The sequence below is a fragment of the Streptomyces sp. NPDC058864 genome, assembly GCF_042742985.1.
Lineage (GTDB): Bacteria > Actinomycetota > Actinomycetes > Streptomycetales > Streptomycetaceae > Actinacidiphila.
The window spans coordinates 1-55475 of record NZ_JBHYMQ010000027.1 but is presented as its reverse complement, the minus strand read 5'-3'; the positions used below and the strand labels follow the sequence as shown (position 1 = coordinate 55475).

55 protein-coding genes (1 of these 55 running past the window's edge) are annotated in these 55475 nt (G+C 73.2%); 19 read left to right on the top strand and 36 right to left on the bottom strand.

Features of this window, described 5'->3' with window-relative positions; translation table 11 throughout:
- Positions 1-59, top strand: partial view of a Gfo/Idh/MocA family protein gene (locus tag ACFW3D_RS21495; RefSeq protein ID WP_500505868.1) — the 3' portion only. It extends 991 nt beyond the left edge of the window; only the last 59 of its 1050 coding nucleotides appear in the window; its start codon lies off the left edge, out of view; its stop codon occupies positions 57-59.
- Between the two features lie 117 nt (positions 60-176).
- Positions 177-845 carry a hypothetical protein gene (locus ACFW3D_RS21490; protein ID WP_500505867.1) on the top strand — a complete coding sequence of 223 codons (669 nt, stop codon included), beginning with the start codon at positions 177-179 and terminating at the stop codon, positions 843-845.
- Between the two features lie 10 nt (positions 846-855).
- Here ACFW3D_RS21490 and ACFW3D_RS21485 read toward each other — a convergent pair whose 3' ends face one another.
- The 15 genes from ACFW3D_RS21485 to ACFW3D_RS21415 form a co-directional block, all read right to left on the bottom strand.
- Positions 856-1593, bottom strand: a complete 738-nt coding sequence (locus ACFW3D_RS21485; RefSeq protein WP_500505866.1) for an SAM-dependent methyltransferase — start codon at positions 1591-1593, stop codon at positions 856-858.
- Positions 1594-1763: 170 nt separating this feature from the next.
- Positions 1764-2999 (bottom strand): 3-phosphoshikimate 1-carboxyvinyltransferase, encoded by a 1236-nt coding sequence (aroA, locus tag ACFW3D_RS21480; protein ID WP_500505865.1) that lies wholly within the window; start codon positions 2997-2999, stop codon positions 1764-1766.
- 57 nt (positions 3000-3056) lie between these two features.
- A complete protein-coding gene (locus tag ACFW3D_RS21475) occupies positions 3057-4268 on the bottom strand; it encodes a cytochrome P450 family protein (RefSeq protein ID WP_500505864.1) in 1212 nt (403 codons plus the stop codon).
- 81 nt (positions 4269-4349) lie between these two features.
- Positions 4350-5327: a sugar kinase gene (locus tag ACFW3D_RS21470; protein ID WP_500505863.1), complete on the bottom strand. Its 978-nt coding sequence runs from the start codon at positions 5325-5327 to the stop codon at positions 4350-4352.
- 9 nt (positions 5328-5336) lie between these two features.
- The gene (locus ACFW3D_RS21465) at positions 5337-6227 is read right to left on the bottom strand and encodes an SMP-30/gluconolactonase/LRE family protein (RefSeq protein WP_500505862.1); all 891 of its coding nucleotides are present in this window, start codon (positions 6225-6227) and stop codon (positions 5337-5339) included.
- The gene (locus ACFW3D_RS21460; RefSeq protein WP_500505861.1) at positions 6224-6859 is read right to left on the bottom strand and encodes a bifunctional 4-hydroxy-2-oxoglutarate aldolase/2-dehydro-3-deoxy-phosphogluconate aldolase; all 636 of its coding nucleotides are present in this window, start codon (positions 6857-6859) and stop codon (positions 6224-6226) included. The genes ACFW3D_RS21465 and ACFW3D_RS21460 overlap by 4 nt, the downstream gene beginning before the upstream one ends.
- A 26-nt stretch (positions 6860-6885) precedes the next feature.
- The gene (locus ACFW3D_RS21455) at positions 6886-7683 is read right to left on the bottom strand and encodes a hypothetical protein (protein WP_500505860.1); all 798 of its coding nucleotides are present in this window, start codon (positions 7681-7683) and stop codon (positions 6886-6888) included.
- Positions 7677-8822 (bottom strand): galactonate dehydratase, encoded by a 1146-nt coding sequence (dgoD, locus tag ACFW3D_RS21450; protein ID WP_500505858.1) that lies wholly within the window; start codon positions 8820-8822, stop codon positions 7677-7679. Before dgoD ends, ACFW3D_RS21455 begins: the two co-directional genes overlap by 7 nt.
- Positions 8819-9580 (bottom strand): FadR/GntR family transcriptional regulator, encoded by a 762-nt coding sequence (locus ACFW3D_RS21445; protein ID WP_500505856.1) that lies wholly within the window; start codon positions 9578-9580, stop codon positions 8819-8821. Before ACFW3D_RS21445 ends, dgoD begins: the two co-directional genes overlap by 4 nt.
- A 49-nt stretch (positions 9581-9629) precedes the next feature.
- Positions 9630-10388, bottom strand: a complete 759-nt coding sequence (locus ACFW3D_RS21440) for an SDR family NAD(P)-dependent oxidoreductase (RefSeq protein ID WP_500505855.1) — start codon at positions 10386-10388, stop codon at positions 9630-9632.
- 55 nt (positions 10389-10443) lie between these two features.
- The gene (locus ACFW3D_RS21435) at positions 10444-12555 is read right to left on the bottom strand and encodes an alpha-galactosidase (protein WP_500505854.1); all 2112 of its coding nucleotides are present in this window, start codon (positions 12553-12555) and stop codon (positions 10444-10446) included.
- Positions 12552-13475, bottom strand: coding sequence for a carbohydrate ABC transporter permease (locus ACFW3D_RS21430; RefSeq protein WP_500505853.1), 924 nt, complete (start codon positions 13473-13475; stop codon positions 12552-12554). The genes ACFW3D_RS21435 and ACFW3D_RS21430 overlap by 4 nt, the downstream gene beginning before the upstream one ends.
- A complete protein-coding gene (locus tag ACFW3D_RS21425; RefSeq protein WP_500505927.1) occupies positions 13475-14371 on the bottom strand; it encodes a carbohydrate ABC transporter permease in 897 nt (298 codons plus the stop codon). The genes ACFW3D_RS21430 and ACFW3D_RS21425 overlap by 1 nt, the downstream gene beginning before the upstream one ends.
- A gap of 2 nt (positions 14372-14373) precedes the next feature.
- On the bottom strand, positions 14374-15666 hold the full coding sequence (locus tag ACFW3D_RS21420) for an ABC transporter substrate-binding protein (RefSeq protein ID WP_500505852.1): 1293 nt from the start codon (positions 15664-15666) through the stop codon (positions 14374-14376).
- A gap of 254 nt (positions 15667-15920) precedes the next feature.
- Positions 15921-16076 (bottom strand): hypothetical protein, encoded by a 156-nt coding sequence (locus tag ACFW3D_RS21415; RefSeq protein ID WP_500505851.1) that lies wholly within the window; start codon positions 16074-16076, stop codon positions 15921-15923.
- Between the two features lie 202 nt (positions 16077-16278).
- Here ACFW3D_RS21415 and ACFW3D_RS21410 point away from each other — a divergent pair, with 202 nt between their 5' ends.
- A complete protein-coding gene (locus ACFW3D_RS21410) occupies positions 16279-17106 on the top strand; it encodes an HAD family hydrolase (protein WP_500505850.1) in 828 nt (275 codons plus the stop codon).
- Between the two features lie 67 nt (positions 17107-17173).
- On the opposite strand, the gene ACFW3D_RS21405 is transcribed toward ACFW3D_RS21410, so the two are convergent.
- The 5 genes from ACFW3D_RS21405 to ACFW3D_RS21385 form a co-directional block, all read right to left on the bottom strand.
- Positions 17174-17608, bottom strand: coding sequence for a guanyl-specific ribonuclease (locus tag ACFW3D_RS21405; RefSeq protein ID WP_500505848.1), 435 nt, complete (start codon positions 17606-17608; stop codon positions 17174-17176).
- Between the two features lie 544 nt (positions 17609-18152).
- Complete coding sequence (locus ACFW3D_RS21400; RefSeq protein WP_500505847.1) at positions 18153-19091, bottom strand: LysR family transcriptional regulator; 939 nt, start codon at positions 19089-19091, stop codon at positions 18153-18155.
- A gap of 4 nt (positions 19092-19095) precedes the next feature.
- Positions 19096-20289, bottom strand: a complete 1194-nt coding sequence (locus ACFW3D_RS21395) for a glycine C-acetyltransferase (protein WP_500505845.1) — start codon at positions 20287-20289, stop codon at positions 19096-19098.
- A gap of 61 nt (positions 20290-20350) precedes the next feature.
- Positions 20351-21379 (bottom strand): L-threonine 3-dehydrogenase, encoded by a 1029-nt coding sequence (gene tdh, locus ACFW3D_RS21390; RefSeq protein WP_500505844.1) that lies wholly within the window; start codon positions 21377-21379, stop codon positions 20351-20353.
- A gap of 222 nt (positions 21380-21601) precedes the next feature.
- The gene (locus ACFW3D_RS21385; protein ID WP_500505843.1) at positions 21602-22087 is read right to left on the bottom strand and encodes a peroxiredoxin; all 486 of its coding nucleotides are present in this window, start codon (positions 22085-22087) and stop codon (positions 21602-21604) included.
- Between the two features lie 124 nt (positions 22088-22211).
- Between ACFW3D_RS21385 and ACFW3D_RS21380 the strand changes: the two genes are divergently transcribed.
- A complete protein-coding gene (locus tag ACFW3D_RS21380) occupies positions 22212-22814 on the top strand; it encodes a TetR/AcrR family transcriptional regulator (protein WP_500505842.1) in 603 nt (200 codons plus the stop codon).
- 195 nt (positions 22815-23009) lie between these two features.
- Here ACFW3D_RS21380 and ACFW3D_RS21375 read toward each other — a convergent pair whose 3' ends face one another.
- Both ACFW3D_RS21375 and ACFW3D_RS21370 read right to left on the bottom strand, forming a co-directional pair.
- The gene (locus ACFW3D_RS21375) at positions 23010-23825 is read right to left on the bottom strand and encodes an AIM24 family protein (protein WP_089222846.1); all 816 of its coding nucleotides are present in this window, start codon (positions 23823-23825) and stop codon (positions 23010-23012) included.
- A gap of 34 nt (positions 23826-23859) precedes the next feature.
- Entirely contained in the window at positions 23860-25131 is a 1272-nt protein-coding gene (locus ACFW3D_RS21370) for an ROK family transcriptional regulator (protein ID WP_500505841.1), read from the bottom strand.
- 139 nt (positions 25132-25270) lie between these two features.
- On the opposite strand from ACFW3D_RS21370, the gene ACFW3D_RS21365 reads away from it, so the two are divergent.
- The 5 genes from ACFW3D_RS21365 to ACFW3D_RS21345 are packed head-to-tail and all read left to right on the top strand — an operon-like array spanning position 25271 to position 31866.
- Positions 25271-26587: an ABC transporter substrate-binding protein gene (locus ACFW3D_RS21365; protein ID WP_500505840.1), complete on the top strand. Its 1317-nt coding sequence runs from the start codon at positions 25271-25273 to the stop codon at positions 26585-26587.
- A 14-nt stretch (positions 26588-26601) separates the two neighbouring features.
- Positions 26602-27612: a carbohydrate ABC transporter permease gene (locus ACFW3D_RS21360; RefSeq protein ID WP_500505839.1), complete on the top strand. Its 1011-nt coding sequence runs from the start codon at positions 26602-26604 to the stop codon at positions 27610-27612.
- Positions 27605-28465, top strand: coding sequence for a carbohydrate ABC transporter permease (locus ACFW3D_RS21355; protein WP_499514741.1), 861 nt, complete (start codon positions 27605-27607; stop codon positions 28463-28465). Before ACFW3D_RS21360 ends, ACFW3D_RS21355 begins: the two co-directional genes overlap by 8 nt.
- A gap of 41 nt (positions 28466-28506) precedes the next feature.
- Positions 28507-29865 (top strand): GH1 family beta-glucosidase, encoded by a 1359-nt coding sequence (locus ACFW3D_RS21350; protein WP_500505838.1) that lies wholly within the window; start codon positions 28507-28509, stop codon positions 29863-29865.
- Between the two features lie 45 nt (positions 29866-29910).
- Positions 29911-31866, top strand: coding sequence for an RICIN domain-containing protein (locus ACFW3D_RS21345; protein WP_500505837.1), 1956 nt, complete (start codon positions 29911-29913; stop codon positions 31864-31866).
- Positions 31867-32145: 279 nt separating this feature from the next.
- Here the strand turns inward: ACFW3D_RS21345 and alc are convergent, their stop codons facing one another.
- Both alc and allB read right to left on the bottom strand, forming a co-directional pair.
- A complete protein-coding gene (alc, locus tag ACFW3D_RS21340) occupies positions 32146-33255 on the bottom strand; it encodes an allantoicase (protein WP_500505836.1) in 1110 nt (369 codons plus the stop codon).
- A complete protein-coding gene (gene allB, locus ACFW3D_RS21335; protein WP_500505835.1) occupies positions 33252-34613 on the bottom strand; it encodes an allantoinase AllB in 1362 nt (453 codons plus the stop codon). Before allB ends, alc begins: the two co-directional genes overlap by 4 nt.
- Before the next feature lie 259 nt (positions 34614-34872).
- Here allB and ACFW3D_RS21330 point away from each other — a divergent pair, with 259 nt between their 5' ends.
- Positions 34873-35637 carry an IclR family transcriptional regulator gene (locus ACFW3D_RS21330; protein WP_500505834.1) on the top strand — a complete coding sequence of 255 codons (765 nt, stop codon included), beginning with the start codon at positions 34873-34875 and terminating at the stop codon, positions 35635-35637.
- Positions 35638-36603: 966 nt separating this feature from the next.
- Complete coding sequence (locus tag ACFW3D_RS21325) at positions 36604-37485, top strand: LLM class F420-dependent oxidoreductase (protein WP_500505833.1); 882 nt, start codon at positions 36604-36606, stop codon at positions 37483-37485.
- 32 nt (positions 37486-37517) lie between these two features.
- On the opposite strand, the gene ACFW3D_RS21320 is transcribed toward ACFW3D_RS21325, so the two are convergent.
- Together ACFW3D_RS21320 and ACFW3D_RS21315 are read right to left on the bottom strand one after the other, a co-directional pair.
- On the bottom strand, positions 37518-37835 hold the full coding sequence (locus tag ACFW3D_RS21320; RefSeq protein WP_500505832.1) for a DUF5955 family protein: 318 nt from the start codon (positions 37833-37835) through the stop codon (positions 37518-37520).
- 164 nt (positions 37836-37999) lie between these two features.
- Positions 38000-38653 carry a histidine phosphatase family protein gene (locus ACFW3D_RS21315; protein ID WP_500505831.1) on the bottom strand — a complete coding sequence of 218 codons (654 nt, stop codon included), beginning with the start codon at positions 38651-38653 and terminating at the stop codon, positions 38000-38002.
- 44 nt (positions 38654-38697) lie between these two features.
- Between ACFW3D_RS21315 and ACFW3D_RS21310 the strand changes: the two genes are divergently transcribed.
- From ACFW3D_RS21310 to ACFW3D_RS21295, 4 genes are all read left to right on the top strand, one after another.
- Positions 38698-39342 carry a nucleotidyltransferase family protein gene (locus tag ACFW3D_RS21310; RefSeq protein WP_500505830.1) on the top strand — a complete coding sequence of 215 codons (645 nt, stop codon included), beginning with the start codon at positions 38698-38700 and terminating at the stop codon, positions 39340-39342.
- A 172-nt stretch (positions 39343-39514) separates the two neighbouring features.
- Positions 39515-41137 carry a malate synthase A gene (aceB, locus tag ACFW3D_RS21305; protein ID WP_500505829.1) on the top strand — a complete coding sequence of 541 codons (1623 nt, stop codon included), beginning with the start codon at positions 39515-39517 and terminating at the stop codon, positions 41135-41137.
- A gap of 108 nt (positions 41138-41245) precedes the next feature.
- A complete protein-coding gene (locus ACFW3D_RS21300) occupies positions 41246-41857 on the top strand; it encodes a 3'-5' exonuclease (protein WP_500505828.1) in 612 nt (203 codons plus the stop codon).
- Complete coding sequence (locus tag ACFW3D_RS21295) at positions 41847-42452, top strand: class I SAM-dependent methyltransferase (protein ID WP_500505827.1); 606 nt, start codon at positions 41847-41849, stop codon at positions 42450-42452. The genes ACFW3D_RS21300 and ACFW3D_RS21295 overlap by 11 nt, the downstream gene beginning before the upstream one ends.
- Before the next feature lie 45 nt (positions 42453-42497).
- Here the strand turns inward: ACFW3D_RS21295 and ACFW3D_RS21290 are convergent, their stop codons facing one another.
- A complete protein-coding gene (locus tag ACFW3D_RS21290) occupies positions 42498-42818 on the bottom strand; it encodes a nuclear transport factor 2 family protein (protein ID WP_500505826.1) in 321 nt (106 codons plus the stop codon).
- 187 nt (positions 42819-43005) lie between these two features.
- On the opposite strand from ACFW3D_RS21290, the gene ACFW3D_RS21285 reads away from it, so the two are divergent.
- Positions 43006-44097 carry a PP2C family protein-serine/threonine phosphatase gene (locus ACFW3D_RS21285; RefSeq protein WP_500505825.1) on the top strand — a complete coding sequence of 364 codons (1092 nt, stop codon included), beginning with the start codon at positions 43006-43008 and terminating at the stop codon, positions 44095-44097.
- Between the two features lie 15 nt (positions 44098-44112).
- On the opposite strand, the gene ACFW3D_RS21280 is transcribed toward ACFW3D_RS21285, so the two are convergent.
- Positions 44113-45204 carry a LacI family DNA-binding transcriptional regulator gene (locus ACFW3D_RS21280; protein WP_500505824.1) on the bottom strand — a complete coding sequence of 364 codons (1092 nt, stop codon included), beginning with the start codon at positions 45202-45204 and terminating at the stop codon, positions 44113-44115.
- 298 nt (positions 45205-45502) lie between these two features.
- Between ACFW3D_RS21280 and ACFW3D_RS21275 the strand changes: the two genes are divergently transcribed.
- Complete coding sequence (locus ACFW3D_RS21275; RefSeq protein WP_500505823.1) at positions 45503-46492, top strand: hypothetical protein; 990 nt, start codon at positions 45503-45505, stop codon at positions 46490-46492.
- A gap of 3 nt (positions 46493-46495) precedes the next feature.
- On the opposite strand, the gene ACFW3D_RS21270 is transcribed toward ACFW3D_RS21275, so the two are convergent.
- From ACFW3D_RS21270 to ACFW3D_RS21235, 8 genes are all read right to left on the bottom strand, one after another.
- Entirely contained in the window at positions 46496-47641 is a 1146-nt protein-coding gene (locus ACFW3D_RS21270; RefSeq protein ID WP_500505822.1) for an ARPP-2 domain-containing protein, read from the bottom strand.
- Complete coding sequence (locus ACFW3D_RS21265) at positions 47638-49080, bottom strand: hypothetical protein (protein ID WP_500505821.1); 1443 nt, start codon at positions 49078-49080, stop codon at positions 47638-47640. The genes ACFW3D_RS21270 and ACFW3D_RS21265 overlap by 4 nt, the downstream gene beginning before the upstream one ends.
- A 276-nt stretch (positions 49081-49356) precedes the next feature.
- A complete protein-coding gene (locus ACFW3D_RS21260; RefSeq protein ID WP_500505820.1) occupies positions 49357-50742 on the bottom strand; it encodes an 8-oxoguanine deaminase in 1386 nt (461 codons plus the stop codon).
- 11 nt (positions 50743-50753) lie between these two features.
- Entirely contained in the window at positions 50754-51641 is an 888-nt protein-coding gene (gene pucL, locus ACFW3D_RS21255; RefSeq protein ID WP_500505819.1) for a factor-independent urate hydroxylase, read from the bottom strand.
- Positions 51642-51648: 7 nt separating this feature from the next.
- Entirely contained in the window at positions 51649-52041 is a 393-nt protein-coding gene (gene uraH, locus ACFW3D_RS21250; protein ID WP_500505817.1) for a hydroxyisourate hydrolase, read from the bottom strand.
- Positions 52038-52550 (bottom strand): 2-oxo-4-hydroxy-4-carboxy-5-ureidoimidazoline decarboxylase, encoded by a 513-nt coding sequence (gene uraD, locus ACFW3D_RS21245; RefSeq protein ID WP_500505816.1) that lies wholly within the window; start codon positions 52548-52550, stop codon positions 52038-52040. Before uraD ends, uraH begins: the two co-directional genes overlap by 4 nt.
- A 320-nt stretch (positions 52551-52870) precedes the next feature.
- On the bottom strand, positions 52871-53251 hold the full coding sequence (locus tag ACFW3D_RS21240) for a helix-turn-helix domain-containing protein (RefSeq protein WP_500505815.1): 381 nt from the start codon (positions 53249-53251) through the stop codon (positions 52871-52873).
- Positions 53248-53499, bottom strand: coding sequence for a hypothetical protein (locus tag ACFW3D_RS21235; RefSeq protein ID WP_500505814.1), 252 nt, complete (start codon positions 53497-53499; stop codon positions 53248-53250). The genes ACFW3D_RS21240 and ACFW3D_RS21235 overlap by 4 nt, the downstream gene beginning before the upstream one ends.
- Before the next feature lie 118 nt (positions 53500-53617).
- Here ACFW3D_RS21235 and ACFW3D_RS21230 point away from each other — a divergent pair, with 118 nt between their 5' ends.
- Together ACFW3D_RS21230 and ACFW3D_RS21225 are read left to right on the top strand one after the other, a co-directional pair.
- The gene (locus ACFW3D_RS21230; RefSeq protein WP_500505813.1) at positions 53618-54448 is read left to right on the top strand and encodes a TIM barrel protein; all 831 of its coding nucleotides are present in this window, start codon (positions 53618-53620) and stop codon (positions 54446-54448) included.
- 15 nt (positions 54449-54463) lie between these two features.
- Entirely contained in the window at positions 54464-55363 is a 900-nt protein-coding gene (locus tag ACFW3D_RS21225; protein WP_500505812.1) for a 2-hydroxy-3-oxopropionate reductase, read from the top strand.
- The last annotated feature ends 112 nt before the right edge of the window (positions 55364-55475 follow it).

The following is a 55475-nucleotide window of genomic DNA, read 5'->3' as shown; positions in this document are numbered from 1 at the left end:
CCGAGATGGCCGAGGTCGCGGAGCTCGCCGGCAAGCGCGCGGGAGGGCGCCCGGACTGACCGCACGAGGCGCCCCGGGCGCGTCACCCCCGCGGGGCGCCCCGGGTGGCGTGATCAACCGCGCCGGTGCTTCCTGGGATGAGTCGGTCCCGGCTGTCCACGAGGGAAGAACCTTTCATGGCGATGAAGGCCCAGGCGCTGCGCACGCCCCGAGCGGCGGGACTGGTGGGGATCGCGTTCGCCGTGCTGATCGGCGCCGCCATCGTCCTGGTCCGGGCCTCCATCCCCAGCGGTGAGGGCGCGCTGACGGGCTCGCCGCTCGCTCTGTCCTCGCGCAGCGGCGTGCAGACGGCGCTGGCCCTCATCCCCTTCGCCGGCATCTTCTTCCTGTGGTTCATCGGCGCGGTGCGCGCGCACGTCGGCCCGGGCGAGGACAAGTTCCTCTCGACGGTGTTCCTCGGCAGCGGCCTGGTGTTCGTCGCGACGCTCTTCGGCGCCGCCGCCGCGGCCGGCAGCCTGCTGGCCACCACGGAGATCGCCTCGCCCGGCACCTCGCGGGCCGAGCTGTCGTACTTCGGGCAGCACTTCACCTACAGCCTGCTGACGACGTACTCGATGCGCATGGCGGCGGTGTTCGTGCTGTCGGCCTCGACCGTCGCGATGCGGCTGGGGACGTTCCCGCGCTGGCTGGTGCTGCTGGGGTATCTCGTGGGCGTCACCTTGCTGTTCGTGGTGCCGAACGTGCCGCTGGCCGAGCTGGTCTTCCCCCTCTGGGCGCTGGTCGTCAGCCTCCACATCGTGGTGGCGAGCTTCCGTTCCCGGCCGACGGGGCTGCCGGGCGCCTGAGCGCCGGCGGTCAGGCCGTCGTGCGGCGCAGCAGCAGCGTGACGAAGCCGAACGTGCCGCGGTAGCCGTGCAGCCACTCGGCGCGGTGGACGGCGGCGGCTTCGAGGGCGGCGCCGCTGTCGGGGTCGCCGGGGTGGTCCAGGGCCCACTCGGAGAGGGAGCCGGTCCAGGACCACTCGTAGTCGTCCCACTCGCGGACGGTGCTGACGTGGGCGAGGACCGGGGTCCAGCCGTCCGCGACGATCCGGTCCACGGTGCTCGCCAGGTCCTCGTACTCCCCCAGCATCCCGACGAGGTCCGGGGTCGGTTCGCGCTCCCAGAAGCCGTCGCCGACGAGCACGGTGCCTCCGGGGGCGAGGTGGGCGCGGGCCGCGGCGAGGGTCGGCAGGAGGCCGCCGAAGGCGTGCGCGGCGCCGACGCTGAGGACGACGTCGAAGGGCTGCGGCGAGGTGAGGTCGCCGGCGTCCCGTTCGTGGAGGGTCAGCCGGTCGCCGACGCCGAGCGCGGCGGCCTCGCGGGCCGCCTTCTCCAGTGCACCGGTGTCCAGGTCGACGCCCTCCGCGGTGACGCCCGGGTGGTCGCCCAGGGCCCGCAGCAGCCAGGCGCCCTCCCCGCAGCCGAGGTCGAGGACGCGTTCGTCCCCGCGCCGGAGCGCCCTGCCGAGCAGGCGGCGCACGGTGGCGTCGTCGAGCGGTGCGGCGATGGGGTGGTGCGTGTGCGCGATGCGTGAGATGCGGCGTCGTTCCATCGGCGCAGCTTCGCAGGGAGGGCGGTTCACCGCATCCGGTTAATTCGGCGCGGGCGTGCAACGCGATACGCGTCGGCGGCGGTTTCCCGGGTCGAAGGGTCATCACGGGGGAAGGGACGACCGGCATGGACAGGAAGATCGTCAGGACGGCTGGACGGTGCGGTCCGCCGCTACAAGCCCCACTCCTCGCGCAGCGCGCCGAACACCTCGTGGAACTCGGGGAAGGTCTTCTTCACGCAGCCCGGTTCGTCGAAGGTCACCCCTTCCGTGCGGAGCCCGGCGACGGCGAAGCTCATCGCGATGCGGTGGTCGCCGTGGCAGGCGATCTCGACCGGGGCGGGGGTGCCGGGGTGGATCTCGATCCAGTCGCGGCCGGTGTCCACCCGGATGCCCTGTCGGCGCAGGTTGGTGGCGCAGGCCTCCAGGCGGTCGCACTCCTTGACCCGGGTGTTGTAGACGTCCTCGATCCGGACCGGTCCGTCCGCGAAGGGCGCGATCGCGGCGAGCGTCGGCATCGTGTCGGAGATGTCCCGCATCGTGGTGGTGATCCCGCGCAGGGTGCCGGTGCCGGAGACGGTGGTGGCGTCGGCGCCGGTCTCGACGCGGGCCCCCATGCGGCGCAGGACGTCGACGAAGGCGAGGTCGCCCTGGAGTGCGCCGGTGCCCAGGCCGGGGACGGTGACCTCACGGCCGGTCAGGGCGGCGGCGGCGAAGAAGTAGCTGGCGGTGGAGGCGTCGGGCTCGACGGCGTAGTCCGCCGCGCGGTACCCGCCGGGCGGGACGACGAGCACGCTGCCCTCGCGCCCGACTTCGACGCCGAAGGAGCGCATCATGGCGATGGTGATCTCGACGTAGGGGGCGGAGACCAGCCCCGTGACGTTGACGCGCAGTCCGCCGCGCATGAGGGGGCCGGCGAGGAGCAGCGCGGTGAGGAACTGCGAGGACAGGCTCGCGTCGAGGTCGAGCGCGCCGCCCGCGATGCCGTCGGCGACGACGGTCAGCGGCAGGTGGCCCTCGCCCTCCTCGTGGCGCAGGTCGGCTCCGAGTGTCCGCAGGGCGGTGGTGAGCGGGGCGACGGGACGCCGGCGCATCTGGGCGGAGGCGTCGAAGCGGTAGGTGCCGTGCCCCGCCGCGGCGAGCGCCGGCAGGAAGCGGGCGGCCGTGGCGGCGTCGCGGCAGTGGACGTCGGCCTCGGCGACCGCCGGCCCGGCGGGGCGTCCTTCGACGCGCCAAACGTCCGGGCCGCGGTCGACGCGGTAGCCGAGCCGGACCAGCCCCTCGGCGAAGCCGTCGGTGTCGTCGGAGAGCAGCGGCCGCCGCAGGGTGGTCGTCCCCTCGGCCGCCGCCGCCAGGAACAGCGCCCGGGCGGTGACGGACTTCGATCCGGGGACGGCGACGACGGTCACGGTGTTCTCCTGTGCTGCCTGACGTGCGGGAACGCCCTGGTGAGGGGCAGGGCCATTCTAGGCGCCGGGCGTGCCGGGGCCGGTGGGCGTGAAGCGCACCGGGAGTCGGCGCACACCGCGCATGAGCATGCCGGGGAGCCACTCCAGGTTCGCCGGATCGGCGTCGAGGGCGAGGTCGGGGCAGCGCTCCAGGAGGGCGCGGACGGCGATGCGTCCCTCGAGCCGGGCGAGCGGGGCGCCGAGGCAGTAGTGCAGGCCGTGCCCGAAGGCGACGTGGCCGCGGGTGTCCCGGCGGATGTCGAAGCGGTCCGCCTCGGTGAAGCGGCCCGGGTCGCGGTCGGCGGAGGCGAGGGCGACGAGGACGGGTTCGCGCGCCGGGATGACGGTGCCGGCGACGTCGACCGGTTCCGTCGTGAAGCGGAAGGTGGCGGTCTCCACCGGGCCGTCGTAGCGGAGCATCTCTTCCACGGCTCCGTCGATGAGGCCCATGTCGGCCCGGAGCAACGCCAGTTGGTCGGGGTGGGTGAGCAGCGCGCGGACGCCGTTGGCGATCAGGTTCACCGTCGTCTCGTGTCCGGCGATCAGCAGCAGGAAGGCCATGCCGCTGAGCTCGGGGCGCGAGAGCCGGTCGCCGTCCTCGGACGTGGTGCGGATGAGCGCGCTCATCAGGTCGTCGCCGGGCGCGCAGCGCTTGTCCTCGATCAGCTCGTGCAGGTACGCCGCGAGTTCCTCGAAGGCCTTGCGTTCGGCTTCCGGTCCGGTCGGCGCGACGACCTCGTTCGACCATGCGCGGAAGGCCGCCCGGTCCAGGTCGGGCACCCCGAGCAGTTCGCAGATGACGGTGATGGGCAGCGGGTAGGCGAGCGCCTCGACGAGGTCGGCGGTGCCGTCCGGCCGGTCCAGCATCGTGCGGAGCAGGCCCGCGGTGATCTCCTCCACGCGCGGTGCCAGCTCTTCGACCCGCCGTCCGGTGAACTCCCGGGCCACCAGCTTGCGCAGCCGGGTGTGCTCCGGCGGGTCGGAGACGAGCATGTGGCGGCCGAGGAGTTCCTCGTCGTAGGACATCCAGCCGAGCGCGCGGGAGTCCTTGGCGAACCGGGTGTCGGCGAGCGCGGCCCGGGCCTGGTCGTGGCCGACGATCAGCCACAGCTCGCCGACGTCGGCGGTGCGCACGCGGTGCACGGGCCCCTTCTCTCGGAGCCGGGCGTAGACGGGATAGGGATCGGCGGTGAACTCCTCGCCGTAGACCGTGAGATCGACCGTGTCCATGTGCCGCACGGTAACCCGGGAGCCCGCCGCGACACGTCACCCTGCGGGACGAGACACCCCGGACGGTCTCATCCGAAGGATTCAGCCGATCGTGGCGGCGCGCCAGGTGTCCTCGTCGGCGTCCAGGAGCGAGGCGACGACGGCGGCGTCCGGAAGCGGCCCGTGGTCGGCGGCGACCCGCAGGGCCGAGGCCGCGGTCAGATGGCCGAGCCGCAGGGCGCGCTCCACGGGCAGGTCCCGCAGCAGACCGCTGAGGAAGCCGGCGGCGAAGGCGTCCCCGGCGCCGACCGGTTCCGCCACCCGGACGGTGAGGGCGGGCACGCTGTGTGCATCGGTCCCGGTGAAGGCCGTGACGGCACGGGAGCCGTCCTTGACGACGAGGACGCCGGGCCCGGGCAGCAGCTCGCGGACCGAGCGGGCGTCGGTGATCCCCTCGCCCCACAGGGCCTGGGCCTCGTCGAGGCCCACGAGGACGATGTCGGCCCGGTCGGCGAGCGGTCGCAGGACGTCGGCGGCGGAGCGGCCGGTCCACAGCGCGGGGCGGTGGTTGACGTCGAAGCTGACGGGCCAGGGCCGGTCGGGGCGCAGCGCCCTTTCGACGAGGGCGTGGCAGCCGGCCGACAGGGCGGGGGTGATGCCGCTGAGGTGGACGAGCGCGGCCCCGCTCAGCGCCGGGTCGTCGAGGACGTCCGGGGTGAGCGCCGAGGCCGCGGACCCCGCGCGGTGGTAGTGGACGCGGGTGCCCTGCGCACCGGGGTCCTTGAGCAGCAGCCCGGTGGGCCGCGCGGGGTCGGTGCGCACTCCGGAGACGTCGACGCCGCCCGCGGCGATCCGCGCGCGGACCCGCCGGCCGAAGGGGTCGTCGCCGACCGCGGAGACCCACCGGGCGGGGATGCCGTGATCGGCGAGGTAGAGCGCGACGTTGGACTCGGCGCCCGCGATGTCGATGCGCAGCAGATCCGCGTCGTCCAGCGGTCCGAGCGGGTCGGGGGCGAGGGCGGCCATGGTCTCGCCGACGCAGACCACGGGTCCGGGTCGCAGCGTCCGGGGGGTGCTCATGGTGGCTTCCTAGGGGGTGTCGGCGCGGTCCGCCGGGCGGTACGAGGCAGCCGGTGCGCCGGGCACGTCCACCCGGACGGCGAAGACGGCGCCGTCGAGCGGCCCCGGGGCGGCCAGGCCGATGTGCGCGCTGGTGACGAGGAGGGTCCGGCCGTCGGGTCCGCCGAGGCAGAGCCCGGCGGGCTGTCCGGCGGGCAGTTCGACGATGCGGTCGAGGCTGCCGTCCGGGAGGTAGCGGTGGACCTGTCCGGTGCCCCAGACGGCGGTCCACAGTCCGCCCTCGCTGTCGGTGGTCATGCCGTCGGGGCTGCCGTCGGCGACGGTGACGAAGGTCTCGGGCGTGCCGGGGTCGCCGCTCGCGGGGTCGACCGGATAGCGCCGGATGACGCCCCGGGCGCTGTCGGCGAGGTACATGACGGTGCCGTCGGCGGTGAAGGCCGGGCCGTTGGGGATCGTGATGTCCCGCAGCACACGCGTGACGCGGCCGTCGCGGTCCAGGCGGTAGAGCGAGCCGGCGTCCGCGGTGGTGTCGTACGCCATGCTGCCCGCCCAGAAGCGGCCGTACGGGTCGGCGACGCCGTCGTTCATCCGCATCGGCACCGCGGCGCCGTCCTCCGGGCGGGCGATCCACTCGGTCCTGCCCGCGGGGTCGATGCGGCAGATGCCGGTGCCGGCGGCCGCGACCCAGTGGCCGGGGTGCCCCTCGACCGGCGCCACCGCGCCCAGCGGGCAAGGCAGTTCGGCGATGAGCGCGTGCGGGGCGGCGGGGCCGTCGGAGGCGGCCAGCAGTCGGCCGCCGAGGATGTCGGTGAGCACGGCGCGGCCGTCCGTCCAGCGGATGCCCTCGCCGAGTTCGAGGCGGTCGGTCCCCAGGACCACCGGGGGCACGGTGGCGGTCACGGGCGGGCCTCCGCGCGGACGGCGTCCAGGAAGCCGCGGGCCCGTTCCCGCAGGGCGGTGACGCTGCCGCCCTCGGCGGCGTCACCGATCAGGGGCGATCCGACGCCGACGGCGACGGCGCCGCCCCGCAGGTACTCCGCGGCGGCCGGGGCGTCCACGCCTCCGACGGGCACGAAGGGCAGGTCGGGGAAGGGGCCGCGCAGGTCCTTCAGGTACCCCGGGCCGCCGGCGCTGCCGGCCGGGAAGAGCTTGAGGGCGGCGGCGCCGAGCCGCAGTGCCTGGAGGATGTCGGTGGGGGTCATCACCCCGGCGAGCACCGGGAGTCCGAGTTCCCGGCCGGTGGCGATGCCCTCGCTGACCGCGGGGGTGACGAGGAAGGCGGCGCCGGCCTTGTGGGCGGCCCGTGCGTCGTCGGCGCTGAGCACGGTTCCGGCCCCGAGGGTCGCGTCCGGGCCGAGCGCGGTACGTGCCCGGGCGATGACGTCGAGGGCGTCACGTCCGCTGAGGGACACCTCGATGAGGGTGATCCCCTCCTCGGCGAGGGTGAGCACGGTGGTCAGCGCGGCGTCCGGGTCGCTGCCGCGGACGATGGCGAGCAGCCGGTGGGCACGCAGCGCGGCGAGCAGGTCCATCCGACATCCCTTCTGGTGATGGGTGTTCAGGGGCGGCGGGTCGCGGTGACCGTGAGCCGCCAGGCGACCTCGCCGGAGGGCGGGACGACGACCGTGTCGCCGTCGCCCGCCCCGGTGCGGTCGAAGACGCGGCCGAGCATCGGCTCGACGCCGATCGATCGGTACGGCGCGTCCTGTGGGAAGCCTCCGAGGTTGCGCCACAGGGCGATCGCGACGGGCCGGCCGCCGGCCTCGACGGCCAGGTGCAGCGCGTCGGGACCGTCGTGCACGGTCACCGCCGGGGTGAGGACGACCGCCCCGACGGCCGTCCCGTCGTCCGGACCCAGCCGGTCCAGGGCGATGCCCTCGACGCGCGGCCAGGCACCGGTGACCCAGCCCGCGCCCTCGTCCGGGTAGAGCCGGGTCTCGGTGCCCGCCTCGATGCCGATCCACGCGTCCGGGGAGAGTTCCAGCAGGGCGTGGGCGGCCCACACGAAGCGGTGACCGGGCTCGGCGGTGAGTGTGTAGTCGGCGACGGCGGCCCCCGACTCCGTGTCCAGGCGCCGGGTCAGCCGGAAGTCGGGGCAGTCCACGACCTCCGTGTCCCCCTCCCGGCGCCAGGGCCGCGACCAGGCGTCCCCGTGGTCGGGCAGCCCGCGCACGGTGGGCACGCACTCCTCCAGGCCTCCGGCGTCGGCGAAGGGGTCGCCGGGCCGGACCAGGGGGCGCCGGGGCTCGTCCCGGTGCCAGAGCCATTCGCGGCCGCCCGCGGTCAGTGAGGTCCAGCGGCCCCCGTGGTCGGGGTCGGTGACCACGGAGACCGGGAGCCGGTCGCCGGTCACCATTCGGCGAAGGAGCCGTCGGCGTGGCGCCACACCGGGTTGCGCCATGCGTGGCCGGAACGGTCCGCGGCGCGGACCGCGTCCTCGTCGATCGCGACGCCGAGCCCGGGCAGTCCGGTGCGGCGCGCCTGGCCGTCGACGAACCGGAAGGGCTCGGTGTCGACCAGGTAGGACAGCAGGTCGGCGTCCTTGTTGTAGTGGATGCCCCGGCTCTGCTCCTGGATCAGGAAGTTCGGCGTGGCGAAGGCGACCTGCAGGCTCGCGGCCAGCGCGATGGGTCCGAGCGGGCAGTGCGGTGCCAGGTGCGCGCCGAAGGTCTCGGCGAGCGAGGCGATCCGGGTGACCTCCGATATCCCGCCGGCGTGCGACAGGTCCGGCTGCGCCACGGCGATGCCCGCCGTCAGGGCGGGGAGGAAGTCGGCCCGCCCGTAGAGCCGTTCACCGGTGGCGAGCGGCACGGACGAGGCCGCGACCAGCCCCGGCAGCAGGTGGGCCTGGTCGGGCAGGACGGGTTCCTCGACGAACAGCGGGTGCAGCGGGGCTATCTCGTGCAGCACGCGCCGCGCGTTGGCCGCGGTGAACCGGCCGTGGAAGTCGACGGCGACGTCCCGGTGCGGGCCGAGGGCCTCGCGGGCGGCCGCGACGCGTTCCACGACGGCGGCCGTCTCCGCGGGGCTGCCGAGCGGCGGGGTGCGCCCGGCGGCGTTCATCTTGACGGCCGTGAAGCCCGCCTCCACCTGGGCGTTGATCTCCTCCTTGAGCCGGTCCGGCTCGTCGCCGCCGACCCAGGCGTACACCCGGACCGAGTCGCGGACGGGGCCGCCGAGCAGGGTGTGCACCGGCACCCCGAGGGCCTTGCCCGCGATGTCCCACAGGGCCTGGTCGATGCCGGCCACGGCGCTGGAGAGCACGGGCCCGCCCCGGTAGAAGCCGCCCTTGCTGAGCACCTGCCAGTGGTCCTGGATCCGCAGGGGGTCCTGGCCCACCAGGTATTCGGCGAGCACCTCCACGGCGGCCCGCACCACCTCGGCCCGGCCCTCCACCACCGGCTCGCCCCAGCCGACGACGCCCTCGTCGGTCTCGATGCGGCAGAACAGCCAACGGGGCGGGACGAGGAAGGTCTCGACGCGCGCGATCTTCACTGTGCCTGGCCGTCCTTCTGTTCGGCGGAACCGTCCGCGCCCTCGGGCGCCTGCGGGCCGCTGACCTTGTCGAGGTCGCGCGTCGCCTGGTCGAGCAGGGCGCGCATGGCGTGTTCCGCGGCGTCCGGGTCCCGGTCGCGCACGGCGTCGAGGACGGCGCGGTGGCTGGGCACCGGGTCCTCGCTGTGCGGGGCGCTGTGCACGAGCTGGTCGCGCTGGGCAAGGCCCGACTCGATGACCATCTCCATGCGTTCCAGCAGTTCGTTGTGGGTGGCCGCGAGCAGCGCCCGGTGGAAGGCGAGGTCGGCCTCGACGGCGTGGGTCGCGCCGCCCTCCTCGCCCATGGCGGTCAGTGCCGCCTCCAGCGACTCCAGGTCCGCGTCGGTGCGGCGGGCCGCGGCCAGCCGTACGGCGGCGGGTTCGATGATGCCGCGGACCTCGCCGAGGTTGCGCAGCAGCGCCAGGTCGGCGCCGGTGTCGCTGCCCTCGGAGAACTGCCAGCGCAGCACGTCGGCGTCGAGCAGGTTCCAGTCCGAGCGGGGCCGGACGAAGGTGCCGCGCTTCTGCCGGGCATCGACCATGCCCTTGGCCGCGAGCACCTTCAGCGATTCGCGCAGGGCCGTCAGACTGACGTCCAACTCGCTCTGCAGGGCCGCCATGTCGAGCGTCGCTCCCTCGGGGATCTCGCCGCTGAGCACTCGGCGGGCGAGGGTCTCCACGGTCTGGCCGTGCACTCCGCGGCGCGCGTATGGCGTCATGTGTTTGCCTTTCTTGCTGTTCGGTCGGTGGCCGGGGCGTTCGGTTCCGTCAGGCGGAAGCCTTGGTGACGCTCCAGCCGCCGTCCACGAGCAGGCTCGATCCGGTGATGTACGAGGCTTCTTCGGCGGCGAGGAAGGCGACGGCGGCGGCGACCTCCTCGGGGGTGCCGAAGCGGCGGGCCGCGGTCTCGGCGACGCTCGACTCGCGGTCGGCCTCCGGGACACGGTCCCAGGCGGCGGTCAGGATCGGTCCCGGCAGCACCGCGTTGACGCGGACGTCCGGACCGTACTCGACGGCGAGTTGACCGCACAGCGACAGCAGGGCGCCCTTGCTCGCCGCGTACGCCGGGTGGCCGGGGATGCCCCGGTGGGCGTGGACCGAGGAGACGAGCACCACGGCTCCCCCGTGCTCGCGCAGGTCGGGCAGCGTCGCCTTCACGCCGAGGAAGGCGCCGGTGAGGTTGACCGACAGCTGCCGCTCCCAGGAGGCCAGGCTGGTCTCGTGGGCGGGCGCGACCGTCACCGTGTACGCGTTGCTGACCAGGACGCCCACGGGACCGAAGCCGTGGGCCGCGGTGACCACCCGCTGCCAGTCGGCCTCGTCCGCGACGTCGGCGGCGACGAACAGGGCCCGGGCCCCGTCCTTGCGCAGCCGTTCGGCGGTCTCCTCGCCCCGGTCGGCGGCGATGTCGACGAGGACGACGGCCGCGCCCTCGGCGGCGAGCCGGGCCGCGGACGCCGCGCCGATGCCCGACGCGGCGCCGGTGACGACGGCGACGCGGTTGGTGAAGCGGGCCGCTGGGTTCATGGGGTGGGTCGTCTCCTGTTCGAGCGGGGGTGGGGGGAGGATTCTTCCGCTGTTGTCACTGCCGTGCCAGGACGGTCAACTCCGCGTCGTACTCGGCGGTCCAGGCGAAGGGCAGTCCCGAGTGAAGCAGGTACGCGCCGCTGTAGCGGGTGCCGGTGGCGGTGTCGGCGTAGACGGCGTCAGGCCGCAGTCCGCGCAGCCGGAGCCGGGCGGGCCGGCCGGGCACCAGGGGCGCGCCGTCGAGGGGGCCGGTGTTCCAGGCCGTCACCACCAGGCGGTCACCGCCCCGCTCCTCGTACTGGACGCCGCAGGTCGGATCGGCGGGGCTGCCCAGCAGGTGGACCTCGCCGTGGTGGACGACGTCGCGGACCTCCTTGTAGCGGGCGACCCACCGCGCGGCCTCGGCACGCCGGCCGGGCGTCCAGTGGCGGATGTCGGCGCCGATGCCGAGCACGCCCGCCATGGAGTTGACGAAGCGGAAGGCGAGCGAGCGCGGCCGCGGGTCGAAGACGCCGGGGGCGTCGGTGACCCAGGAGCTCATGGTGTGCGGGGCGTGTGCGTGGAGGTAGCCGTACTGGATGCGCAGCCGGTCCATGGGAGCGGTGTTGTCGCTGGGCCACACCACGTCGGTGCGGGCGATGGTGGCGTGCTCGACCCGGCCGCCGCCGCCCGCGCAGCCCTCGACGGTGGCGTGCGGGTGCGCGGTGCGCAGGTGCTCCAGGACGCGGAGGTAGCCGGCGATGTGCGCGGCGTCGAGGTCCTGGCGCTCGGGGTCGGCGCCGGCCGGGTGGCCGGGGCGGCCGCGCTCGGTGGGCGGCCGGTTCATGTCCCACTTGAGGTAGCTGATGGCGTGGGAGCCGAGCAACCGGTCGAGGGTGCCGATGACGAATTCCTGGACGTCCTCGCGGCCGAGGTCGAGCAGCAGCTGGTTGCGCACGAGCGTCGCCGGGCGGCCGTCGATCCGGTACACCCACTCGGGGTGCTCGGCGTAGAGCTTCGAGCGGGGGCTGATGCCCTCGGGCTCGACCCACAGGCCGAAGTCCAGGCCGAGGGCGCGGACGTCCTCGACGAACCGGTCGAATCCGCGGGGGAATTCGGCCGGGTCCGGGTCCCAGTCGCCGAGGCCGCCGGTGTCGTCGGGCCGACCGGTGAACCAGCCGTCGTCGACGACGAAGAGTTCGGCGCCCAGTTCTGCGGCGACCTTGGCGAGCTCCAGCTGGCCCTCGGCGTCGACGTCGAAGCCGGTGGCCTCCCACGAGTTGTAGAGGACCTTGCGGGGCCGGTCCATGCGCTCGCCGGTCAGGTGCCGCTCGTAGCGGTGCCAGACGCGCGCCAGGCCGTCGAGGCCGTCGGGGCTGAAGGCGCAGGCCAGCCGGGGCGTGACGAGGGTGGCGCCGGGGGCGAGGCGGACGGCGCCCTCGTGGGGCACGCGGCCGGCGCGGACGCGCACCGCGCCGCCGGGCTCGGCGTCGGCGGTGATCCGCCAGTTGCCGGACCACTCCAGGGCGATGCCGTAGGTGGGGGTGGCGCCCTCGGCGGGGGCGGCGGCGTCCTGGATCGCGAGCCAGGGGTGGTAGGCGTGGCCCGCCGAGCCCTGGGTGCTCTCCATCTCGAAGCGGCCGCGCTCCAGCGTCACGTCCTTGAGCTGGAACTCCTGCGACCACTGGCCGGCCAGGTAGGACAGCCGCGCGCCGCCCTGGACGGGCACGTTCACGGCGGCGGAGTCGAAGCGCTCCAGGCGCACCTCGTCCGTGCCGGTGCACGTCAGCTCCGTCCAGCGCAGCACGACGTCGGTGCCGGGCACCGTCTCGTAGTGCAGCGCGGTGCGCAGCCCGAGGAGGTCGTCGGCGAAGTCCAGGCGCAGGGCCCGGTCGCCGTCCTGCGTGGCGCCGTCGAAGCGCCACCAGCTGCCGCGGTCGCCGCCGGGGCGGGAGGCGACCAGGTCGGCGCCGGTGAACGGCCGCAGTCCGTACGGGATGTACTCGGCCGGGGCGGCGTCGGCGGGGGTGATGAAGTGGGTGCGGCGCGACCAGTCCATGGGCGACGGCCCGTCCTCGGCGCCGTGCGGCCCCCAGGCGGCGAGTTCGGCCCAGCGTCCGTCGCCACCGAGGGTGACGGCGTAGGTGGTGGTGTCGGTGCGCAGCAGCCACCGGTCGTGCGCGGTCACTTGACGGCTCCGAGGTTGAGTCCGGCCACGAAGTGGCGCTGGAAGCGGAGGAAGACGGCCACCGTCGGGGCGGCGGCGATCACCGAGCCGGCCGCGATGACGTTCCACATGGAGACGTACTGGCCCTGCAGCCCGATGAGGGACGCGGTGATGGGCATCTGGGTGTCGGTGCGCAGCACCGTGATGGCCCACAGCAGGTCGTTGAAGATCCAGGTGAACGACAGGGCGCTCAGCGCGGCCAGTGCCGGGCGGGCCAGCGGCAGGATGATCCGCCAGTAGATCTGCCAGGGGCCCGCGCCGTCGATGACGGCGGCCTGCTGGATCTCACCGGGGATCGACCGCATGAATCCGTGCAGCACGAAGACGTAGAAGCCGACGCCGAAGCCGACCTGCACCCCGATCAGGGCGTACAGCTGGTCGTAGATGCCGAGCACTTCGCTGAGCTTGGAGACCGGGATCAGGAGGATCTGCGGGGGCAGCAGGTTGCCGCCGAGCATGAGCAGCAGCAGGACGCGCCGGAACGGCAGGTCGTAGCGGCTGATCGCGAAGGCGGCCATGGAGGCCAGGCCCAGCGACAGCAGCACGGTGGGGATCGTGACCAGCAGGCTGTTGATGAGGGCGCGCTGCTGGCCGCCGTCCACCCACGCCTGGCGGAAGCTGTCGAAGGTGAAGGAGTGCGGCCAGCTGCCGACGCCGTGCGCGGCGATGTCGTCGAAGGTCCGCGTGCTGGTGACCAGGACGAGGACGATCGGCAGCAGCCACAGCGCGGACAGCAGGACCGCGGTGAGGTGGAAGCCCGTGGTGCGCAGCGCGCGGCCGGTCAGGAGGGGCCGGCGGGGCGCCGCGGCCGGGACCTTCGCGGTCCCGCCGTCGCGGCCGGCCGTGTCCTCGACGCGCGCGGTGGCGCGGGTGGCGGTCATCAGTCGGCCTCCCGGAAGGCGCGCACGAGGTAGCCCACGATGACGCCGAAGGCCAGCACGAAGATGACGACGGCGAGCGCGGAGCCGTATCCCAGACGCAGGGACTGGAACGCGGTGGAGTACATGTAGGTGCTCAGCAGTTCGGAGGAGTGGTACGGGCCGCCGCGGGTGAGCGCCCACACCACGTCGAACGAGCGCAGCGAGTCGATGACGATCACCGACAGGACGACCGCGTTGACGCTGCGCAGCTGCGGCAGCGTGATGTGCCGGAACTGCTGCCAGCGGGTGGCGCCGTCGACCTTGCCGGCCTCGTAGAGGGCGGGGTCGATGCCCTTGAGGCCGGCCAGGTACAGCACCATCACGTAGCCGACCTGGCGCCACAGCGCGGGCACGATGACCGCGTAGAAGGCTGTGTCCTGGTCGGCGAGCCAGGCGTGCTTCCAGCTGCCGAGGCCGATGGCCTCCAGCACGTTGTTGATCAGGCCGTCCGGCTGGTACATGGCCTGCCACACCAGGGCGGTCGCGACCAGCGAGAAGACCACCGGCAGGAAGAGCGCCGCCCGGTAGAACCCGATGCCGCGCCGCTCCTGCTGGAGCAGCAGCGCGGCACCGAGCCCGAGGGCGGCGGAGAGCCCGCCGAAGAGCAGAAGCCACAGCACCGTGTTGATCGCGGCGGTGCGGAAGACCTCGTCGTGCAGCATCTCGCTGAAGTTGCCGAGGCCCACGAACTTCGGGGCCCCCAGGCCGTCCCAGGAGGTCAGGGAGAGGTAGAAGCCCTGGAGGGCCGGCCAGAAGACCCAGAAGGCCTCGGCGAGCAGCGGGACGAGGACGAAGGCCAGGACCACCGGGGGCACCCGGGTGGCCCTGGACCGACGTGTGGAGCCGATCAGCGCCATCGTCACTGGCTCCAGATCTTCTGTGCGCTGCGCTGCCACGTGGTGAGGATGGAGCCGATCTCCTTGGGCTTGGCCAGGTAGTGCACCAGCGCGGTGTCGGCGGTCGGCTGGAGGGCGTCGCTGGAGTCGCGGTTGAAGAACTGCGTGACCTCGGCGGCGCTCTCGATGAGCTTGCGGCCCTTGACCACCAGCGGGGTGCCGGCGTCCTTGGCGTCGGGGTGGGTGGGCAGCGCGGTGCCCGAGGAGTTCTTGAGGTAGAGCTCCTGCGCCTCGGCGGTGGCCAGGTAGCTCAGCAGCTCCTTGACACCGTCGGTGCGCTTGCTGCGGGCGCTGGCGAAGTAGCCGTCGGTGGGCGCCTCCTCGGCGACCGGCACCTTGGGGTCGATGATCGGGAACTGGAAGAAGTCCAGGTCGCCCAGGGCCTCCTTCGGCGCGGCGTCGGCGAAGAAGGTGCCGATCAGCATCATGCCGGTGCGGCCCTGCAGGAGGGCGGTGGTGGCGTCCTGGAACGGTATCGCGGTGCCGTTGGGGTCGAAGAACGGCCGGGCCTGGTCCCACGTGTCGAAGACCTTGCGGACCTCGGGGTCGTCGAAGCGGTGCTTGCCCGCCAGCAGTTCGCGGTGGTACGTGGCGCCGTTGACGCGGATGTTGAGGTAGTCGAACCAGGCGGAGGCGACCCACGGGGTGTCGCCGCCGGCGCCGAGGCCGATCGGGGCGACGCCCTTGCTCTTGAGCTTGTCGCACAGGTCGAGGAACTCGTCCCAGTTCTTCGGCTCCTGGACGCCCCACTTGGCGAAGTTGGACTTCCGGTAGAACATGCCCCACCAGTAGTAGCTGGTGGGCACGAAGACCTTCTTGCCGCTGGAGGCCGAGGTCGACAGGTTCTTCAGGGCGTCGGTGTAGCCGGACAGCTCGGGCTTGGCCCAGATGTCGTCCAGGTCGAGGAGCAGGTCCTTCTTGGCGTACGACTCGGCGACGGAGCCCGGGTACCAGGTGTAGATGTCCGGCGGGTTGGCCGAGGTGAGGTACGTCGGGAGCTGCGTGCGGAAGGTCTCCGACGCGACGGTGTTGAGCTTCGCCTCGGCGCCGCCGCGCTTGTTGAAGGCGGCCACGAGCTGCTGCATCGAGGTCTTCGCCTGCGGGGAGGAGAGGTTGGACTGCAGGGTCACCGGGCCGCCGGACTTTCCTCCGGAGGCGGACGGGCTCTGGGTGACGCAGCTGCTGAGCAGCGCGCCGGCGCCGACGGCGCCGGAGACGGCGAGGAACCGGCGGCGGCTGGCGTTGAAGGCGGTCATCTGTGCACTCCCTTAGTGCCCACGGAACGGAGCTGAGGCCCCCTGACGGCCCGGCTCTGGGTGCGGCAGGCACAGCCTGTCGCAGGGGTCAGCGTCCCGTCAAGATTAATTAGTAATTTATTTCCGAGCGGTTGAACCCCGGGGCCGAACAAGGCCCGGAGGCACGCCCGTTGGTGCCGGCTGGCACGGGTCGACGCAGGTGGAACGGGGTGGGGCAGAGCGTTGCGAGGTACCGCGCGACCGTCGCGCGGGGCTCAGGAGGCGGCCCGGTGGACGCGGCCGTCCACCCCGCGGAAGGCGACGAGCACACCGCCGCCCGCCCCTGCGACGCCCTCGGGGGAACCGTCGAAGGCGCCGCCGACGATGCTGCAGCCGCTGTCGTGGTGCCGCGGCGCACGATGCGAAGCCAATGGGTTCTCCCGAGAGTTGGGGTTCGGGGCACCACGCTCCGCTCGTACCTGGCGCCGGTGCCACGGCGGAAACTGTGGCCGGAGCCCGGAAGCATGTCAATATTAATTGCTAATTAACTTAAAAACGCGATCTTCTGGTGACCTGGAGGGTGCGAGGGGCCGGACCCCGCAAGGGTTCTGCCGGCTTCCGTAGGATGTGCCGATGCCCCGCCCCCGCCTGGTCGCCACCGATCTCGACGGCACTCTCCTGCGCGACGACGGCACACTCTCCGTCCGGACGCTGGACGCCCTGCGGACCACGGCCGGCGCGGGCGCGGAGGTCGTCCTCGTGACCGCCCGGCCGCCCCGCTACCTCGACGCACTCGCCGCCGCCACCGGCCTCACCGGGACCGCGGTCTGCTCCAACGGCGCGATCGTGTACGACATCGGCAGCCGCACCGTCACCGGGTCCACCCCGCTCGCCCTCCCCGTCGCACGGAGGGTGGCCGGTGCCCTGCGGGACGCGGCGCCCGGCGTCGGCTTCGCCGTGGAGACGGGCCACCGGCTGTACCGGGCCCCGGAGTACGGGCACCGTCTGCCCGAGGACGCGGACGCCGAGGTCCCCGTCCGCTCGCTCGCCGAGCTGTGGACGGCCCCGGGCCCGGCCGTGAAGCTGCTCGCCTGGTCACCCGTGCTCGACGCGGACGCGCTGCTCGCCACCGCGGAGCACGCCGCGGGCGGCCGGGCCCAGTTCACCCACTCCGGCGGCCACGGCCTGCTGGAGGTCAGCTCCCTCGGCGTCACCAAGGCGGCCGCGCTCGCGGCCCTGTGCGCCTCCCGCGGCATCCCCGCCTCGCAGGTCGTCGCCTTCGGCGACATGCCCAACGACCTGCCCGTCCTGACCTGGGCGGGCACGGCATGCGCCGTCGCCAACGCCCACCCGGCCGTCCTCGCGGCGGTCCCCCACCGCACGGCCTCCAACGAGGACGACGGCGTGGCCCGCGCCCTGGAGCGGCTCTTCGGGACGCCGGAGAGGCAACGGAAGCTCTGACACACCGCAGGGCGGCGCCCAGTGGGACCTACCGGGCGCCGCCCCACGGCGGTGGACGGAGGCCGCGTCAGCAGCTGTAGTCGATCAGGTCGAACGTCACGTAGTGGTCGCCGGTGTAGTAGTCCTCGTCGACGCCCTGGCCGGTGACGATCCGCCGGGCGCCGCGGGTCGATGAGCCGGGCGTCTTGACCGTGTACTCGTGGTAGTAGCCGTTCGCGTGGGCGGGCAGCACGCCCTCGCGGTTCTGGAAGACCGTCCCGTCCTGGGGGTACGGGAACGGGCCGCCCTGGTCGATCAGCCGGAGCGTGGTGTAGGCCTGGGACGGCAGGTCTGAGTGGCAGACGTCACCGACCGAAGCAACCGAAGCGGCTCGGACGACGACCGCGGCCACGCTGCCGGCGGGCGCCGGTGCGGCGGTGGCGACGGCCGGGCCGCCGACGAGAAGGGCCGAGGCGAGGGCGCCCAGGGCGCCGATGCGAAGGATCCGTGGGGGGATTCTCATGGCTCCAGGATGACGCGCGTAGAGCCTGTCATGTCAACGACAATCACGGGATGTTCCCCGGGAGTTCACACCGTGCGGTCACCCCGCCGCACGGCCCGGCCTCAACGGAATCCGGAAATCACCTTCGTTGAGAAAACCTCAATGGCCGCCCGAGAACGAATGGACACCGGCGCACCTGGCCGTCGAACTCAGGACCACGGGGAGTTGTCGCGGCTGCCCGCCGACAGCACGGATCCCGACGGGGTGTGCCCGGGCCAATCCCTGCGGCTCACGCGATCGGCATCGAGGACGACTCCGCGATTCAGCCCGGTGAACCGTTGACCTGCGTCGCGACCGCCATTCTCCTGGCCTGGGGGACCGACTCCACGTTCGCCGCCCCGGAAGGGCATATACGCCGCTGGAGATGACGGAGAAGGCGAATCACGTGATGGCAGAGGACCTTCTCCGGAATTTCGTCAAAAAGCGGTGCTGAAGGCTGAATTCGCGGTTTTCCTGGGCGCGGTTCCTCTCGGCGGACGCAGAATCGGACCGGCGCTGAGGGACATCAGGACCGCGCCGTGCCGTCGGCGTCGCCGGCGCCCTCCGCCGCTTCGCGCAGGGCGTCGAGGACCGGGCGGAGCAGGGGGTGTTCCTCGGCGCCGCGGCGGACGGCCGCGAAGACGCGGCGGGTGGCGACGACGTCGTCGACGGGGCGGACGGCGACGCCGGACAGGTCCATGTCGCGCAGCGCGCTGCGCGGGACGAGGGCCACGCCCGCGCCCGCCGCCGCGAGGGCGACGACCGCGCGGAAGTCGTCGGAGGAGTGCTCCAGGCGGGGCTGGAAGCCCGCGTACTCGCAGGCGAGGACGACCACGTCGTGGCAGGGGTTGCCGGGGTAGGGGCCGATCCAGGTCTCGCCGGCGAGGTCGGCGACGCGCACGGAGCCGGTCCCGTCGCCGGCCAGGCCGTGGCCGGCCGGGAGGACGGCGTCGAAGGGCTCGGCGTACAGCGGGACGCGGGCGAGCCGCTGGTCGTCGGCGCGGGGGGCGCCGCGGTACTCGACGGCGACGGCGATCTCGGCGCGGCCGTCGAGCACCATGGGCAGCGACTCGTCGCCCTCGGCGTCGCGGACCCGGACCCGGATGCCCGGGGCGCTGCCGCCGAGCGCGGCGATGGCCGGGGCGAGCACCAGCGCGATGCCGGTGGCGAAGGAGGCCACGGTCACCTCGCCGGCCGCGCCCGAGGTGTAGGCGGCGAGCTCGGCCTCGGCGCGTTCGAGCTGGGCGAGCACCGTGTTGGCGTGGGCGAGCAGGATCTCGCCGACGGGGGTGAGCTGGACTCCGCGGCCGCCGCGCTCCAGCAGCCGGTGGCCGGTCTCGTTCTCCAGGGCCGCGAGCTGCTGGGAGACCGCGGAAGGGGTCAGGTACAGCGCGGCGGCCGCGGCGGTCACCGTACGGTGGTCCGCCACGGCCCGCAGGGTCCGCAGCCGTCGTGCGTCAATCACCCATTCATCCTGCCAGGGCATCGCGCGCGGCGATGAATGCGTCCACCGCCTTCTCGACGTCCGCGGTGGAGTGCGCGGCCGACAGCTGGACCCGGATGCGGGCCTTGCCGTGCGGCACGACGGGGTACGAGAAGCCGATGACGTAGACGCCGCGCTCCAGCAGCAGCTCCGCCATGCGGCCCGCCACCGCCGCGTCGCCGATCATGACCGGGGCGATGGGGTGCTCGCCGGGCAGGATCTCGAAGCCGGCCTCGGTCATGCGGGAGCGGAAGAGGGCGGTGTTCTCCGCGAGGCGGGTGCGCAGGTCCTCGGAGTCCTCGATCAGGTCCAGGACCTTGAGGGAGGCGGCGGCGATGACCGGCGCGAGGGAGTTGGAGAACAGGTACGGGCGCGAGCGCTGGCGCAGCAGCGCGACGATCTCCGCGCGGGCCGCGACGTAGCCGCCGGAGGCACCGCCGAGGGCCTTGCCGAGGGTGCCGGTGATGATGTCGACCCGGTCCATCACGCCGTGCAGGGCGTGGGTGCCGCGGCCGCCGGGGCCGGTGAAGCCGACGGCGTGGGAGTCGTCGACCATGACCATGGCGTCATAGCGGTCGGCGAGGTCGCAGATCTCGTCCAGCGGGGCGATGTAGCCGTCCATCGAGAAGACGCCGTCGGTGACGATCAGGCGGCGGCGGGCGTCGGACGCCTCCTTCAGGCGCGCCTCCAGCTCGGCCATGTCGCGGTTGGCGTAGCGCAGGCGGCGGGCCTTGGACAGCCGGATGCCGTCGATGATGCTGGCGTGGTTGAGCGCGTCGGAGATGACGGCGTCGTTCTCGTCGAGGAGGGTCTCGAAGACACCGCCGTTGGCGTCGAAGCAGGAGCTGTAGAGGATGGTGTCCTCGGTGCCGAGGAAGGCGGACAGCCGGGCCTCGAGCTCCTTGTGGACCTCCTGGGTGCCGCAGATGAAGCGGACGGACGCCATGCCGTAGCCCCAGCGGTCCAGGGCGTCCTTGGCGGCGGCGGTGACCTCGGGGTGGTCGGCGAGGCCGAGGTAGTTGTTGGCGCAGAAGTTGAGGACGTCGCCGGGGACGCCGCCGCCGGTGACCGAGACGGAGGCGCTCTGCGGGCTGCCGATCACGCGCTCGGGCTTGAAGAGTCCGGCCTCGCGGATCTCGTCGAGGGTGCCGCGCAGGTCGTCGCGGACGGAGTCGAACATCGGGGTTCTCCCTGGGAAGCTGCGGGTGGTGCGGTGGGCCGTGCCTCGGGGGCCGGGAGGGTCAGGAGGTCCAGTCGAGGACGACCTTGCCGCAGCGGCCGCCGGCCGCGTCGTCGAAGGCGGCGTCGAAGTCGCGGTAGGAGTAGCGGCCGGTGACCACGGGGGCGATGTCGAGGCCGCCCTCCAGCAGCACGGACATGGCGTACCAGGTCTCGAACATCTCGCGGCCGTAGATGCCCTTGATGGTGATCATCGACGTGACGATCTTGGCGAAGTCCACGGAGAAGTCCTCCGAGGGCAGGCCGAGCATCGCGATGCGGCCGCCGTTCGTCATGTTGGCGATCATGTCGCGCATGGCCTCGGGGCGGCCGGACATCTCCAGGCCGATGTCGAAGCCCTCGCGCAGGCCGAGCTCGCGCTGGCCGTCCGCGATGGTGGTCTCGGCGACGTTGAGGGCGAGGCTGACGCCGACCTTGCGGGCGAGCTCCAGGCGGTACTCGCTGACGTCGGTGATGACGACGTTGCGCGCGCCGGCGTGCTTGGCGACGGCAGCGGCCATGATGCCGATCGGCCCGGCGCCGGTGATCAGCACGTCCTCGCCGACCAGGGGGAAGGACAGGGCGGTGTGCACGGCGTTGCCGAACGGGTCGAAGATCGCCGCTATGTCGAGGTCGACGGGGACCCGGTGCACCCACACGTTGGACGCGGGCAGCGCGACGTACTCGGCGAAGGCGCCGTCGCGGCCGACTCCGAGGCCGATCGTGTTGCGGCACAGGTGCCGGCGGCCGGCCAGGCAGTTGCGGCACTTGCCGCAGACGAGGTGGCCCTCGCCGCTGACGAGGTCGCCGGTCTTGATCTCGGCGACGTCGGAGCCGACGGCCGCGACCTCGCCGACGAACTCGTGGCCGAGCACGAGCGGGGTGGCCACGGCCTGCTGGGCCCAGCCGTCCCAGGCACGGATGTGCAGGTCGGTGCCGCAGATCCCGGTCCGCAGCACCTTGATGAGGACGTCACCGGGACCGATCTCCGGCTCCGGGACGTCCCGCAGCCACAGGCCGGGCGCGGCCTTCTCCTTCACCAGTGCCTTCACTCTTGCGACTCCTGCCGGCAGACGATGTGGCCCGGCCCGCGCGGGGGGACGCGGACCGGGCAAGGGGGCCCGGGCGGAGCGGCGGCGCCCGTCGGCGCCGGCTCGCACGATGCGCCGGGCAGACAGCAATCTGCCCGGCTTCAGGCGTTCAGTCCATCGATCTTTTCTTAAGCTCGGCAACAGCGCAGCTTCACGCTCGGCCGCAAGAGTGGCGCGGGCGGTTCAGCGCGGGGTCAGCGCGGCCAGTTCCCTGGTGATCGCATCGGTGTCCTGGAACGTCAGGCCGAGGCGGGCGACGTGCCTCCAGCGCACGATGCCGTCGGCGTCGACGATGAAGACCGAGCGCTTCAGGCCGAGACCGGGCATCTGGATCCCGTAAGCCTTCACCACCGAGCGGTCGGTGTCGGCGAGCAGCGGGAAGCGCAGGTCGCGCTTGCGCGCGAAGTGCTCGTGGCTGTCGAGGTCGCTGAAGTTGATCCCCCACACCGCCGCCCCGAGGTCGCGGAAGCGGTCCAGGTCCGAGGTGTACGAGCACAGCTGCTTGGTGCACACCGCCGAGTCGTCGCCGGGGTAGAAGGCGAGCACGACGGGGGCGCCGCGCTGCGCCGACAGGGAGTACTCGCCGCGCTCGGCGGCGCCGCCGTCGGTGAGCAGGACTCCCTGGAGCGCGAAGTCGGGGGCGGGGGCGCCGATCTCGGGCACGGGCATGGCGGGTCCTCTCCTAGGGGGGTCGGGCTCGGCGGCTCTCGCCGTGCCCGGTGTCGGGAATGACGATACAGAACGTTCGTTCTTTCCGGGACGCTACGCGGTGCCGTCCGCTACCGTCAAGGACATGAGTGCCCCTCCCGCCGTTCCCCTCGTCACGTACGCCGCCGAGGACGCGCCGCCGCGTGACCGCATCCTGGCCACCGCGGCCCGGCTGTTCTACACCGAGGGCATCCACGCGGTGGGCATGGACCGGATCGTCACCGAGGCGTCCACCACCAGGGCGACGCTCTACCGGCACTTCCTGGGCAAGGAGCAGCTCGTCCTGAGCTACATCCAGGCCACCGACGAGCAGATCCGCGCCTTCACCGGGGCCGCGCTGCAGGGCCTGGGCGCCCGGGAGGCGCTGATGGGGGTGGCCGGCGCGCTCGGCGACCAGCTGTGCTCGCCGGGCTTCCGCGGCTGCCCGTTCCTCAACGCGGCCGCGGAGTACCCGGACCCGGCCGACCCCGTCTCGCGCGCGATCGTGGCCCACCGGGACTGGCTGCGGGGGCTGGTCGCCCGGCTGCTCGCGGAGGCGGGCGCCCCCGAGGCCGCCGAGGACGCGGCGACGCTGATGATGCTGCGCGACGGCGCGATGATGACCGCCGCCCTCGGCGACGCGGACGCGGTGCGCGTCTCCCTGGACCGCGCGGTCCGGCGTGTCCTGAGCTCGGCCGGGGTGGGGTGAGCCCTCCCGGCACGCAGCGTCGGCCCGTACGGCCGACGGCCTTCCGCTGCGATCGCGGCCCGGCGAGGTCCGCACCTGCGGGCCCGTGGCGGCCCCGTATCGGCCCCGCATCGGCCTCGGATCGCCCGCTCGGCGTCCACGGCTGCGCGGGCCCCGCTCCGGGCGCGGGGCAGTGCCCCGACGGCACCAGCGGGCTCAGCCGGCGTGGGTGGAGAACAGGCCGCCGGTGGGGCCCTGCTTGTCGCCGCCCTGGGCCTTCTTGAGGGCGTTGGCCAGGCCCTCGATGGTCATGGACTGCAGGATGACGCGGCCGTCGCCCTCCAGGGTCGCCAGCGACAGCCCCTCGCCGCCGAAGACGGCGTTCATGATGCCCTGCCGGTTGAGTCCGCCGATGCGCTGCACGCCGTAGCGGACTCCGTCCTCGAAGGCGACGATGCAGCCGGTGTCGACCTCGATGCGGCCGCCGAAGTCGGCGGGGTTGAGGTCGATGAAGTTGCCCGCGCCCGCGATGATCACCGTTCCGCGGCCGGTGAACTTCTCCAGGATGAAGCCCTCGCCGCCGCTGGTGCCGGTGCGGCCACCCTGGAAGGCGATGCCGAAGTCGACGGTCGACTCGGCGGCCACGAAAGCGTCCTTCTCCGCGTACCAGGCGCGCGACCCGTCCAGTTCCAGGGCACGCATCTCGCCGGGCAGGACGCCCGCGAAGCCGACGGTGCCCTCGCCGCCGCTCGCGCTGAAGTACTGGAAGGCGATGCTCTCGCCCGCCAGCATCCGCTGGCCGACCTGCATGGCCGTGCCCATCGCCTGGCGCAGCATGCCACCCATGCCGCCGCCCGCGGCACCGCCCTGGTCCTGGCGCTGGGCACCGGGACCGGCCAGCCGGGTGTCCATGCTCACGTTCGCGGTCTTGAACAGGAACTTCCCCGCCTCGCAGTAGACGGTCTGGCCGGGCTGGAGGGTGCACACGGCCATCTGCATGGCGTTGCCGACGATCTGCTGCTTGAGGGTCACTGCGGTGCTCCGGGTGGTCTCGGGGTGCTCTCGTTCAGACGGATGTACCCGACAACGAACGACCCGGACGATTCGGTTCCGCTTGCTCCTCCGGCCGCGCGGCCGGGGCGGGCGGCCGGCCTCCGGCGTCGAGGAAGCGGGCGAGCGGCAGGGTGGCGGCGCCGACCGTGACGGCGTCCGTCCCGAGCCGGCCGAGCTCGATGGAGGTCTGGGCGCAGGGGTGGTGCAGCGCGTACGCGGCGGTGGCCTCGCGGACGGCGTCGAGCAGCCGGGGGCCGATCATCAGGCCGGTCCAGCCGGACAGCACGATGCGCTCGGGGTTGAAGAGGTTGACGAGGTCGGCGATGCCGGCGCCGAGGTACTCGGCGGTCTCGTCGAGCAGCGCGACGGCGGCGGCGTCACCGGCCTCGGCGGCGTCGAGGAGGGCGGCGATCGCGGACTCCTCGCTCACTCCGGTCGGCGCGCCCCAGCGCTCGATGAGCGCCTCGGCGCCCACGTAGGCCTCCAGGCAGCCGCGGGCGCCGCAGCGGCAGCGCCGTCCGCCGACCTGGAGGGTGGTGTGGCCCCACTCCCCCGCGCTGCTGCTGGCGCCGCGGTACGGCTTGCCGTCGGCGACCACGCACGCGCCCACGCCGGAGCCGAGGAGGGCGATCACGGCGTTGCGGGCGCCGCGCCCGGCGCCGAACCACATCTCGGCCTGGCCGAGGGTCTTGGCGCCGTTGTCGATGTGGAGCGGCAGGGCGGTGCCCTCGGCGAGCAGCGCGCCGAGGGGGACGGCGTCCCAGCCGATGGTCTGGCCGTGGACGACGGCGCCGGCGCCGCCGGTGCCCTGCTCGACGATGCCGGGGACACCGATGCCCACGCCGAGCACAAGGGCGGGGTCGACGCGGGTGTCCTCCAGGACGACGGAGAGGCCGTCGAGGATGAGCTGGACGACGAGGGCGACGTCGTGGCCGCTGTCGGCCAGCGGGCGGTCGGTGGAGGAGAGTTCGGCGAGGGCGAGGTCGAAGAGGGTGACGCGGACGCGGGTCTCGCCGACGTCGACGCCGATGAGGAAGCCGTGGCGGGGGGCGACCTTGAGCATGACGCGGGGGCGGCCGCCGTCGGACTCGACGGAGCCGGCCTCCTCGACGACGCCGTCGGCGATGAGCTCGGCCACCACGTTGCTGATGGAACCTGTGCTCAGTCCGGTGTCCCTGGCCAACTCCTGACGACTGAGGGGTCCTTCGAAGTACAGGTGACGCAAGAGCGCCGAACGGTTGCCCCGCCGCAGGTCGCGTACGGTCCGCTTGCCTCGGTCTGCCATGGTGCTCCCTCCCCGGCTGAATCTATCGCTGCGCCAAGTCTTGACGCCAGGTTTTCTCAGACGTTAAATCACGCCTTGAATTAAGGCGTGACGTTCTTCACTTCCCGAAGGCACCCACCCTGGAGAGGGATCCCCGGTCATGCACATCACCCGTACCACGGCCGCCGTGACGCTCGCGGCCGCGCTCATCGCCTCCGCCACCGCGTGCGGCGGCGGCTCCTCGACCGACGGCAGCGGCAACGGCAGCCCCAAGGAGCTCACCTACTGGGCCAGCAACCAGGGCGCCAGCCTCGAGGCGGACAAGGCGACCCTGACGCCCGAGCTCAAGAAGTTCGAGAAGCAGACCGGGATCAAGGTCAAGCTCGAGGTCATCCCGTGGTCCGACCTGCTGAACCGGATCCTCGCCGCGGCCACCTCCGGCCAGGGCCCCGACGTCCTCAACATCGGCAACACCTGGTCGGCCTCGCTGCAGGCCACCGGCGCGCTGCGCCCCTTCGACGCCAAGGCGTTCGAGGCCATCGGCGGCAAGGACCGCTTCGTGTCCTCCGCCCTGGGCGCGACGGGCGCCGAGGGCAAGGACCCGGCCGCCGTCCCGCTCTACTCGCTGGCCTACGGCCTGTACTACAACAAGAAGATGTTCGCCGACGCGGGCATAGCCAACCCGCCCGCCACCTGGGACGAGCTCGTCGCCGACGGCAAGAAGCTCACCAAGGGCGGGAAGTACGGCCTCGCCGTCGAGGGCGGCAACCTCTCCGAGAACGTCCACCACGCCTTCGTCTTCGGCAAGCAGCACGGCGCCGACTTCTTCGACGCCTCCGGCAAGCCGACCTTCACCACCCCCGAGGCGGTGGCGGCGGTCAAGCAGTACATCGACTTCATCGCCAAGGACAAGATCGCGGCTCCGGGCAACGCCGAGTACGCCGCCAACCAGTCCGTCGCCGACTTCGCCACCGGCAAGGCCGCCATGCTGCTGTGGCAGGCCGCCGGCTCCTCGCTGAAGTCCCACGGCATGAAGCCCGAGGACTACGGCGTCGCCCAGGTGCCGTTCCAGGCCGCGGGCGCCTCCGGCGACACCGCCGTGAACTCCATGGTCGCGGGCATCAACCTGGCGGTCTTCAAGAAGACCGACAACGTCGACGGCGCGCTGAAGTTCGTGAAGTTCATGACCAGCGACGACGAGCAGAAGATCCTCAACGGCACCTACGGCTCGCTCCCGCCGGTCAAGGCCGCCCAGTCCGACCCGGCCTTCGCCACCCCGGACCTGAAGGTCCTCGCGGACGCGCTCGCCAACAGCGCGTCGCCGCTGCCGCAGGTCGCCAACGAGAGCCAGTTCGAGACCGCCGTCGGCACCGCGATGAAGGACCTGTTCGCCGACGCCGCCGCCGGGAAGCCGGTCACCACCGAGAGCGTCAAGGCCGCCCTCGAAAAGGCCCAGCAGCAGATGCCGGCGTCGTGAGCGTGAAGGAACCGATGACCGCCACCGTGCCGCCCGTCCGGCACAGCTCCAAGACGCCTTCCCCCGGCGGCCGGCGGGCCGCCGGGGGGAGGGCCCCGCTGTCGCGGCTGCGCCTGCCGGCGCGGCTGCGGCGCGCGTCGCTCCCGTACGTCCTGCTGCTCCCGGCCCTCGCGCTGGAACTGCTCATCCACCTGGTGCCGATGGTCGTCGGCGTGGTGATGAGCTTCAAGGAGCTCACCCAGTTCTTCATCAGCGACTGGTCGGCCGCCCCCTGGAAGGGCCTGGACAACTACCGCGTGGCGGTGGACTTCAACGCCCCGGTCGGTGAGGACCTGCTCAAGTCCTTCCTCGTCACCTGCGAGTTCACGGTGCTGGCGGTCGGGCTGTCCTGGCTGTTCGGCACCGCCGCCGCGATCCTGATGCAGGACGCCTTCCGCGGCCGCGGGCTGCTGCGCGCGGTGTTCCTTGTGCCGTACGCGCTGCCGGTGTACGCGGCGGTGATCACCTGGTCGTTCATGTTCCAGCGGGACACCGGCATGATCAACCACGTCATCCACGACCAGCTGCACCTCACCGACGGCCGGCCCTTCTGGCTGATCGGCGACAACAGCTTCTTCGCGCTCGTGACGGTGTCGGTGTGGCGGCAGTGGCCGTTCGCGTTCCTGTGCCTGATGGCCGGTCTGCAGAACATCCCGCGCGAGCTGTACGAGGCGGCGTCGATGGACGGCGCCGGGATCTGGCAGCAGATCCGCAGGATCACCCTGCCGTCGCTGCGCCCGGTCAACCAGGTGCTGGTGCTGGTGCTGTTCCTGTGGACGTTCAACGACTTCAACACGCCCTACGTGCTGTTCGGGCGGGCGGCGCCGGACGCCGCGGACCTGATCTCGATCCACATCTACCAGTCGTCCTTCGTGACCTGGAACTTCGGCTCCGGCTCGGCGATGTCCGTGCTCCTGCTGCTGTTCCTGCTCGTCGTGACGGTGCTCTACCTGCTCGCCACCTCGCTGAGGAGGAAGGATGCCTGACGTCCGCAGCCCCATGGCCGCGCCGCGCTCCTTCGTGTGGACCCGGCGGATCGTGCTGACCGTGCTGACGGCCTTCGCGCTGGCGCCGGTCTTCGTCATGGTCGTCTCGTCGCTGAAGCCGCTGCAGGACGTGCAGGGCCCGTTCCGCTGGTTCCCCAGCGGCTTCACCTTGCGCCCGTATGCGGACATCTGGCACACCGTGCCGCTCGCCCGGTACTTCGTGAACTCGCTGCTCGTGGCGGGCGGGGCGACGCTCTGCTCGGTCGCGGTGGCGATCTTCGCGGCGTACGCGGTCAGCCGCTACGACTTCAAGGGGCGCCGCTTCTTCTCGGTGACGATCCTGTCCACCCAGATGTTCCCCGGCATCCTCTTCCTGCTGCCGCTCTTCCTGATCTTCGTCAACCTCGGGAACGCGACGGGCATCGCCCTGTACGGCAGCCGCGGTGGTCTGATCCTGACCTACCTCACCTTCTCGCTCCCCTTCTCCATCTGGATGCTGGCGGGCTACTTCGACTCGATCCCCCGGGACCTGGACGAGGCCGCCATGGTCGACGGCTGCGGGCCGCTGGGCGCGCTGTTCCGGGTGGTCGTCCCGGCCGCCGTGCCCGGCATCGTCGCGGTCTGCGTGTACGCCTTCATGACGGCCTGGGGCGAGGTGCTGTTCGCCTCCGTCATGACCAACGACACCACCCGCACGCTCGCCGTCGGACTGCAGGGCTACGCCACCCAGACCGACGTGTACTGGAACCAGGTCATGGCCGCCTCGCTCGTGGTCAGCGTGCCTGTCGTCGCCGGGTTCCTGCTCCTGCAGCGCTACCTCGTCGCCGGGCTGACCGCCGGCGCCGTCAAGTGAGCCCCACCGCCCCTCAGCGTCACCCGAACGAAAGGCAGTCCGTGACCCTCGACCTCAGCGCCCTCCCCGACGGATTCGTGTGGGGCGCCGCGACGGCCGCGTACCAGATCGAAGGAGCCGTGGCCGAGGACGGCCGTGCGCCCTCCATCTGGGACACCTTCTCCCGCACGCCGGGGAAGGTCGCGAACGGCGACACCGGTGACGTCGCCTGCGACCACTACCACCGCGTCCCGGAGGACATCGGCCTGATGGGCCGGCTCGGCCTGGACGCGTACCGCTTCTCCCTCGCCTGGCCGCGCGTGATGCCGCAGGGCGGCGGGCCGGTCAACCCGGCGGGCCTGGCCTTCTACGACCGCCTGGTCGACGGCCTGCTGGAGGCGGGCATCACGCCCTTCCCCACCCTGTACCACTGGGACCTGCCGCAGGCGCAGCAGGACCGCGGCGGCTGGCCGGAGCGGGAGACCGCGCTGCGCTTCGCCGACTACGCGGCCGTGGTGGCCGAGCGGCTCGGGGACCGGGTCACGCACTGGGCGACGCTCAACGAGCCGCTGTGCTCGGCCTGGATCGGCCATCTGCAGGGCGTGATGGCCCCCGGCCTCACCGACCTGACGGCCGCCGTCCGCGCCTCGTACCACCTGCACCTGGGCCACGGACTCGCGGTGCAGGCGCTGCGCGCCGCGATCCCGCACGCCCAGGTGGGCATCGTCAACAACCTCAGCCCCTGCGAGCCGGCCTCCGACCGGCCCGAGGACGTCGCCGCGGCGCTGCGCTCCGACGGCCACACCAACCGCTGGTGGCTGGACCCGATCCACGGCCGCGGTTACCCCGAGGACATGCTGGAGCTGTACGGGGTCGAACTGCCCGTCCAGGCGGGCGACATGGAGACCATCGCCGCGCCGCTGGACTGGCTGGGCCTCAACTACTACTTCCGTGACATCGTTGCCGACGACCCGTCGGGGCCGGTCCCCCACACCCGCGCCGTACGCGTCCCGGACGTCCGCCGCACCGCGATGGACTGGGAGGTGCACGCCGACGGCCTGGAGCGGCTGCTGCTCCGGCTGACCGAGGAGTACGGCGCCCGCAAGATCTACGTCACCGAGAACGGTTCGGCGTACGAGGACCACGTCGGCCCCGACGGGCAGGTCCACGACCCCGAGCGCACCGCCTACCTGGAGGAGCACCTGGCGGCCTGCGCCCGCGCCGTGCGCGGGGGCGCCCCGCTCGCCGGCTACTTCGCCTGGTCGCTGCTGGACAACTTCGAGTGGGCGTACGGCTACGACAAGCGCTTCGGCCTCGTCCACGTCGACTACGAGACCCAGCGCCGGACCGTGAAGGGCAGCGGCCGCCGCTACGCCGACATCATCACCGCCCACCGGAGCCGCGCCCGCAGCGCGGCCTGACCTCCCTCGCCATCCCGTCTCCACCCCCCACACAGGAGATCCGCGATGCCACACTCCCCCCACGTCAGACGCCTGGTCGCCGTGCTCGCGGCGGTCGCCGCGGCGTTAGCCGGATTGGTGCTCGCCGGACCTGGGGCGGCCGCCGCCACGGCCGTCCAGGTCACCATGACCACCACCTCCGACGGCAGGACCGTCGTCCAGGGCCTGCAGGCGCAGACCCCGGCCGCCTTCGAGGCGGGCAACGGCAGCGGCGGCACGGTCATCACGGTGGACCCCGCCGCCCGCTACCAGCCCTTCGAGGGCGGCGGGGCGTCCTTCACCGACAGCGCCGCCTGGCTGATGAACTCCTCCGGCGCGCTGTCGGCGGCCACCCGTGACGCCACTATGCGCAAGCTGTTCTCCCCCACGGAGGGCATAGGCCTGGGCTTCCTGCGCAATCCGATGGGCGCCTCGGACATCGCCCGCAGCCACTACACGTACGACGACACCTGCTGCGACCTGGCGGACTTCTCCATCGCCCGGGACCTGGCCGACGTCCTGCCGATGACCCAGCGGGCGCGGCAGCTCAACCCGGACCTGAAGGTCATGGCGGTGCCGTGGTCGGCGCCGGCCTGGATGAAGGACAACGGCAGGCTGACCCAGATGGGCAAGCTCAAGCCGGAGTTCTACGGCATGTACGCGCAGTACTTCGTGAAGTACCTGCAGGCGTACGAGCAGCGCGGCGTCCACGTCGACTACGTCTCGGTGCAGAACGAACCGCAGTGCTGCGGCGCGAACAGCAACTACCCCACGATGGAGTGGACGGCGGCCACGCTGCTGGACTTCACCAAGAACCACCTCTTCCCGGCGTTCCGCGCGGCCGGGATCACCACCAAGGCGCTGATCCACGACTGGAACCACGGCGACTGGAACACCACCGGCGCCGGCCAGCTCGCCGACGCCGCCCTGCGCGGCGACCCGCTCTTCGGCGGCGTCGCCTGGCACGGCTACACCCCGACCCCGCCCAACTACGCGCTGGGCAGCACGGTCCAGAGCCAGTACCCGGGCGTGGCGCAGTACGAGACCGAGCACTCCGGCGGCACCTGGGTGGGAGACCAGCAGCTGGAGGACCTGCGGGACATCATCGGCTTCACCCGCAACTGGGCCCGTTCGTACGTGAAGTGGTCGCTGGCGCTGGACCAGGCCAGAGGTCCCCACGCGGGCGGCTGCGACAGCTGCAGCGGACTGGTCACGGTCCACAACGGGGACGCGCGCAGCGGCCAGGTCGACTACACCGTCGAGTACTACACGATGGGGCAGCTGACGAAGTTCGTCCGAGCGGGCGCGGTGCGGATCGGCAGCAACGCCACCGACCCCGTGTGGAACACGGCCTTCGTCAACAGCGACGGGCAGCGGGTGCTGGTCACCCACAACTCCTCCTCGTCCACCCAGCAGGTCACGGTCCGTGAGGCCGGGCAGCACTTCTCGTACAGCCTGCCCGCGCGCGCCACGACCACCTTCACCTGGTCCGGCGCGCCGGCCGGGGGCGGCGACGGGAACGGGGACGGCATCAGCACCTCCGCCTGGTACCAGGTGACCGGTGCCGGTTCCGGCAAGTGCGTGGACGCCAAGGACCGGGGCACCGCCAACGGCACGGCGGTGCAGCAGTGGAGCTGTGTCACCGGGCAGGCCAATCAGCAGTGGCAGTTCCGCCCGACCGACGGCGGTTACTACCGGGTCGCGAACCGCAACGCGACGGCCACCGAGCAGGTCTGGGACGTCACCGGCGGTACGTCGGCGGCGGGCGACTCCGTGCCGGTGCAGACCTGGCAGTGGTCCTCGGGCGCCAACCAGCAGTGGAAGCCGGTGCTCCAGGCGGACGGGTCGTACGTCCTCACGGCCCGGCACAGCGGCAAGTGCCTGGACGTCGCGTCGGCATCGGCGGCCGACGGCGCCCTGCTGCAGCAGTACACCTGCAACGGCACCGCCGCCCAGTCCTTCCGGCTGACGCCGGCGGGCTGACCGACCCCGCGCGGCGCCGGCGTACGAGGGAGCCGCCGGCGCCGCGCGGCACCAGCACCCCCTCCGGGGCACCGGGGCCCCGGAGGGGGCGCACTGCCGGCGGCGGGCGCGAGACCGCCGCCATGGATGCCTTCACGCGTGACGTGCCCGGCGGCCGGCCGGGCGTCGAGCACCCCGGCGCCGTGCCCGAACGGGCTCCCCTTCGCGCTGCCTCGCGGGCGGTGGGGGCGCACCTCGCACGGCCCGGTGCGGCTCGTGCCGGCCGCCCCCTGAGGGCCGTCAGGCCAGGGCGTCCCACCGCCGGGCCAGGCGGTCGGCGCCCGCGTCGGTCAGGGAGCCCCACAGGCGCAGGCGGGCGATGCCGCCGTCGGGGTAGGTCTCCAGGCGTACGTGGGTGGCGGGCGGGACGTCGACGACGAAGCGGTGGACGGTGTCGGGCTGCAGGGGGGTGCGGGGCAGGATCCCGAACCAGTCGCCGTCCTCGCCGTCGCGGCCGAGGAGGGCGGCCCAGCCGGCGGCGTTGCCCTTGTAGTAGCCGGTGTCGATCTCGACGGCGCGGACGGTGCCCTGGGCGGCCAGGCGGTAGCGCGCCCAGTCGTTGCCCTTGTCGCGGCGCCTGCGGGTCTCCCAGCCGTCGCCCATGCGGCGGGACCTGCCCGGCAGGATGGGGTTGACCGGGGAGGAGTAGAAGCGGTCGGAGACGTCCTCCGGGGCGCCGCCGTTCTCCAGCGCGACCAGGTCGAAGGTGCCGAGCGCGGTGAGCCACACCGGGTCGGGGACGACCTCGCCGTGGACACGCAGCCTGGCGATGCCGCCGTCGGGGAACTGCTTGAGCCGCAGGTGGGTGAAGCGGCGTTCGACGGCCACCTCGAAGCCGTTGGCGGCGTGGCCACCGACGGCCGTGCGCGGCACGAGTTCCGTCCACCGCACGCCGTCGGCGAGCAGGTCCGCGGGCGCGGCGGACAGGGCCGCGCTGGTGGCCTCGACGGCGATCTGCCGGGGGTGGTTGCCGCGGAAGTGGGCGGTGTCCACGACCACGCCGCGCACGACGCCGGGGGCGGCGAGGCGGATCAGCGCCCAGTCGTGGTCGGTGTCGGCGGGGTGCGGGCTGCCGGCGTCGGTGCCGCGGCGGCGGCGGGTCTCCCAGCCGTCCATGACCTGGCCCTTGTGGCCGAAGTGCTCGGCGCGGAACTCGGGCCGCTCGGGGACGAGCAGGTTCTCCCGTTCGGCGAAGAACTCGTCGTTGGCGGCGGTCACACCGGCGCCCAGGCGGCGGTCGGCGAGGTCGACGAGACCCGTGAAGGGCAGGTCGGCGCCGCGGTAGTCGGCGTAGGGGTCCCCTCCGGAGTACGGCTGGGCGGCGCCGGTGTACCGGGGTACGGCAGTCACGCGTTCTCCCTTTCGATGAGGCGGCCGGAGGGGTCGGCCGGGGTGCCGTGGTCGGCGATCCGCTCGCCGCGCAGCCAGGTGCTCCGTACGACGCCCTGGAGGGTGCGGCCCGCGTAGGCGGTGACCTGGTTGCGGTGGTGGAGCGCCGCCGGGTCCACGGTGAAGGTCTCGTCGGGTGCCAGGACGGCGAAGTCGGCGTCGTGGCCGGGCGCGACGGCGCCCTTGGTGGTGAGTCCGGCGAGGCGCGCCGGGCCCCGCGCCATCCAGCGGACCACGTCGGCGAGCGTGGCGCCACGTCGGCGGGCCTCGGTCCAGATCGCGGGCAGGCCGAGCTGGAGGGAGGAGATACCGCCCCAGGCGGCGCCGAAGTCACCGGTGTCGAGGTGCTTGAGGTCGGCGGTGGAGGGCGAGTGGTCGGAGACGACGCAGTCGAGGGTGCCGTCGAACAGGCCCTGCCACAGGGCCTCCCGGTTGCCCGCCTCGCGGATCGGCGGGCAGCACTTGAACTGCGTCGCGCCGTCGGGGACCTCCTCGGCGGTGAGCGTCAGGTAGTGCGGGCAGGTCTCGGCCGTCAGGCGTACGCCGTCGCGGCGGGCGGCGGCGATCAGCGGCAGGGCCTCGGCGGAGGACAGGTGCAGGACGTGCACCCGGCAGTCCAGGCGGCGGGCGAAGGCGATCAGCGCCTCGACGGCGGCGTTCTCGGCGGCGCGGGGGCGGGAGGCGAGGAAGCCGGCGTACCCGGGCCCGGCGGGCTGCGGGGCGCCCTCGATGAGCCGGGGGTCCTCGGCGTGGACGATCAGCAGCCCGTCGAAGCGGGCGATCTCGCGCATCACCTCCTCCAGTTCGGCCGGGGCGAGCTGCGGGAACTCCTCGACGCCCGAGGGCAGCAGGAAGCACTTGAAGCCGAAGACCCCGGCCTCGTGCAGGGGGCGCAGGTCCTTGGCGTTGCCGGGGACGGCGCCGCCCCAGAAGCCGACGTCGGTGTGGATCCGGCCGCGGGCGGCGGCACGCTTGACCTCCAGGTGGGCGGTGGTCGTGGTCGGCGGGATGCTGTTGAGCGGCATGTCGATCAGCGTCGTGACGCCGCCGGCCGCGGCCGCCCGGGTGGCGGTCTCGAAGCCCTCCCATTCGCTGCGCCCGGGGTCGTTGACGTGGACGTGGGTGTCGACGAGGCCGGGGAGCAGGGCGTCCGTGCCGAGGTCGACCAGGCGGGCGCCGGGCGGGGGTTCGCTCCCGTACGGCAGGACGGCGGCGATCCGGCCGCCGGCGACGGCCACGTCGGCGGGGCGCTCGCCCTGCGGTGTGACGACCCGTGGTGAACGCAGCACGAGCTCGATCCCGTCAGCGGCCTCGGACACGGGTTCCCCTTCCACCGGCGTCGCACAGAAATTCAACGTTCTGTTGAAAAGCATCCTCCGCTCGCGCCCGAGCCGCCGTCAACCCCTGCCCGGGCGCCACGCGAGGCCCCGGCAGTACAGTTGAGGGATTCCACGCAATGGAATGTGTTTTCCGCGCCTGCCGGCCACCGCTGCGCCCACGACCGCCCAGAACGGCGATCATCTGCCTGGTCAGGGCCGGTAGGCTGCACCATCACCACCGTCCGCCTGGGGAGGAAACGTGGCGTCAGACCGCGCCGGGGGCGTGCAGTCCCTGGAACGCGCCTTCGACCTGCTGGAGCGGATGGCCGACGCGGGCGGCGAGGTGGGCCTCAGCGAACTGTCCGCGAGCAGCGGGCTGCCGCTGCCCACGATCCACCGGCTGATGCGCACCCTGGTCGACTGCGGCTACGTACGCCAGCAGCCCAACCGCCGGTACGCGCTGGGGCCCCGGCTGATCCGCCTCGGCGAGAGCTCCGCCCGCCTGCTGGGCACCTGGGCCCGCCCCTACCTGGCGGAACTGGTCGAGGCGACCGGCGAGACCGCCAACATGGCGCTCCTCGACGGCGACGAGGTCGTCTACGTCGCCCAGGTCCCCTCACGGCACTCGATGCGGATGTTCACCGAGGTCGGGCGGCGTGTCCTGCCGCACTCCACGGGCGTCGGCAAGGCCCTGCTGGCGCATGTCCCGCCCGAGGAGGTGCGGGCCCTGCTGGCCCGCACCGGGATGCCCGCGGCCACCGAGCGGACCATCGTCGACCCGGACGCCTTCCTCGCGGAACTGGAGCACATCCGCGCCCAGGGCTACGCCGTGGACGACAACGAGCAGGAGGTCGGGGTCCGCTGCCTGGCGGTCACCGTCCCCGACTCCCCGACGGCCGCCGCCATCTCCATCTCCGGTCCCGCCGGACGGGTGACCGAGGCGGCCACGGAGAAGATCGTGCCCGTGCTGCAGGGCGTGGCGCGCCAGCTGTCGTCCGCGCTGGCCAGCAACGGGACGACCTGAGCGCACCCGGTCGGCACGGCGGCCGCGCCGGTGGGTGAGGGTGCGGCGGTGGGAGGGTTCGGGTTCGTCTCGCGCCCTTCGGGCGCAAAGCGGCGGACTGCGGAGGGGTGGGTGGGGCGGCCCTCCTCGGCGGTGTGCGGGTGGGTTCGTGGCGGGGGTTCGGGCTCCGGAACGGGGCGCCTTTCGGGTGGCGGGGGTCTCGTTGCCGTCCGCGAGTGCAGATGGCCGCTGCCACGCCTTCGCCGGGTGGTGGGCGCGCCCGCCGTGACCGGCGACTGCGGCTGATTCGAGGTGCTGTCGAGGGGCGGGCGGAAGATCGGGCCCGCTTTCGCCGAGATAGTCGGCGGAACGGAGCCCGATCTTTGGGACGGGGAAGATCGGGCTCGCTTACGCCGAACATGTCGGCGGAACAGAGCCCGATCTCGTAGATCCGTCCACCGAGCCCTGTGCCTGTCGGGGAAGCACCCGCAGACGCCGGTCACGGCAGGCGCGCCACCCACGAACGGTGGGCGTCGCAACCGGCCATCTCTACCCGCGGACGGCCACGAGACCGGCGCCCCACGAACAACCGGACCCGCTCCGGAGCCCGAACTCCCGCCGACCACCGGCCCGCTCACAGCCGAAAAGGCCCGCCCTCACCCTCCCGTCCGCAGCCCGCCGTATTGCGCCCAAAGGGCGCGAGACGGCGGGAAAGCCGCTCAGCGACGCCCGCCACGCTCCGCACCGCGCTGGAGTGCCGGCCGGGGGGGACCCGCCGCACCGGGAAGCCGCGGAGGCCGCGGACGCCGCGAAAGCCGGGGCCCGCATCGGGGCGAGGGCGGACCCGCACGGTCGGGGACGCGTCGGCAGCGTGGGCAGCGGTCACCGCACAGGCACGTCGTCGTGCCGCCGCGGCGGCTTGACCTCGAGCGCACTCCAAGGCCTACGGTCGTCACCGTAGCGACCACGACCCCGGATGGGGGAACCATGCAACTCGGCCTGCACCTCACGAAGTTCGACCACCCCGCGGGACCGGCCGGGCTGGCGCCCGCGCTGGCGGCGGCCGGCGAGGCCGCCGAATCGGCCGGCGCCGGCTGGCTGTCGGTGATGGACCACTACTTCCAGATGGAGAACAACGGCGGCGCCGAAGCCGCGATGCTGGAGGCCTACACGACGCTGGGGTTCCTCGCCGCCCGCACCTCCTCCGTGCGGCTCGGCGTCCTCGTCACCGGGGTCACCTACCGCCACCCCGGCCTGCTGGCGAAGATCGCGACCACGCTCGACGTCCTGTCCGGCGGCCGGGCGACCCTGGGTCTCGGCGCGGCCTGGTACGAGCGTGAGCACCTGGGCCTGGGCGTGGCCTTCCCGCCGCTCGCGGAACGCTTCGAACGGCTGGAGGAGACGCTGCGGATCTGCCTGCAGATGTGGGACCGGGACGACGACGGCCCCTTCGAGGGCACGCACTACTCCCTGGCGGAGACCCTCGGCATCCCGGCCCCGGTGAGCACGCCGCGCCCGGAGATCATGATCGGGGGCGGCGGCGAACGGAAGACGCTCCGTCTGGTCGCCCGGTACGCGGACGCCTGCAACCTCTTCGCCTCCTCGGCCGCCGAGGTCGCGCACAAGCTGGACGTGCTGCGCGCGCACTGCGACGAGGCCGGACGCGACTACGAGCGGATCCGCAAGACCATGCTCTTCGTCGGCGACTCCATCCGCTCCGGCGACACCGACGCGTTCGTCGCCGACATGGCCGGTTACGCCAAGCTCGGCATCGACACGGTCATCGTGGTGCCGCCGGACGCCGAACCGGCCGGCTGGATCGACCGGCACTGCGCGCCGGCCGTCCCCCTGCTGGCCGAGCTCGGCTGACCGGCCTCGCGCCCCGCGGGCACCCCGCGTCACTACGGACGCGGGGTGCCGAACAGCTCGATCGCCCGTCGCACCTCGGTGAGGGCACCGGCCAGGGCGCTGACGGAGCCGAGCGCCCCGGCGATCACGAGCAGGCCGCGGCGCAGCCGCGGGACGTCCGGGACGCCGGCGGCCGCGGCGGCGGCCAGCGCGGACAATTCGTCCTCGGCGATGTGCCGGTCCGGTAAGTTGCTGCGGTACCCGGCGAGTTCACGACGACAACGGGCGACCGCGGCCCGCAGGGCGGTCACCCTCGGGTCGAGGGTGCCGTCGTCGTCCACCGCCGCACGGGCGGCCACGTCCTTCACCACTGATACGTCCCCCACAGGTAGGCCCCCGGTGATTCCCCATGGCCGGCCGGCCCCATCCGGTCCGCCGTATCGGGGAGGACAGTAAACGCGACGGAGCGCTTCCCCCGCTATACGGAGAGCGAAATCCGCCGTAACTTCCTTCCTCGCGTGACGACTTGCCGACATCAACGTCCGGGACCCGCGATCCGGTTCCAGTCCGCGAGCCGCCAGCCCCCCGCGCCGTCGCGCGACCAGCGGGCCATCGAGGCGTTGACCACGCGGGCGTCGCCGGGCGGCGGCGTGCCGAGCAGGCGGCGCAGCGCCAGCACCACCGCGTCGTGCGTGACCAGCAGCAGGGGCGGACCCGGGCGGCCGACAACGTCCTCCAGGTAGTCCCGGACACGGGCCTCCACGTCCCCCGCCGACTCCCCGCCCGGCGGGCGGTAGGCGGTTTCGCCCTCGCGCTCGCGCCGCCGCGCCTCCTCGGGGAAGCGCTCACGGACCCCCTCCGGGGTGATGAGCTCCAGCACGCCCATGCCGCGGTCCCGGAGGCGTTCGTCGTAGGTGACGGGCAGCGGTTCACGGCCCGCGGCCGTACGCACCTCCTCGACGGCGCGCAGGGTCTGCCGGGCCCGCTCGAAGGGCGAACAGCCGACCCGGCCGGGCGCCTCGGCAGCGGGCAGGGCGAGCAGGTCACGGCCGAGCAGCGCCGACTGCTCCCGGCCGAGCGAGGTCAGCGCCACACCGGCGTCCCGGACCCCTTCCAGGGACCTGCCGCGGGCGAACGCCGCGTTCGCCTCGCTCTCGCCGTGGCGCACGGCGATGATCCAGCTCGTCATGGCCGGTCCTTTCCCCGGCCCCCCGTCCACGGTATCCAGGGGGCATGGAACGCGACGCGAGCACGGGCGCCGTCGCCGGACTGCTGCTGGCGGCCGGCGGGGGCAGACGGCTGGGCGGCCGTCCGAAAGCGCTGCTGGAGTACCACGGCCACCCGCTGGTCGAGCACGCGGCGAAGGCGCTGCGCGCCGGCGGCTGCGGCCCCGTCCACATCGTGCTGGGCGCGGCGGCCGCGCAGGTGCGCGAACAGGCCGCGCTGGAGGACTACGCCGTCACCGTGAACCCGCACTGGGAGCAGGGCATGGGCTCCTCGCTGCGCGCCGGCCTGGAGGCGCTGGCCGGCACTGGCGCCGCCGCCGTGGTCGTGGCACTGGTGGACCAGCCCGGGATCGGGGCCACGGCGGTGGCCCGGGTACTGGCCGCCTACGCCTCGCCGCGCACCCTCGCCTCCGCGACCTACGGAGGCCGGCGGGGCCACCCGATCCTGCTGGGCGCCGCCCACTGGGCGGCGATCGCCGAGAGTGCGGTGGGGGACCAGGGGGCACGCTCCTACCTGAGGCGGCACGAGGAGGCGATCGCACGCGTCGAGTGCGGGGACGTCGCGGTCCCCTCCGACATCGACAGCCCGGACGACCTGCGGCTGCTGGCGGACCCGCCGGAGCCCCCTGCACCCGGTGCCACAAAACGTTGAACTTCCACCATGCAAAAACTATGCTCCACCCAGCAGAAGCGCCCGTACGGTCGGCGCGCCTCGCAGCCGTAACCCGCCCGGTCCGGCACCCCGTGCCAGGACCGGGGCGCGGTGGCCGCCCGGCTCCTCCGGCCGCACGGCACCCCTCATCGGCAAGAGGAGAGTCAGGTTCATGTCCGCATCAGGGCCCGCACCGCACGCCGTCGTCGCCGACACCGCACCCCCCGTCGAGCGCGCGGAGGAGGTGCTGACCGACGAGGCGCTCGCCTTCCTCGGCGAGCTGCACCGCCGGTTCGCGCCCCGCCGCGCCGAACTCCTCGCCAGGCGCAGGGAACGCCGCGCCGAGATCGCCCGCACCGGCACCCTGGACTTCCTCCCGGAGACCGCCCACATCCGCGAGGGCGACTGGCGCGTCGCCGACGCCCCCGCCGCGCTGGACGACCGCCGGGTGGAGATCACCGGCCCCACCGACCGCAAGATGACCATCAACGCCCTCAACTCCGGCGCCCGGATCTGGCTCGCCGACTTCGAGGACGCCTCCGCCCCCACCTGGGAGAACGTCATCGGCGGCCAGGTCAACCTGATCGACGCCTACGAGCGCCGCATCGACTTCACCTCCCCCGAGGGCAAGTCCTACGCGCTCAAGGACGAGACGGAACTCGCCACCGTCGTCATGCGCCCCCGCGGATGGCACCTCGACGAGCGCCACCTGACCGTCGACGGCGAACCCGTCCCCGGCGCCCTCGTCGACTTCGGCCTCTACTTCTTCCACAACGCGCACCGCCTGCTCGCCAAGGGCAAGGGCCCCTACTTCTACCTCCCCAAGACCGAGTCCCACCTCGAAGCCCGCCTGTGGAACGACGTGTTCGTCCTCGCCCAGGACCACGTGGGAGTGGCACAGGGCACCATCCGCGCCACCGTCCTCATCGAGACGATCACCGCCGCCTTCGAGATGGACGAGATCCTCCACGAACTGCGCGACCACGCCTCCGGCCTCAACGCCGGCCGCTGGGACTACCTGTTCTCCATCGTCAAGAACTTCCGCGACGCCGGCGAACGCTTCGTCCTGCCCGACCGCAACGCCGTCACGATGACCGCGCCCTTCATGCGCGCCTACACCGAACTGCTCGTCCGCACCTGCCACAGGCGCGGCGCCCACGCCATCGGCGGCATGGCCGCCTTCATCCCCTCCCGGCGCGACGCCGAGGTCAACGCGGTCGCCTTCGAGAAGGTCAAGGCCGACAAGGACCGCGAGGCCCACGACGGCTTCGACGGCTCCTGGGTCGCCCACCCCGACCTCGTCCCCATCGCCCGCGCCTCCTTCGACGCCGTCCTCGGCGACCGCCCGAACCAGAAGGACCGCCTCCGCGAGGACGTCCACGTCAGCGCCGCCGACCTGCTGGCCGTCGACTCCCTCGACGCGAAGCCCACCTACGAGGGCCTGCGCAACGCCGTCCAGGTCGGCACCCGCTACATCGAGGCATGGCTGCGGGGCATGGGCGCCGTCGCCATCTTCAACCTCATGGAGGACGCCGCCACCGCCGAGATCTCCCGTTCCCAGATCTGGCAGTGGGTCAATGCCGGCGTCGTCTTCGCCGACAACGGGGAGAAGGCCACCGCCGACCTCGTCCGCTCGGTGGCCGACCGCGAACTCGCCGCCATCCGCGAGGAGGCCGGCGAGCAGGCCTTCGCCGCCGGCCGCTGGCAGCAGGCCCACGACCTGCTGCTGAAGACGGCACTCGACGAGACCTACGTCGACTTCCTGACGCTTCCGGCGTACGAACTGCTGGACTGAGACCCGTCGTTTCCTCCCCCGGCCCGGGCGCCCGGGGGAGGAACGACTTCCCGCAACCCCCCGGAAAAGACGGGCAGCGGACGTACGGGCGCTGGCATGATCGTCGGCATGCCAGCAGCACGACCGCGCGCCGTAAGGCCCAGCCTGTACATCTCGGTCGACATCGAGGCCGACGGGCCCATCCCCGGCCCGTACTCGATGCTCAGCCTCGGGGCCGCCGTCGCCGGCCGGCAGGACGCCGACGGATTCACCGCCGCCGACCCCGAGCGGGACACCTTCTACCGCGAACTGCGCCCGGCCGGGACCGAGGTCGACCCGCAGGCACTCGCCGTCAGCGGCCTGGACCGGGCACGCCTGGCCGCCGAGGGCAGTGAACCGGCGGCCGCGATGACCGAGTTCACCGCATGGGTGGCCACCGTCGCCGAAGGCGCCCAGCCCGTCATGACCGGCTACCCCGCCGCATACGACTGGATGTTCCTGTACTGGTACCTCATCCGCTTCACCGGCTCCAGCCCCTTCGGACACTCCGGCTGCCTCGACATGAAAACGCTGTACGCGGCCAAGGCCGGCGTACCGCTGCGCGCCGTCGCCAAGGGCACGATGCCCCGCGGACTGCTCCCCGGCCGCCGGCACACCCACCACGCCCTCGACGACGCCGTCGAACAGGCCGAACTCTTCGCCAACCTCATGGCCTGGAAGGGCACCACGCATGCCCTTTGACCACAACGACCACTACCACCGGCTGCTCCTGCGCAAGGTCCCGCCCGGCGCGCTCACCGCCCTGGACGTCGGGTGCGGCACCGGACGGTTCGCCCGGCGCCTGGCCGCCCGCGGACTGCGGGTCGACGCGATCGACGCCTCCCCCGAAGCCCTGGCGGCGGCCGGACCCGCCCCCGGGGTCACCTTCCGCGTCGCCGACGTCACCGCCGTGGACCTCCCCAAGGGCCACTACGACCTCATCACCTGCCTGGCCAGCCTGCACCACGTGCCGTTCGACACGCTCACCGTGCTGCGCGCCGCCCTCGCACCCGGCGGCGTCATCGTCGTCCTGGGCTGCTACCCCGAACGCACCCCCGCCGACTGGGCGGTCAGCCTGGCCGCGGTCCCCGTCAACGCCGCCGCCCGGCTGGTCGTCGCCGCCACCGACCGGATCCGCGGCCGCGACCCGGAAACCGTCCGGGCCCCCGTACGCCCACCGGGCACACCCCTGCCACGGATCCGCGCCGAAGCGGCGCACCTGCTGCCGGGCAGCCGCGTCACACGCCTGCTGTTCTGGCGCTACCTGCTGGTGTACCGCGACGACAGGGCCGGCTGACCGCGCGGACCTGCCCGTCGGGGCAGCCGGACCGGCCGGCCGCGCTCAGGCCTGCCCGGTGTCGAAACGGCTGATCTTTCCGTCGTCCACGGTGAAACGCCACTTCGTACGCATCTCGCCCCACGCGTCGTTGCGGTAGTCCGCGATGAGGGTCAGCCCCGCCGAGTCCTGGGACTGCACGTCCATGTGGCCGTGGGACTCGAAGATCTCCCGATCCGCCCACTCCTTCAGGTTGCGGTCGGAACCGTCGTCGGACATCGTCGCGTTCTCGGTGAGCGCTGCCTCGAAGGCCTGCCGGTCCCCGGCGTTCACCGCCGAGACGAAAGCGCGGACGGCCGGCTCGTTGAGGGCGTCGGTGCGGATCATCGCTGCTGCTCCCTGTGCTCACGGATCGTGCCACCAGCCTCACCCGAGCGGCCCCGGCGCGCTACCCGGAGCCCCGCGGCCGGCCCCCCGTTCACCCGCGGGGACCGCCACCGCTGGCCCGGCGACGGGACCACGGGGACCCTGGGATCCAGCCCGGCGGCCCGACAGCGACGGCAGGAGCACACGCGTGGCGAGTGGGGGCGAGGGCCTCACCGACGAAGGACGCGACGTACTGCGGTACGTCCGGCTGCTCCCCGTCGTGCTGCTCGTCGGCGGATTCCTGGTCGACTACCTGACCCCCGCACAGTTCAGCGCCACCGCCTTCTACTCCGTCGCCCCCATGCTCGCGGCCCCCCTGATGTCCCTGCCCGGCACCGTGCTGGTCGGACTGGGCGCCATCGCCGCCGACGCCGGCATCCTCAGCCACTTCGGCTACCTCGGCGGCCCCGGCGGCATCAGCGAACTGCTGTCGATCACCGCCGTCGCCGTCGTGGCCGTCTTCATCAACCGCCTGCTCCACGTCCGCGACGTACGGCTGCGCTCCGCGCGCAGCGTCGCCGCCGCCGTGCAGCGCGCCGTACTGCCCGTACCACCGCGCCGCGTCGGCCCGTACCGCATCGCCGCCCGCTACGAGACCGCCGAGGCGGAGGCCGAGATCGGCGGCGACCTCTACGCCGTCCAGGACACGCCCTACGGGCTGCGCTGCATCATGGGCGACGTACGCGGCAAGGGCATGGCGGCCGTGGAGGCGGCCACCGTGGTGCTCGGCGCGTTCCGTATGGCCGCCGACGAGGAACCCACCCTCGCCGGGGTCGCCACCCGCATGGACCGCGCACTGTGGCGCGAGGCCGAACGCCGCGAGGGCATGGACCGCCTTGAATGGTTCGTCACCGCCGTCCTCGCCGAGTTCCCGCCCGACGACACCGAGCTGCGCCTGGTCAACCGCGGCCACCCGCCCCCGCTGCTGCTGCACCGGGGCACCGTGCGCTACGCCGAACCGGCGGGCAACGCCCTGCCCCTCGGGATGGGCCTCGGCGACGTCACCGACCGGGTCGACACGATCCCCTTCCCGCCCGGCGCGACCCTGCTCATGCACACCGACGGTGTCACCGAGGCACGCGACGCCGACGGCACCTTCTACGACCCCGTCACCCGGCTGGACGCGGTGCCGTTCAACGGCCCCGCCGAACTCCTCGACGCCCTCCTGGACGACGTCCACGCGCACACCGGCGGCCCCCGCAGCGACGACATGGCACTGCTGGCGGTCTGCCACTTCTGAGCCCCGTCAGCCCCGTCAGGCCCCGTACGCCGCCCCGCAGGAGGCACGCACCCGCAGCGAGGGCAGCAGATCCACATGCCGGCGCGGCGAGGAGCCCCCGCCCGCCCCGACGCGCTCCAGCAGCAGGGCCACGGCCGCCTCTCCCACCGCACGCTTGGGCGCCGCGACCGCCGTCAGCGGCGGATCCGCCAGCCCGGCCACCTGGTCGTCGTGGACCACGACCGCCAGGTCCTCCGGGACCCGCAGCCCCAGGGCCTTCAGCCGGGAGAGCACCATCACCGCCAGTTCGTCGCCGTGCATCAGCACCGCGTGCACCCCGTGCTCCTCCACCAGCGCCCGCACGTGCCGCACCGTCACGTCCACCCGCTCGGCCTCCGGCAGGTCAGCCGGCGCGGTGTACGGCGACCCGGGGGCCGGAGCCAGCCCCAGCGCCTCCACCGCCGCCGCGTACCCCGAGCGCAACTGCCCGGCGTGCGCCGTCTCCTGGAGCACCAGCGCGACCGAACCGTGCCCCAGCGCGGCCAGGTGCCGTACCGCCATGACCGCCCCCTGCGCCGAGTCCGTCCGCACCCGGTCCAGCTCCGCGGCCTGACTCCCGGGCGGTGCCAGCCGCTCCACCAGCACGAGGGGCACCGCGCGCTCGGCGATCCGGGCCCCGCCCCCGGGTGCGGGCGTCCAGCCCGGGGTCAGCAGCAGGCCGTCCACCCCGGAGGCGACCAGCCGGCCGGCCTGCTCCTCGTCGCCCTCGGCCACGTAACCGGACAGGCCCAGAACCAGCCGTCCCCCGCGGGCCTCCAGGGCCTCCCGGGCGCCCTGCACGATGTCGCCGAACGAGTAGTCCAGGGTGGGCACCACCATGCCGACCACGAGCCCCTCGGCGTCCCGCGCCCCCGTGCGAGCGGGCTCGGCCGCCGCCCCGGCGCCGGGCCACAGCACGGAGCCGTGGGCCCGCCGCAGCCGGCCCTGCTCGGCCAGGGTCTCCACGTCCCGGCGCACGGTCACGGTCGACACGCCCAGTTCGTCGGCGAGGTCGGACACGCGCAGGGTGCCCCGTTGACGGACCAACTCCATTACCCGTTCGTGGCGCTGGTCGACGTGGAGTCGCACGGTGTTCCCCTTGGTGCTCCGGGCGGGCGGTGTCGTGAGCCGCTGCTGCCACGCACTGTACGCACTGCGCGCACCGCGGTGATCCACAGGTTTCTACCGGGGACGCTCCGCCCACGGCAACGGTCCCGGCGCGGGGACGTACGGGGACGTACGGAGACGTGCGGGGACGTGCGAGGACCGCGCGAATGCGGCACAGGGGCGCGACGCACGGGCGCGACGCGGTGGCCCGCCAAGACATCTCGACCCTCGCATTACTCTCTTCACCCCTGCTGTCAGCGCCTGCGCCTACCCTGCTGCCGTGAACGCCCCCGCCCTCCGCCAGCTCCGCGCCGCCCTGGAACGCGCCCTCGCCGACCCGGGCATCGCCACCTCGCGCTCCCGGGAGGAACGGCTGCGGAAGGCCACCGCGGTGCTGGAGCGCGCGGCCGCCGACCTTCCGCCGCGGGCGCTGCGCAGCCTGGACGACCTGTTCGACGACGCCGTGCTGGGCCACCCCGGGCAGCCGGACACCGTGCTCGGCCGCATCGCGGCGGGCCTCTACCGCACCCGGGCGGGGCAGGTAGGCCGGCAGCTGACCGCTGCCAGCCAGCGCGACATCATGGACGGCATCGCCGACCTCAACCGGGCCGCCGGGCGCCGCGCGTTCGGATGGCAGGCCCGGGGGATGCGCCCCTGGTCCAAGCACACCAAGGAGCCCCTGGACTTCACCGGGCACATCGTGCTGCGCCGGGCGCTGAGCACTCCCGTGGAGCCGCGCCGCGAGCCGTACCGGCTGCGGCTGCTGGCCGCGCTGGAGGTGCTGTGGGCGACGGCGGTGCCCCGCGAGGGCCTGGTCGCCGCCGACGTCACCGACCTGTCGGCGCAGGAGTCCCGCATCCGGCTCACCGTGAACCTGCCCGGCCGGACCGCCGCGACCCGGCAGGAGTTCGCGCTCCCCCGGTCGGCCCGGGCCGCGCTGCGGCTCTGGCTGCCGGTACGCCGGGAGGTCGTCGCCCGGCACCTGGAGGCGGGACCCGACCATCCCGCCAACCAGGCCCTGTTCGTCACCCTGCGGCACACGGTGGCCGAACCGGCCTCGGGCGCCGCCCGGATGGTGCCGCCCGGCATCCGCATCACCGGGAACGGACTGGAGACCGACTACAGCAAGTGGGCGCGCCGGCTCAACGGCGACAACGCGGGGCAGAAGGGCTGGCCGGTGCCGACCGACCTCTACACCGTCGCCCGCGGCGGCGCGGTCCGGCGCGAGGCCCAGGGCCGCTCCCAGGGGCGCGGCCCGGGCCACCGGTGAGGATCAGCCGGTGCGGGTCCGCGCCCGGTGGGCGTCGAGGACGTCCTGGCGCAGCAGTGAGCCGAAGCCCGCGGACTCCAGACGCAGGCCCAGTTGCGCCTCGTCGACGCCGAGGGCCGCCGCGGTGCGGGCCAGGTGCCAGTCGTGGGCGGCGAGGCGGTCGAGCAGGTGGCCGCGGCGCGACTGGTTCTCCGAGAGCCGGAAGGTCTTGAGGTAGACGGTCCGGCCGCGCCCGTCCGTGACGGCCTCGCCGATGTGGTTCTCCCGCCCGGGGCGGAACTCCGGCAGGAACCGGGAGAGGGTGAAGGGGCCCATCCGGTACACCTTCCGCCAGGTGCGGGGCTGCTCCAGGAGCGCGGCGGCCATGGTCGTGTCGTGGAACCGCGCCCAGGTCCGCTCCTGTCCGTCCGCCGCGGCGCGCAGCTCCGCCAGCGAGCCGATGCCCGTGCCGGGGATGCGGGCGCGGAACTCCTGGACGGGCGGCATCAGCGTGGCGTAGTGGTGGACGAGTTCGCCGTAGAGGTCCTGTACGAGGGTCGGGTGCAGCGCGCGGTAGTCGTCGGGGTGCGGCACGACGAAGGCCGCGGCCAGGGCGTCGGCGACGTAGAGCAGGACGCCGCACTGGCCGGGGTGGATCTCGAAGACCCGCAGCGCGTCGGCGAGTCCGCGCACCTGGGCCCCCGTGTACGCCTCTTCCGCGCGCGGGGACAGGCCCCGGCGCAGCGCGCGCTGCGACCATTCCTCCCAGGCGACCGAGGGGCCGCCGAAGTGCAGGGCCAGATAGCCCTCCAGCGCCAGGTGCAGGGGGAGGAAGCGCAGTCTGTCCTTGGCCTCGCGCCGGGCCATCCGGCGGTGCATGCGCAGTGCGCCCGTCGCGGGGCGCGCGTCGTCCGCGCCCGCGGCCAGCTGCGTCCCGTAGGCGGCGGCCGGGGTTCCGTCACCGGTCCAGGTGGCGACGAAGGCGTGCGGGATGTACGAGACGTACGCGTGCCGCGGGCCGGCCTGGACGGCGGACGGCCCGCCGGTGAGGATCCTCGGGTGCAGCCGCAGGTCCTCGACGGGCTGTTCGCGCACCAGCGGGACCAGGCGCACGGCGCCCCATACCTGGGAGGGGCGGGTGTCCAGGCCGGTGAGGTCGAGTGCGGTCATCGGGTGTGCTCCCCCCGGTGGGTCCGGTCGAGCAGTCGCCGCGCGCGGGCGTCGAGGTAGGCGGCCAGTTCGGCCGGGCCGGTCCGGCCCTCGGCGAACTGGGCGAGTTCGACGAGCGCGGGCAGGTCCTCGGCGTCGCGGATGCCCGCGGTGGCCACGGCCGGGGACAGCCGGCGCACGTCGAAGTCGTCGGCGTCGTAGACGGGGTTGAGGTGCACGACCTCGGTGCGGCGGCCGGGGTCGATACGGGCCCGCCACACGCGGAGCACCTCGCCCGCCAGACCCGGGGGCGCGTTGTCCCAGCCGTCGGAGACGACGACGAGCCGGGACGGATCGGTCTCCAGCGCGTCGAGGATCCGCCGGCCCAGCGGCGTCGCCCCGTACGGGCGGGCGAGCAGGGCGTCGGTGCGCCCGGACGTCCACAGCCCGGTGTACTCGCCGGCGAGGGCCGCGAGCAGGTGGTGGCAGGCCAGGGCGACGGCCAGCGGCCGGTGGCGCTTGGTGCCCGAACCCGAGGCGGAGAAGCTGTCGTCGAGGACGGCGGTGACCCGGCCCCAGCTTCCCCGGTGCGCTCCGGCCACCCGTGCGGCGGCCGCGTCCAGGGCGGCGGTCAGTTCCCGGCGCCGGTGCAGGCGTTCCTCGACGGGCAGGGACAGGACGTAGGAGGCGAGCCGGGTCAGCGGCATGCGGTCGAGCGCGGCCGGCACCGCGCCCGCCTCGTGCCGCCGGGCGGACTCCTGGAGCCGCAGGGTCTCCAGGCGCGTCATGCGCTGGGCGATGCGCTCCAGGAACACCTCGCGCGGCACGCCGTGCTTGGCGGCGAAGCCCTCGGCGACGGTGTAGGGCAGTTCGTACAGCGCGTCCTGCGCGAAGTGCGCGCGGCGCCAGGCCTCCAGGAGCGGTGTGTCGTACCGGCCCCGGCTGAGCGGCCGGAACACGAAGGTGCCCAGTTCCTCCCCCGTGGGGGCGATGTGGGCGTGCCGCAGTGCCTGCTTGAACCCGCTGCGGTACTTCACGGCGTCGAATGCCTGGTCCGGGCGTGCGGCGAGCCAGTCGCGGATGATCGCGCGGGTCCGCCGGTTGTTCACCCCGGACCGGCGCAGGGCGCCGAAGAGCCCGTACACCCGCTGCGGCGGCAGCAGGGCCAGCCGGCCGGCGATGAGCCGGCCCTCGGTGCGGCGCTGTTCCGCGCCGGCCTCGGCGGCGGTCTCCAGCAGCCGGCGGATGATCAGTGCCGCGTTGTGGTCGTTGATGTCGAGGGCGAGGGCCCCGGCGTACAGGTCGCGGTAGTTGCCCAGCATGTACGCGTGGAGGAAGTCCAGCGACAGCCGCTGCTCCGCCGCACCGGAACGGAACTCGCGCTGACCGGTCGCGGTGATCGCCGCGTTGACGAACAGCAGCACGTCCTCGGCGGCGACCGCCGCCCCCCGCTCGCTCATGGCGTCGGCTCCCCCTGTCGTGGACGCCGGCCGGGGAATGGGGGCACGAGCAGCGAATCATTGCTTCAGAGGCAGGTTCCGGAAGTCGCACCGTAGTCCCGCGGCCGGCACGGCGACCGTAACAGAGCCGGTGCGAGGCGCTCCATCGGATTCCCCCTCGCCCCGCCCCGCGACGGGTGCGGCGAACGCCGGGTCCCGCCCCGGGCGGGGCGGGACCCGGCACCGGCCGGGGGGCCGTCCCTCCCCCGGCCGGGGTCAGCGGATGACCGCGGCGGGTCAGCCCGCCAGGCCCGCGATCCGCGCGAGCCGCACGGCCTCGTCGCGGGTGGCTCGTGCGATCGCGTCCTCGTCCACGGTGACGAGGCGGCCCTCCTCCACCACCGGGCGGCCGTTCACCAGGGAGAGGGTGACGGGGGCCGCCGCGCCCAGGACGAGCGCGGCGACCGGGTCGGCGATCGAGGCGTGGGCGAGGGTGTCCATCCGCCACAGGACGAGGTCGGCGAGCTTTCCGGGTTCCAGGGAACCGATCTCCGCGGCCCGGCCGAGCACCCGGGCGCCGCCGTACGTGCCCAGCCGCAGGGCCTGACGGGCCGTCAGCGCGGCCTCGCGGTGCGCGCCGAGGCGGTTGATGAGCAGCGCGTTGCGCAACTCGGTGTGCAGCTCGCCCGATTCGTTGGACGCGGTGCCGTCCACGCCGAGGCCGACCGGGACGCCGGCCGCGAGCATGTCGGGGACGCGGGCGATGCCGGCGGCCAGGCGGGCGTTGGAGGACGGGCAGTGGGCGACGCCGGTCCGTGTGCGGGCGAAGGCGGCGATGTCGGAGTCGGCCATGTGGACGCAGTGCGCCATCCACACGTCCTCGCCGAGCCAGCCGGTGGACTCGAAGTAGTCCGTGGGCCCCATGCCGAACAGTTCCTTGCAGAACTGCTCCTCCTCCACGGTCTCGCTGCCGTGGGTGTGCAGGCGCACACCCTTGCGCCGGGCCAGCAGGGCGCCCTGGCGCAGCAGTTCGGTGGAGACCGAGAACGGCGAGCAGGGGGCGACGGCGATCTGCGTCATGGCGCCGGGGGAGGCGTCGTGGTGCTTGTCGATCGTCTCCTCGGTGGCGGCGAGGGCGTCGTCGAGGGACTCGACGGCGAAGTCCGGGGGCAGTCCGCCGTCGGACTCGCCGCGGTCCATCGAGCCGCGGGCGAGGGTGAAGCGCACGCCCATGCCGGCTGCGGCCCGGATGACGGCGCCGGACAGGTCCCCGGCGCCGCGGGGGAAGACGTAGTGGTGGTCCATGGCGGTGGTGACCCCGCCGCGGGCCATCATCGCCAGCGAGCCCTGTGCGGCCGCGTGGGTCATCCGCTCGTCGATGCGGGCCCAGGTGGGGTAGAGGGCGACGAGCCAGTCGAAGAGGTTGTGGTCGGTGGCCAGGCCCCGGGTGATCCACTGGTAGAAGTGGTGGTGGGTGTTGACCAGGCCGGGGGTGAGCAGGTGGCCGGTGCCGTCCACCCTCCGTACGACGCCCTCCAGCCCGGCGGGGGCGGGGCCCGGGCCGACGGACTCGATGCGGTTGCCGGCGACGACGACGTGGCCGGCCGGGTACTCGGTGTCGTCCGCGTCGACGGTGGCGACGGCGCAGTTCTCGATGACGGTGCGCTCTGCTGGGGCTGTCATGGCGGGGCCTCTCAGTCCGTCACCGGGATGCGGGGCTCGGCACCCTCGCGCAGGACGGTGCCCTCGATGAGTCCGTAGGGGCGGTCGGCGGCGAAGTACACCGCGCTGTCGGGGGTGTCGTTCTTGAGGCCGAACGGCTCCAGGTCGACGAGGAAGTGGTGCTTGTTGGGGAGCGAGAGCCGCACCTCGTCGACCTCGGGGCGGTGCTCGACGATCCGGTCGCCCATGGCGTACAGCGTCTGCTGCAGGGAGAGCGAGTAGGTGCCGGCGAAGGCGTCGAGCAGATGGCGGCGGACCTCGGCCCAGGACTCCTCCCACTGCGGGGCGGGATCCTCGTCGCGGGTCCAGTGGAATCGCCAGCGGGCGCTGACCTCGGTGGCCAGGACGCGGTCGCGGGTCTCGGGGAGCGTGGTGTAGCGGTCCTTGACGAAGCCCCAGAACTCGGAGTCGGTGGTGTTCATGACCACGAGGTCCTTCAGGCCGGAGACGACCTGCCACCGCTCGCCGTCAAAGGCGACCTCGGTGGTGCGGGTCTCCCGGCCGCCGCGGAGGAAGGAGTGCCCTTCGGTGATCCGCTGCCAGTCGTACTGCTCGATCCGGATCCTGGCCCGCTCGATGGACCCCTGGCTCGTGACGAAGTGCCGGGCGAGGTGGATGCCGAACTGCTCCGCGGAGCCGACGCCGTGCTGCTTGGCGAAGGCGAAGACGGTGTTCTTGGTGGTGTCGGTGGGCAGCACGGCGGCGTTGCTGCCGGAGTAGTGGACGTCGTCCATGGCGCCGGAGAGGGCGACGGAGACGTTGAGGTCCTTGACGTGGTGGGTCGCGCCGTCGCGGGTGACGTGGACGACGCGGGTCTCCGCCTTGCCGTACTGGTTCTGGCCGAGTCGGGTGGGCGACATGTCGGTGCTAGCTCCCTCGGTATACGGAGTAGCCGAACGGGTTGAGCAGCAGCGGTACGTGGTAGTGCTCGCCCGGCTCGACGGCGAAGGCGATCGCCACCTCCGGGAAGAAGGCTCCGCTGTCCCTGGTGCGGGGGGCGTCCTGCTGGTCCTCGGCTCGACTGCGGTGGTCGGTGCTCTGACGGGTGAGGTAGGGCTCGGTGGCGAACTCCAGCCGTACGTGGGTCGTGCCGTCGGGCGGGTCGGGCAGGTCCTTGCAGCGGCCGTCGGCGTCGGTCTCCGAGGCGCCGTGCGGCGCCCAGGGAGCCCCGCTCCCGGCGCGCACCTCCATGGTGACGGCCACGCCCCGAGCGGGGCGGCCGGCGCTGGTGTCCAGGACGTGCGTGGACACGGAGGTCATGAGGGGTCCTCCTTCGCGGTCCCGGCGAGCCGGGTGAGCCGGACGCGGTTGATCCTCCCCAGTTCGCTGCGGACGATCTCGCGCTCGGTGGCGGGGTCGTTGCCGATGCGTTCCTTGAGCGCGGCCAGCATCTGGTCGCCGGTCCTGCCGGTGGCGCAGATGAGGAAGACGTGGCCGTGCCGCTCCTGGTAGGCGAGGTTCAGTGCGAGCAGTTCCTCGCGCTGGGAGTCGCGTACCCCGCCCTGTTCGCGGGCGGAGACCGGGTCGCCGGGCCGGGGGCGGCCGATCGGCGGGTGGCCTGCCATCGCCTCGTCCAGGTCGTCCGCGGTGAGGCCGGACGTCGCGGCGTCGGAGGCGGTGAGGAGTGCGTCGAGGGTGTCGTACGGGCGGGCCGCCGTGACGGCGGCACCCCAGGAGCGGCTCGCGCAGACCTCGTGCAGCAGCGCCACCGCCTCCGGTCCGCCGGCGGCGTTGAACCGGGCCAGGCCCGGGAATGGGCTGGAAGTCACAACGGCACGCTAAGAGTGCCCGCCCCACGACGTCAACAGTTTGTTGAAAAGTTGCGCTCCATGACGCCCGGACGGACGCCCCGGGCCGGGCTCCGGGGCCCGTCGCCACGTTCATGCCTGCCGCCCGGCGGACGCCCGGCGCGTTTCCCCCGGCTCCGCACGGCCCTCGATGCGGCGTACCGAAAGGCGGGGAGCCGTCCTCGCGGTGGACCGCCCCGGCGATTCGGCAGCTCTCCCGGCCGAAGGCTCGGGGAGTGCGGCACACAAGGGCACCTCCCGGCGCGAGCCGCGGGACAGGAAGGAATGCGCGCCGGTCCGCCCTAGCGGTCTTCCTTCGCCGCGTTCTCCCTGTTGAGGTAGTTGTAGACGGTGAAGCGGCTCACGCCGAGCGCCGAGGCGACCGTCTCCACGCCGTGCCGCACGGAGAAGGCGCCGCGCTCCTCCAGGATGCGGACGACCGTCTGCTTCTCCTTGCGCCCCAGCTCCGACAGCGCCCTGCCGTGCCGGCGCTCGAGGTCGGCCAGGATGTGGTCGAGCGAGTCCGCGAGGTGCGGCAGCCGTACGGCGACGACCTCCGCCCCCTCCCAGCTGAGCACGACGTCGTCACCGCGCGCCTCGCCCGGGGGCACCAGTTCGGCACCCATGGCGTCGGCGAGCGGCTTGATCGCCGCACTGAACGGGTGCTCGACCGGCCCGTTCACCGGTCCTCCTCCGCGAGGACGTTGACCTGCAGCGACACCCGGGTCGCGCCGGCCTCCAGGGTGCGCCGCAGCAGATCGCCGACCACGGTGACCACCTGCTCCGTACCGCCCTCGGCCGAGTTGCCGAAGGGCCCGACGTCGACCGCGTCCAGCCCGGCCGTCTCCAGGACCTCGCGGCCCACCACGGCGTGCCGCGGGGGCTCGTCCAGGTCGAAGGGCTCGGTGGTGAATTCGAGTCTCAGGCGCACGTCCTCAACCTAGCTGGTCAGGGGCTTTCCGGGACATCCCTCTTGACAGCCGCCGTCCGCCTCCGAGAGTCTTCCGTTAAGTAGAAATAAGTTTCCGTATTACGGAAGGGCGCATGTGATGGGCTTCGACTCCACGCGCTGCGATGTGAACCTCTCGATCCTCTTCACCGAACTCCCGCTCCTGGAGCGCCCCGCGGCCGCCGCCGCGGCCGGCTTCTGCGCGGTCGAGCTGTGGTGGCCGTGGACCCGGATGCCGACCCCTCCGCAGTCCGAACTCGACGCCCTGCGCGACGCGCTGCAGGAGGCCGGCACCCAACTGGTGGGGCTGAACTTCTACGCGGGCGAACTCCCCGGCCCCGACCGCGGCGCCCTGTCCGTGCCGGGCGAGGAGTCCGCGCGCTTCCGCGCCAACATCGACGTCGCCGCCGACTTCGCCCGCTCGGTGGGCTGCACTGCGCTCAACGCCCTGTACGGCAACCGGGTGGACGGCGTGAGCCCCGAGGCGCAGGACGAACTCGCCCTGGAGAACCTGGTCCGTGCCGCGCACGCGGCCGACCGGGTCGGCGCGGTGCTGCTGGTCGAGACCCTCAACAAGCCGGAGTCGCCGCGCTATCCGCTGGTGAGCGCGGCCGCCGCGGTCGAGGTGGTCGACAAGGTCAACGCCGAGACCGGTCTGGGCAACGCCAGGTTCCTGCTCGACCTCTACCACCTGTCGATGAACGGCGAGGACCTGCCCGCCGTGATCGACGCCTACGCGGACCGCACCGGCCACGTCCAGATCGCCGACAACCCCGGCCGGGGCGCGCCCGGTACGGGCTCCCTGCCGCTGGCCGCCCTCCTGGGCCGGCTGCGCGAGGCGGGGTACGACGGCTGGGTCGGCCTGGAGTACAAGCCGGGCCCGCAGGGCAGCGCCGCCTCCTTCGACTGGCTCGCCGGCGCCGACAAGTAATCCGGAGAGGACATCATGACCACCACACTTCCCACGGTCGCGTGGATCGGCCTCGGCATCATGGGCTCCCCCATGTCGGAGAACCTGATCAAGGCCGGGTACTCCGTCACGGGCCACACGCTGGAGCAGGACAAGCTCGACCGCCTGGCCGCGGCCGGCGGCACCCCCGCGGCCTCGATCGCGGAGGCCGTGAAGGACGCCGACGTCATCGTCACCATGGTCCCGGCCTCCCCCCAGGTGGAGGCCGTCGCCTACGGCGAGGACGGCATCCTGGCCAACGCCCGGCCGGGCGCGCTCCTGATCGACATGTCGTCGATCACCCCGCAGACCTCGGTCGACCTCGCCAAGGCGGCCGCCGCCCGGGACATCCGGGTCCTGGACGCACCCGTCTCGGGAGGCGAGGCGGGCGCCGTCGAGGCGGTGCTCTCGATCATGGTGGGCGGCGAGCAGGCCGACTTCGACGAGGCGCGGCCCCTGTTCGACGCCCTCGGCAGGACCGTCGTCCTGTGCGGTCCGCACGGCGCCGGGCAGACCGTCAAGGCGGCCAACCAGCTGATCGTCGCGGTGAACATCCAGGCGTGCGCCGAGGCCGTGGTCTTCCTGGAGAAGTCCGGGGTCGACCTCGCCGCAGCCCTGGAGGTGCTGAACGGCGGCCTCGCCGGATCCACGGTGCTGACCCGCAAGAAGCGCAACTTCCTCGAGCGCGAGTACGCCCCGGGCTTCCGCATCGACCTGCACCACAAGGACATGGGCATCGTCACCGACGCCGCCCGCAACGTCGGCGCGGCCCTGCCCGTCGGCTCGGTGGTGGCGAACCTCGTCGCCTCGCTGCGGGCGCAGGGCGACGGCGGCCTGGACCACTCCGCCCTGCTGCGCGGTGTGGAGCGGCTGTCCGGCCGGCCGGTCACCGGCTGACCCCCCGACTTCCGGGCGGCGGCGCCCCGACCTGTCCTGTCGCGCCCGATGGGGCGCCGCCGCCCGGAACCACGAACGTCCGCGCCGCCGAGAGCTTCTGAGGGGTAGTCTA

Excerpts from the sequence above, each read along its gene's own strand:
- ACFW3D_RS21490 (WP_500505867.1), top strand. The coding sequence starts at position 177 with ATGGCGATGAAGGCCCAGGCGCTGCGCACGCCCCGAGCGGCGGGACTG.
- ACFW3D_RS21485 (WP_500505866.1), bottom strand. The coding sequence starts at position 1,593 with ATGGAACGACGCCGCATCTCACGCATCGCGCACACGCACCACCCCATC.
- ACFW3D_RS21475 (WP_500505864.1), bottom strand. The coding sequence starts at position 4,268 with ATGGACACGGTCGATCTCACGGTCTACGGCGAGGAGTTCACCGCCGAT.
- ACFW3D_RS21470 (WP_500505863.1), bottom strand. The coding sequence starts at position 5,327 with ATGAGCACCCCCCGGACGCTGCGACCCGGACCCGTGGTCTGCGTCGGC.
- ACFW3D_RS21460 (WP_500505861.1), bottom strand. The coding sequence starts at position 6,859 with ATGGACCTGCTCGCCGCGCTGCGTGCCCACCGGCTGCTCGCCATCGTC.
- ACFW3D_RS21455 (WP_500505860.1), bottom strand. The coding sequence starts at position 7,683 with ATGGTGACCGGCGACCGGCTCCCGGTCTCCGTGGTCACCGACCCCGAC.
- ACFW3D_RS21445 (WP_500505856.1), bottom strand. The coding sequence starts at position 9,580 with ATGACGCCATACGCGCGCCGCGGAGTGCACGGCCAGACCGTGGAGACC.
- ACFW3D_RS21440 (WP_500505855.1), bottom strand. The coding sequence starts at position 10,388 with ATGAACCCAGCGGCCCGCTTCACCAACCGCGTCGCCGTCGTCACCGGC.
- ACFW3D_RS21430 (WP_500505853.1), bottom strand. The coding sequence starts at position 13,475 with ATGACCGCCACCCGCGCCACCGCGCGCGTCGAGGACACGGCCGGCCGC.
- ACFW3D_RS21425 (WP_500505927.1), bottom strand. The coding sequence starts at position 14,371 with ATGGCGCTGATCGGCTCCACACGTCGGTCCAGGGCCACCCGGGTGCCC.
- ACFW3D_RS21420 (WP_500505852.1), bottom strand. The coding sequence starts at position 15,666 with ATGACCGCCTTCAACGCCAGCCGCCGCCGGTTCCTCGCCGTCTCCGGC.
- ACFW3D_RS21410 (WP_500505850.1), top strand. The coding sequence starts at position 16,279 with ATGCCCCGCCCCCGCCTGGTCGCCACCGATCTCGACGGCACTCTCCTG.
- ACFW3D_RS21405 (WP_500505848.1), bottom strand. The coding sequence starts at position 17,608 with ATGAGAATCCCCCCACGGATCCTTCGCATCGGCGCCCTGGGCGCCCTC.
- ACFW3D_RS21395 (WP_500505845.1), bottom strand. The coding sequence starts at position 20,289 with ATGTTCGACTCCGTCCGCGACGACCTGCGCGGCACCCTCGACGAGATC.
- ACFW3D_RS21385 (WP_500505843.1), bottom strand. The coding sequence starts at position 22,087 with ATGCCCGTGCCCGAGATCGGCGCCCCCGCCCCCGACTTCGCGCTCCAG.
- ACFW3D_RS21380 (WP_500505842.1), top strand. The coding sequence starts at position 22,212 with ATGAGTGCCCCTCCCGCCGTTCCCCTCGTCACGTACGCCGCCGAGGAC.
- ACFW3D_RS21370 (WP_500505841.1), bottom strand. The coding sequence starts at position 25,131 with ATGGCAGACCGAGGCAAGCGGACCGTACGCGACCTGCGGCGGGGCAAC.
- ACFW3D_RS21365 (WP_500505840.1), top strand. The coding sequence starts at position 25,271 with ATGCACATCACCCGTACCACGGCCGCCGTGACGCTCGCGGCCGCGCTC.
- ACFW3D_RS21360 (WP_500505839.1), top strand. The coding sequence starts at position 26,602 with ATGACCGCCACCGTGCCGCCCGTCCGGCACAGCTCCAAGACGCCTTCC.
- ACFW3D_RS21355 (WP_499514741.1), top strand. The coding sequence starts at position 27,605 with ATGCCTGACGTCCGCAGCCCCATGGCCGCGCCGCGCTCCTTCGTGTGG.
- ACFW3D_RS21345 (WP_500505837.1), top strand. The coding sequence starts at position 29,911 with ATGCCACACTCCCCCCACGTCAGACGCCTGGTCGCCGTGCTCGCGGCG.
- ACFW3D_RS21325 (WP_500505833.1), top strand. The coding sequence starts at position 36,604 with ATGCAACTCGGCCTGCACCTCACGAAGTTCGACCACCCCGCGGGACCG.
- ACFW3D_RS21315 (WP_500505831.1), bottom strand. The coding sequence starts at position 38,653 with ATGACGAGCTGGATCATCGCCGTGCGCCACGGCGAGAGCGAGGCGAAC.
- ACFW3D_RS21310 (WP_500505830.1), top strand. The coding sequence starts at position 38,698 with ATGGAACGCGACGCGAGCACGGGCGCCGTCGCCGGACTGCTGCTGGCG.
- aceB (WP_500505829.1), top strand. The coding sequence starts at position 39,515 with ATGTCCGCATCAGGGCCCGCACCGCACGCCGTCGTCGCCGACACCGCA.
- ACFW3D_RS21300 (WP_500505828.1), top strand. The coding sequence starts at position 41,246 with ATGCCAGCAGCACGACCGCGCGCCGTAAGGCCCAGCCTGTACATCTCG.
- ACFW3D_RS21295 (WP_500505827.1), top strand. The coding sequence starts at position 41,847 with ATGCCCTTTGACCACAACGACCACTACCACCGGCTGCTCCTGCGCAAG.
- ACFW3D_RS21290 (WP_500505826.1), bottom strand. The coding sequence starts at position 42,818 with ATGATCCGCACCGACGCCCTCAACGAGCCGGCCGTCCGCGCTTTCGTC.
- ACFW3D_RS21270 (WP_500505822.1), bottom strand. The coding sequence starts at position 47,641 with ATGACCGCACTCGACCTCACCGGCCTGGACACCCGCCCCTCCCAGGTA.
- ACFW3D_RS21265 (WP_500505821.1), bottom strand. The coding sequence starts at position 49,080 with ATGAGCGAGCGGGGGGCGGCGGTCGCCGCCGAGGACGTGCTGCTGTTC.
- ACFW3D_RS21260 (WP_500505820.1), bottom strand. The coding sequence starts at position 50,742 with ATGACAGCCCCAGCAGAGCGCACCGTCATCGAGAACTGCGCCGTCGCC.
- pucL (WP_500505819.1), bottom strand. The coding sequence starts at position 51,641 with ATGTCGCCCACCCGACTCGGCCAGAACCAGTACGGCAAGGCGGAGACC.
- uraH (WP_500505817.1), bottom strand. The coding sequence starts at position 52,041 with ATGACCTCCGTGTCCACGCACGTCCTGGACACCAGCGCCGGCCGCCCC.
- ACFW3D_RS21230 (WP_500505813.1), top strand. The coding sequence starts at position 53,618 with ATGGGCTTCGACTCCACGCGCTGCGATGTGAACCTCTCGATCCTCTTC.
- ACFW3D_RS21225 (WP_500505812.1), top strand. The coding sequence starts at position 54,464 with ATGACCACCACACTTCCCACGGTCGCGTGGATCGGCCTCGGCATCATG.